51 protein-coding genes and 1 tRNA gene (1 of these 52 cut by a window edge) are annotated in these 56,224 nt (G+C 68.5%); 10 read left to right on the top strand and 42 right to left on the bottom strand.

The genetic code is table 11. The annotated features are described in order from the left end of the window. Positions 1-2,457, top strand: the 3' portion of a protein-coding gene (locus G7A98_RS13100; protein ID WP_163650127.1) for an ATP-binding protein. The gene continues 207 nt to the left of window position 1, outside the view; only the last 2,457 of its 2,664 coding nucleotides appear in the window; the start codon falls outside the window, past its left edge; it ends in the stop codon at positions 2,455-2,457. 229 nt (positions 2,458-2,686) lie between these two features. Here G7A98_RS13100 and pdxJ read toward each other — a convergent pair whose 3' ends face one another. The 10 genes from pdxJ to rpoE all read right to left on the bottom strand — a co-directional run bounded on the left by pdxJ (position 2,687) and on the right by rpoE (position 13,033). Next, positions 2,687-3,475: a pyridoxine 5'-phosphate synthase gene (gene pdxJ / locus G7A98_RS13095; RefSeq protein ID WP_163650126.1), complete on the bottom strand. Its 789-nt coding sequence runs from the start codon at positions 3,473-3,475 to the stop codon at positions 2,687-2,689. Between the two features lie 60 nt (positions 3,476-3,535). Continuing rightward, positions 3,536-4,249 (bottom strand): DNA repair protein RecO, encoded by a 714-nt coding sequence (gene recO, locus G7A98_RS13090; protein WP_163650125.1) that lies wholly within the window; start codon positions 4,247-4,249, stop codon positions 3,536-3,538. A gap of 16 nt (positions 4,250-4,265) precedes the next feature. Then, positions 4,266-5,165, bottom strand: a complete 900-nt coding sequence (gene era, locus G7A98_RS13085; protein WP_163650124.1) for a GTPase Era — start codon at positions 5,163-5,165, stop codon at positions 4,266-4,268. Beyond that, positions 5,162-5,851, bottom strand: a complete 690-nt coding sequence (rnc, locus tag G7A98_RS13080; RefSeq protein WP_163650123.1) for a ribonuclease III — start codon at positions 5,849-5,851, stop codon at positions 5,162-5,164. The genes era and rnc overlap by 4 nt, the downstream gene beginning before the upstream one ends. A gap of 43 nt (positions 5,852-5,894) precedes the next feature. After that, entirely contained in the window at positions 5,895-6,707 is an 813-nt protein-coding gene (lepB, locus tag G7A98_RS13075) for a signal peptidase I (RefSeq protein ID WP_163650122.1), read from the bottom strand. A 14-nt stretch (positions 6,708-6,721) separates the two neighbouring features. After that, positions 6,722-8,539 (bottom strand): translation elongation factor 4, encoded by a 1,818-nt coding sequence (gene lepA / locus G7A98_RS13070; protein WP_163650121.1) that lies wholly within the window; start codon positions 8,537-8,539, stop codon positions 6,722-6,724. A gap of 198 nt (positions 8,540-8,737) precedes the next feature. Then, positions 8,738-10,171, bottom strand: a complete 1,434-nt coding sequence (locus G7A98_RS13065; RefSeq protein ID WP_163650120.1) for a DegQ family serine endoprotease — start codon at positions 10,169-10,171, stop codon at positions 8,738-8,740. Between the two features lie 395 nt (positions 10,172-10,566). Beyond that, positions 10,567-11,535 (bottom strand): MucB/RseB C-terminal domain-containing protein, encoded by a 969-nt coding sequence (locus G7A98_RS13060; protein WP_163650119.1) that lies wholly within the window; start codon positions 11,533-11,535, stop codon positions 10,567-10,569. Continuing rightward, the gene (locus G7A98_RS13055) at positions 11,535-12,245 is read right to left on the bottom strand and encodes a sigma-E factor negative regulatory protein (RefSeq protein ID WP_163650118.1); all 711 of its coding nucleotides are present in this window, start codon (positions 12,243-12,245) and stop codon (positions 11,535-11,537) included. Before G7A98_RS13055 ends, G7A98_RS13060 begins: the two co-directional genes overlap by 1 nt. 182 nt (positions 12,246-12,427) lie before the next feature. Continuing rightward, on the bottom strand, positions 12,428-13,033 hold the full coding sequence (rpoE, locus tag G7A98_RS13050) for an RNA polymerase sigma factor RpoE (protein WP_163650117.1): 606 nt from the start codon (positions 13,031-13,033) through the stop codon (positions 12,428-12,430). Positions 13,034-13,314: 281 nt separating this feature from the next. On the opposite strand from rpoE, the gene G7A98_RS13045 reads away from it, so the two are divergent. Further along, positions 13,315-14,394, top strand: a complete 1,080-nt coding sequence (locus tag G7A98_RS13045) for a 3-deoxy-7-phosphoheptulonate synthase (RefSeq protein ID WP_163650116.1) — start codon at positions 13,315-13,317, stop codon at positions 14,392-14,394. Positions 14,395-14,475: 81 nt separating this feature from the next. Here the strand turns inward: G7A98_RS13045 and dinG are convergent, their stop codons facing one another. After that, positions 14,476-16,623: an ATP-dependent DNA helicase DinG gene (gene dinG, locus G7A98_RS13040; RefSeq protein ID WP_163650115.1), complete on the bottom strand. Its 2,148-nt coding sequence runs from the start codon at positions 16,621-16,623 to the stop codon at positions 14,476-14,478. A 132-nt stretch (positions 16,624-16,755) separates the two neighbouring features. Next, positions 16,756-18,030, bottom strand: a complete 1,275-nt coding sequence (gene rhlB / locus G7A98_RS13035) for an ATP-dependent RNA helicase RhlB (RefSeq protein WP_163650114.1) — start codon at positions 18,028-18,030, stop codon at positions 16,756-16,758. Positions 18,031-18,174: 144 nt separating this feature from the next. Here rhlB and G7A98_RS13030 point away from each other — a divergent pair, with 144 nt between their 5' ends. Both G7A98_RS13030 and xthA read left to right on the top strand, forming a co-directional pair. Next, positions 18,175-18,414 carry a hypothetical protein gene (locus tag G7A98_RS13030; protein WP_163650113.1) on the top strand — a complete coding sequence of 80 codons (240 nt, stop codon included), beginning with the start codon at positions 18,175-18,177 and terminating at the stop codon, positions 18,412-18,414. Then, positions 18,414-19,229, top strand: a complete 816-nt coding sequence (gene xthA, locus G7A98_RS13025) for an exodeoxyribonuclease III (RefSeq protein WP_163650112.1) — start codon at positions 18,414-18,416, stop codon at positions 19,227-19,229. Before G7A98_RS13030 ends, xthA begins: the two co-directional genes overlap by 1 nt. A gap of 7 nt (positions 19,230-19,236) precedes the next feature. Here xthA and G7A98_RS13020 read toward each other — a convergent pair whose 3' ends face one another. The 8 genes from G7A98_RS13020 to G7A98_RS12985 all read right to left on the bottom strand — a co-directional run bounded on the left by G7A98_RS13020 (position 19,237) and on the right by G7A98_RS12985 (position 26,210). Further along, positions 19,237-20,466: a hypothetical protein gene (locus tag G7A98_RS13020; RefSeq protein WP_240464750.1), complete on the bottom strand. Its 1,230-nt coding sequence runs from the start codon at positions 20,464-20,466 to the stop codon at positions 19,237-19,239. 8 nt (positions 20,467-20,474) lie between these two features. Then, complete coding sequence (locus G7A98_RS13015) at positions 20,475-21,221, bottom strand: energy transducer TonB (RefSeq protein ID WP_163650110.1); 747 nt, start codon at positions 21,219-21,221, stop codon at positions 20,475-20,477. Next, positions 21,221-21,625: a biopolymer transporter ExbD gene (locus tag G7A98_RS13010; protein ID WP_163650109.1), complete on the bottom strand. Its 405-nt coding sequence runs from the start codon at positions 21,623-21,625 to the stop codon at positions 21,221-21,223. Before G7A98_RS13010 ends, G7A98_RS13015 begins: the two co-directional genes overlap by 1 nt. After that, on the bottom strand, positions 21,618-22,151 hold the full coding sequence (locus tag G7A98_RS13005; protein ID WP_163650108.1) for a MotA/TolQ/ExbB proton channel family protein: 534 nt from the start codon (positions 22,149-22,151) through the stop codon (positions 21,618-21,620). Before G7A98_RS13005 ends, G7A98_RS13010 begins: the two co-directional genes overlap by 8 nt. Next, positions 22,135-23,535: a MotA/TolQ/ExbB proton channel family protein gene (locus G7A98_RS13000; protein ID WP_163650107.1), complete on the bottom strand. Its 1,401-nt coding sequence runs from the start codon at positions 23,533-23,535 to the stop codon at positions 22,135-22,137. Before G7A98_RS13000 ends, G7A98_RS13005 begins: the two co-directional genes overlap by 17 nt. Continuing rightward, positions 23,532-24,365, bottom strand: coding sequence for a DUF3450 domain-containing protein (locus tag G7A98_RS12995; protein WP_240464749.1), 834 nt, complete (start codon positions 24,363-24,365; stop codon positions 23,532-23,534). The genes G7A98_RS13000 and G7A98_RS12995 overlap by 4 nt, the downstream gene beginning before the upstream one ends. A gap of 154 nt (positions 24,366-24,519) precedes the next feature. Continuing rightward, positions 24,520-25,446 (bottom strand): FAD-binding protein, encoded by a 927-nt coding sequence (locus G7A98_RS12990; protein ID WP_163650106.1) that lies wholly within the window; start codon positions 25,444-25,446, stop codon positions 24,520-24,522. 14 nt (positions 25,447-25,460) lie between these two features. Then, on the bottom strand, positions 25,461-26,210 hold the full coding sequence (locus G7A98_RS12985) for an electron transfer flavoprotein subunit beta/FixA family protein (protein ID WP_163650105.1): 750 nt from the start codon (positions 26,208-26,210) through the stop codon (positions 25,461-25,463). A 323-nt stretch (positions 26,211-26,533) separates the two neighbouring features. Between G7A98_RS12985 and G7A98_RS12980 the strand changes: the two genes are divergently transcribed. Continuing rightward, complete coding sequence (locus G7A98_RS12980) at positions 26,534-28,177, top strand: electron transfer flavoprotein-ubiquinone oxidoreductase (RefSeq protein WP_163650169.1); 1,644 nt, start codon at positions 26,534-26,536, stop codon at positions 28,175-28,177. 153 nt (positions 28,178-28,330) lie between these two features. Here G7A98_RS12980 and G7A98_RS12975 read toward each other — a convergent pair whose 3' ends face one another. From G7A98_RS12975 to G7A98_RS12900, 16 genes are all read right to left on the bottom strand, one after another. Beyond that, entirely contained in the window at positions 28,331-29,164 is an 834-nt protein-coding gene (locus G7A98_RS12975) for a sulfurtransferase (RefSeq protein ID WP_163650104.1), read from the bottom strand. A 55-nt stretch (positions 29,165-29,219) separates the two neighbouring features. Continuing rightward, positions 29,220-31,424 carry an ATP-dependent helicase gene (locus tag G7A98_RS12970; protein ID WP_163650168.1) on the bottom strand — a complete coding sequence of 735 codons (2,205 nt, stop codon included), beginning with the start codon at positions 31,422-31,424 and terminating at the stop codon, positions 29,220-29,222. Continuing rightward, the gene (locus tag G7A98_RS12965) at positions 31,424-31,993 is read right to left on the bottom strand and encodes a DUF1285 domain-containing protein (RefSeq protein WP_163650103.1); all 570 of its coding nucleotides are present in this window, start codon (positions 31,991-31,993) and stop codon (positions 31,424-31,426) included. Before G7A98_RS12965 ends, G7A98_RS12970 begins: the two co-directional genes overlap by 1 nt. A 24-nt stretch (positions 31,994-32,017) precedes the next feature. Beyond that, positions 32,018-32,845, bottom strand: a complete 828-nt coding sequence (locus tag G7A98_RS12960) for a TatD family hydrolase (RefSeq protein WP_163650102.1) — start codon at positions 32,843-32,845, stop codon at positions 32,018-32,020. A gap of 42 nt (positions 32,846-32,887) precedes the next feature. Then, the gene (locus G7A98_RS12955; protein WP_163650101.1) at positions 32,888-33,223 is read right to left on the bottom strand and encodes a PilZ domain-containing protein; all 336 of its coding nucleotides are present in this window, start codon (positions 33,221-33,223) and stop codon (positions 32,888-32,890) included. A 22-nt stretch (positions 33,224-33,245) separates the two neighbouring features. Continuing rightward, a complete protein-coding gene (locus G7A98_RS12950) occupies positions 33,246-34,232 on the bottom strand; it encodes a DNA polymerase III subunit delta' (RefSeq protein ID WP_163650100.1) in 987 nt (328 codons plus the stop codon). Continuing rightward, a complete protein-coding gene (gene tmk / locus G7A98_RS12945; RefSeq protein ID WP_163650099.1) occupies positions 34,220-34,864 on the bottom strand; it encodes a dTMP kinase in 645 nt (214 codons plus the stop codon). The genes G7A98_RS12950 and tmk overlap by 13 nt, the downstream gene beginning before the upstream one ends. Positions 34,865-34,879: 15 nt before the next feature. Beyond that, positions 34,880-35,881 carry an endolytic transglycosylase MltG gene (gene mltG / locus G7A98_RS12940; protein ID WP_163650098.1) on the bottom strand — a complete coding sequence of 334 codons (1,002 nt, stop codon included), beginning with the start codon at positions 35,879-35,881 and terminating at the stop codon, positions 34,880-34,882. Positions 35,882-35,924: 43 nt separating this feature from the next. Continuing rightward, positions 35,925-36,734 carry an aminodeoxychorismate lyase gene (pabC, locus tag G7A98_RS12935; protein ID WP_163650097.1) on the bottom strand — a complete coding sequence of 270 codons (810 nt, stop codon included), beginning with the start codon at positions 36,732-36,734 and terminating at the stop codon, positions 35,925-35,927. Between the two features lie 5 nt (positions 36,735-36,739). Beyond that, complete coding sequence (gene fabF, locus G7A98_RS12930) at positions 36,740-37,978, bottom strand: beta-ketoacyl-ACP synthase II (protein ID WP_163650096.1); 1,239 nt, start codon at positions 37,976-37,978, stop codon at positions 36,740-36,742. A gap of 171 nt (positions 37,979-38,149) precedes the next feature. Then, complete coding sequence (gene acpP, locus G7A98_RS12925) at positions 38,150-38,383, bottom strand: acyl carrier protein (RefSeq protein ID WP_031383713.1); 234 nt, start codon at positions 38,381-38,383, stop codon at positions 38,150-38,152. Between the two features lie 99 nt (positions 38,384-38,482). Then, positions 38,483-39,226, bottom strand: coding sequence for a 3-oxoacyl-ACP reductase FabG (gene fabG / locus G7A98_RS12920; protein WP_163650095.1), 744 nt, complete (start codon positions 39,224-39,226; stop codon positions 38,483-38,485). Between the two features lie 14 nt (positions 39,227-39,240). Next, complete coding sequence (fabD, locus tag G7A98_RS12915; protein ID WP_163650094.1) at positions 39,241-40,206, bottom strand: ACP S-malonyltransferase; 966 nt, start codon at positions 40,204-40,206, stop codon at positions 39,241-39,243. Positions 40,207-40,211: 5 nt separating this feature from the next. After that, the gene (gene plsX / locus G7A98_RS12910) at positions 40,212-41,303 is read right to left on the bottom strand and encodes a phosphate acyltransferase PlsX (protein ID WP_163650093.1); all 1,092 of its coding nucleotides are present in this window, start codon (positions 41,301-41,303) and stop codon (positions 40,212-40,214) included. Positions 41,304-41,339: 36 nt separating this feature from the next. Beyond that, a complete protein-coding gene (gene rpmF / locus G7A98_RS12905; RefSeq protein ID WP_163650092.1) occupies positions 41,340-41,510 on the bottom strand; it encodes a 50S ribosomal protein L32 in 171 nt (56 codons plus the stop codon). Between the two features lie 31 nt (positions 41,511-41,541). Continuing rightward, positions 41,542-42,069 carry a YceD family protein gene (locus tag G7A98_RS12900; RefSeq protein ID WP_163650091.1) on the bottom strand — a complete coding sequence of 176 codons (528 nt, stop codon included), beginning with the start codon at positions 42,067-42,069 and terminating at the stop codon, positions 41,542-41,544. A gap of 116 nt (positions 42,070-42,185) precedes the next feature. Between G7A98_RS12900 and G7A98_RS12895 the strand changes: the two genes are divergently transcribed. After that, complete coding sequence (locus tag G7A98_RS12895) at positions 42,186-42,770, top strand: Maf family protein (protein ID WP_163650090.1); 585 nt, start codon at positions 42,186-42,188, stop codon at positions 42,768-42,770. Between the two features lie 19 nt (positions 42,771-42,789). Here G7A98_RS12895 and G7A98_RS12890 read toward each other — a convergent pair whose 3' ends face one another. From G7A98_RS12890 to G7A98_RS12880, 3 genes are read right to left on the bottom strand one after another with little or no spacing between them, the layout of a single operon-like run. Continuing rightward, entirely contained in the window at positions 42,790-43,755 is a 966-nt protein-coding gene (locus tag G7A98_RS12890; protein WP_163650089.1) for a S49 family peptidase, read from the bottom strand. Positions 43,756-43,778: 23 nt separating this feature from the next. Next, positions 43,779-44,450, bottom strand: a complete 672-nt coding sequence (locus G7A98_RS12885) for an HAD-IA family hydrolase (protein WP_163650088.1) — start codon at positions 44,448-44,450, stop codon at positions 43,779-43,781. Beyond that, a complete protein-coding gene (locus G7A98_RS12880; RefSeq protein WP_163650087.1) occupies positions 44,447-45,403 on the bottom strand; it encodes an RluA family pseudouridine synthase in 957 nt (318 codons plus the stop codon). Before G7A98_RS12880 ends, G7A98_RS12885 begins: the two co-directional genes overlap by 4 nt. Before the next feature lie 693 nt (positions 45,404-46,096). On the opposite strand from G7A98_RS12880, the gene rne reads away from it, so the two are divergent. Continuing rightward, positions 46,097-49,414, top strand: coding sequence for a ribonuclease E (gene rne / locus G7A98_RS12875; RefSeq protein WP_163650086.1), 3,318 nt, complete (start codon positions 46,097-46,099; stop codon positions 49,412-49,414). 97 nt (positions 49,415-49,511) lie between these two features. Here rne and G7A98_RS12870 read toward each other — a convergent pair whose 3' ends face one another. Then, positions 49,512-50,816 carry a M18 family aminopeptidase gene (locus tag G7A98_RS12870; RefSeq protein WP_163650085.1) on the bottom strand — a complete coding sequence of 435 codons (1,305 nt, stop codon included), beginning with the start codon at positions 50,814-50,816 and terminating at the stop codon, positions 49,512-49,514. A gap of 118 nt (positions 50,817-50,934) precedes the next feature. Here G7A98_RS12870 and G7A98_RS12865 point away from each other — a divergent pair, with 118 nt between their 5' ends. Continuing rightward, positions 50,935-52,989, top strand: coding sequence for a carboxy terminal-processing peptidase (locus G7A98_RS12865; RefSeq protein ID WP_163650084.1), 2,055 nt, complete (start codon positions 50,935-50,937; stop codon positions 52,987-52,989). Between the two features lie 111 nt (positions 52,990-53,100). Further along, the gene (gene ligB, locus G7A98_RS12860; protein WP_163650083.1) at positions 53,101-54,825 is read left to right on the top strand and encodes an NAD-dependent DNA ligase LigB; all 1,725 of its coding nucleotides are present in this window, start codon (positions 53,101-53,103) and stop codon (positions 54,823-54,825) included. A gap of 63 nt (positions 54,826-54,888) precedes the next feature. Here the strand turns inward: ligB and folE are convergent, their stop codons facing one another. After that, positions 54,889-55,485 carry a GTP cyclohydrolase I FolE gene (gene folE, locus G7A98_RS12855; RefSeq protein ID WP_163650082.1) on the bottom strand — a complete coding sequence of 199 codons (597 nt, stop codon included), beginning with the start codon at positions 55,483-55,485 and terminating at the stop codon, positions 54,889-54,891. 198 nt (positions 55,486-55,683) lie between these two features. Between folE and folK the strand changes: the two genes are divergently transcribed. Further along, complete coding sequence (folK, locus tag G7A98_RS12850) at positions 55,684-56,136, top strand: 2-amino-4-hydroxy-6-hydroxymethyldihydropteridine diphosphokinase (RefSeq protein ID WP_163650081.1); 453 nt, start codon at positions 55,684-55,686, stop codon at positions 56,134-56,136. 11 nt (positions 56,137-56,147) lie between these two features. Here the strand turns inward: folK and G7A98_RS12845 are convergent. Continuing rightward, positions 56,148-56,223, bottom strand: a tRNA-Asn gene (locus G7A98_RS12845). Position 56,224 lies beyond the last annotated feature (1 nt).

Genomic DNA, 56,224 nt, shown 5'->3' with positions numbered 1-56,224 from the left:
GAGCGGCTGACCCGGCTGACGGACGTGGCCGAGGTCCGCTGGCGCGATGACGTCTCGACACCCGCCCCGCCTCCCGCCCGGGCAAGCCTGGTCCGACGGGACGGGCAGGCGCATGTGATCGTGCCGCTGCCCGAGGCGGCCGCACCCGCCGCCCGGCTGGACGTGACGCTTCGCGATGGCGCCCTGAGCCTGCCGCGCTACCGGCAGCTGGCCGGCTGGTCGATCGCCCTGACCCTGGCCATGCTGATGCTGGGCCTCACCGCCCTGCTCGTCCCCCGCCGGGCCCTGGCGACCCTCGCCGAACAGCGCCACGTCCTCGAGCGGTTGCGGGCCGGCGACCGCCGCGCACGCCTGCCGACCGAGGGCCCCCGCGAGCTGGCCCTGCTCTCCCGGGCCATCAACGGGCTCGCCGATACCCTGGTCTCCGGCCGCCACGGCGACACGCCGGTGACCACGGAGCTGCGCGCCTCGCTGCAGACCATCGAGCGCCAGAATGCCGAACTCGAGAACGCGCGCCAGCAGGCCCAGGAGGCCAACCGCGTGAAGTCGGAGTTCCTCGCCAACGTCAGTCACGAGATTCGCACGCCGCTCAACGGCATCATCGGCTTCTGTCGCCTGCTCGAGCGCAGCCCGCTGGAGGCACGCCAGCAGGAGTGGCTGGAGAATGTCACCCTGGCGGCCGACAACCTGCTGTCACTGGTCAACGGTATCCTCGACTTCTCCAAGCTCGAGGCCGGCAAGCTGTCGCTCGATACGACCAGCCTCGATATCGCCGAGATCATCGACGAGGTCCTGCTCCTCCAGGCCCCCGCGGCCCAGGACAAGGATCTCGAGATGCTGGGTCTGGTCTATGATGACGTCCCGGCGACACTGTCGGGCGATCCGCTGCGTATCCGCCAGATCCTCACCAACCTGGTCCACAATGCCATCAAGTTCACCGACCACGGCGAAATCCTGGTTCGCGTCCAGGTCGAGGCGGAGCACGGCAGCGACATCGTGCTGGGCATTCGCGTCAGCGATACCGGCATCGGCCTGGCCGAGGAGGTTCGCGACCAGCTGTTCCAGCCGTTCGTGCAGGGCGAGAGCAGCCGCCTCAGCCACCCCGGCGGCACCGGCCTGGGGCTGATGATCTGTCGCAAGCTCCTCGACCAGATGCACGGCGACATCCGCGCCGACAGCACGCCCGAGGGCGGGACCACCTTCCACGTGACCCTGCCGCTGGGCGTGGTGACAGCGGCCGACGAACGTCGCCCGGTGCTCGACCTCGGCGGGCGGCGGCTGGTGCTCCGCGAGCCGCACACGCCCAGTCGTCGCGCCCTCGCCCATCTATTGCAGCGGGCCGGTGCCGAAGTGAGGGTGCTTGAACGGCCGGCGACGGCCGAGTCCCTGCCGGCGGACACGGACCTGGTGATCGAGGCCGTATCGGCGGGGATCGACCCGGCGACCCGGACGCGCCTGGAACAGCTGCCCTGCCCCGTGCTGTTGCTGGGCAGGAGCGAACCCCGCGAGCTGGAAACCAGTGGCCTGCCCGACACCATTCGCTGGTTCACCAAGCCGCTGACGCGGGCACGCCTGGCCGCCGCCCTCAACGGGCTGCTGCCGCCCCCGGCCCATCCGCCGGCGCCGATCGCCGCCGGGGCATCCCGGGCAACGGCGCCGGGCACCCGCGTGATGATCGTCGACGACATCGCCTCCAACCGCCTGCTGGTCAGCGAGCTGTTGCGTCAACGCGGCATCGAGGGCGCGCTCGAGGCCGACAGCGGCGAGGCGGCCCTGGCCCAGGCCCGTCGGCAGAGCGTCGACCTGGTACTGATGGACATCCGCATGCCGGGCATGGACGGCATCGCCACCACGGCGGCACTGCGACGACTGGGCGGCGCATGGCGTCATTGTCCGATCGTCGCGCTGACCGCTCACGCCCGGGCCGAGGACACCCGCTCGCTGCTGGATTCCGGCATGCAGGCCGTGCTGACCAAGCCACTCGACGAGCACGCCCTGGGCCGCGTGCTGAGCGACCATCTGGCGCTCCCCCCGTCGACCGCCCCCTCCCGGGCCATCCCCCGCCGCGGCCTGACGACCGATGACGACGAACTGCCGGTCGTCGATACCGAGCTCGGCATCACCCTGGCAGGGGGGCAACCGGCGCTGGCCGAGCGAATGCTGGCGGCACTGCTGGAAAGCCTCGACGCGATCGAGGCCGAACTGCGTCGCACCCATGAGCGCGGCGACGAGGATGCCTTCCTCGATGCCGTGCATCATCTCAATGGCGCCTGCCGCTATTGCGGCGTGCCGCAGCTGGCCCTGGTGGCCGAAACCCTCGAGTCGCGCCTGCGTGCCCAGGGCATCGCCAGCGTGGCGGACATCTACGAGACCCTGCTGGAGGCCCTCCAGCGACTGCGTGCCTGGCGGACCACGCAGGCACGTCCGGTCACCGCGCCCGACGGTGGCGAGCGCTAGTTGTGGTCTCTCGGTAGGTTGTTCATCCGCAGTCTGGCCGTGGGAGCGACTTCAGTCGCGATGAGCGCGCCACCGAGACACCGCTGTCGGGGATGAATCCCCTCCCACAAGCTCCCTTCAGGGCGGCCCCCCTTCCGGCAGGCGTCTCCGGCAGGCCGGTCAGCTTGGATTACTACCCTCCAGTCAGCCGGCTGGGCCTTTTCGTGAACAACCTGATGGGGTTACACAGCTAGTGGTAGTCGTGGTCATCGTGGTCGTGCCCATCCAGGGCGGCCACGAAGCCCGCTTCATAGCCGGCCACGACCAGGCGCTTCATCTCGGCCACCGCTTCCTTGAGCCCCACGAACAGGGCGCGAGCGATGATCGCGTGGCCGATGTTGAGCTCGTGGATACCGGGAATCGCGGCAATGGGCTCGACATTGTGATAGTGCAGGCCATGTCCCGCATTGACCGTCAGCCCCAGCTCCAGCGCCAGCTCCGCCGCGGCAGCGACACGCGCATGCTCGAGACGGGCGGTCTCGCCCCGGGCCTCGGCATAGGCACCGGTATGCAGCTCGATGACCGGGGCGCCGATCTCGTGGGCGGCACGAATCTGCTCGGGGTCGGGGTCGATGAACAGCGACACCTCGCAGCCGGCGGCGGCCAGGCGTTCGCAGGCCGGGGCGATCGTGGACCGACCGCCGACCACGTCCAGCCCGCCCTCGGTGGTCAGTTCCTCGCGCTTTTCCGGGACCAGGCAGACGTTCGCCGGCTTCACGCGCTCGGCGAAGGCGACCATCTCCTCGGTGACCGCCATCTCCAGGTTGATGCGCGTGTTGACCACCTCGGCCAGGCGCAGCACATCGTGCTCCTGAATATGCCGGCGATCCTCGCGCAGGTGCAGCGTGATGCCGTCGGCACCGGCCTCCTCGGCCAGCAGCGCGGCCTGGACCGGGTCGGGGTAACGGGTGCCGCGCGCCTGGCGCAGGGTCGCCACATGGTCGATGTTGACGCCGAGCAGGATACGGGGAGGCTGCATGGGGGCTCCTTGGGAAAGCGCATGGATGAAGGGGGCATCTTAGCGTCTACCGCCGGCGGCTTACACCTCGCGGCGCTCGCCGCGGCGCCGGGCCACCAGCGCCTGCATCAGCTCCCGCGAGCGCAGCGAGCGCTCGCCCAGCAGCGGATCCAGCGCGGAACGCGTCAGCGCCTTGGCGAGCCCGGCCAGCCCCGGGCGCTCCCAGTCGCCCCCGGCCAGCAGCCGCAGGCCGCGCCCGTCCATGCCCCGGTCCGACTCGGTGGGCGCGAAGCGGCGCTGCTCGGGGAGATAGACATAGCGGGACTGCGGATCGAGGGCCCGATCCCCAGAATCGAGGAACACCGGTTCACTGTCGAGGACCTCGAGGAGGCTGATCTCCAGGCGACGCAGGGCCCCGGCACGCTGCGCCGGCACGGTCAGCGCGTCGAGTACCGCCGTGTAGTAGGCGAAGACGTCCGGCGCCGGCAGCAGGGGCGGCAGCAGCCGGGTCAGCAGCTCATTGGCGTACAGGCCGCACAGCAGACCCTCGCCGGCCAGCAGCGACACCGAGCCACGCGACTCCAGCAGGCGCAGGCGCTTGAGCTCATGGTCGCCCTGCCAGGTGACGTGCAGCGCCGCGAAGGGCTGCAGGCGGCCCCGCGACTTGCTGCCGGCCCGCTGCACACCCTGGGCCACGGCACGCACCCGGCCGTGCTCGAGCGTCAGCAGCTCGACCAGGGCGCTGGTCTCGCGGTAGGGCCGCTTGTGCAGCAGGTAGGCCGGCTGGGGGGTCATGGGCGAGCGTCAATCGTCAGTCCAGATCGTACCCCAGACTCTTCAAGGCCCGGTCATCGTCCGACCAGCCGCGCTTGACCTTGACCCAGAGGTTGAGCATCACCTTGGCGCCCAGGGCCCGCTCCATCTCGAGACGCGCCTCGCGGCCGATCTTCTTGATGCGCTCGCCGTTCTCGCCGATCAGGATCTTCTTCTGCCCCGGGCGCTCCACCAGCATCAGCGCGCTGATGTGAATGATCCGCCCCTCGTCGCGGAACTCCTCGATCTCGACGGTCATCTGGTAGGGCAGCTCGTCGCCGAGCTGGCGCATGACCTTCTCGCGCACCAGCTCGGCGGCCAGGAAGCGCTGGCTGCGGTCGGTGATCTGATCCTCGGGGAAGTAGTGGATCCCCTCGGGCAGGTACTGGGCCACCTCGGCCTCGAGCTCGGGGACATTGGTGCCGTGCTTGGCGGAGATCGGCAGGATGGCGGCGAACTCGCGCTTGGCCTGCAGCGATTCCAGCCACGGCAGCAGCGCGCTCTTGTCCTTGAGCCAGTCGACCTTGTTGACCGCGAGAATCACCGGTGCGCGCACATGGGTCAGCTTGTCGAGCACCACGTCGTCTTCCTCGGTCCAGCGGGTCCGGTCGACCAGGAAGACCACGCAGTCGATATCGCGCAGGGCCTGGGTCGCCGCCTGGTTCATGAAGCGGTTGATGGCCTTGTTGCGATCCCGGGACTGGATATGCATGCCCGGGGTGTCGACATAGATGAACTGCGTCTCGTCCTCGGTCTTGATGCCCATCACCTGGTGACGCGTGGTCTGCGGGCGACGCGAGGTGATCGACACCTTCTGCCCGAGGATGCGGTTCATCAGGGTCGACTTGCCGACGTTGGGCCGGCCGACGATGGCCACGAAACCACAGCGTTGGGTCATGAGCGCCCTCCTCGCGGCTCGAGCCGGTGCAAGGCCTGCTCGGCCGCCTGCTGTTCGGCATGCCGGCGACTGGAGCCGACACCCAGGGTGTGTTCATCGAGCATCGCCACGTGGCACTCGACGGTGAAGGTCTGCGCATGCGCCTCGCCTTCCACCGACACCACCTCGTAGCGCGGCAGCGGCGACTGGCGGGACTGCAGGAATTCCTGCAGCCGCGTCTTGGGATCCTTCTGGGTATCGTGCAGGTTGATCGCCTCGAGCCGCGTGCCGTACCAGGCGAGGATCCGCGCCTTGACCGCGTCCATCCCGGCATCCAGATAGATGGCGCCGATCACGGCCTCCATGGCATCGGCCAGGATCGACTCACGCCGGAAGCCGCCGCTCTTCAGCTCGCCCGAGCCGAGCTTGAGCTGCTCGCCGAGCTCGAACTCGCGGGCCAGCTCCGCCAGGGTCAGCCCCTTGACCAGGCGTGCCCGCAGCCGCGACAGCTGGCCCTCGCGGGCCTGGGGAAAGCGCTGGAAGAGCGCCTCGCCGATCACGAAGTTGACGATGGAATCGCCCAGAAACTCCAGGCGCTCGTTGTTGTCGCCACCGTAGCTGCGATGCGTCAGGGCCAGTTCCAGCAGGGCCGGGTCACGAAAGGCGTGACCGATGCGGCGGCTGAAGGCTTGTTGCGAGGTACTCACGAAACGTCCGCTCTCGAATTCTCTTGAAGGGTGGGTATCCGGCTCATGGAATCAGGCGCACCGAACTGAAGCTGGGCAGCCCGCCGTCCCAGTGCATCCACACGGCAAAGGCCTTGCCGACGATGTTTTCTTCCGGCACGAAGCCCCAGTAGCGGCTGTCGTTGGAGTGATCGCGGTTGTCACCCATCATGAAATAGTGACCCGGCGGCACCACCACCTCGCGCATCTGCGGCCCCGGGTCCCGGGGATTGTTGTAGATGGCATGCTCGTGCTCGCCCAGCCATTCCTTGAAGCGCACCTCGCCCGGGGCGGTCTCGGGATTGCGATCCGCCACCTCCTTGGGCACCGGCTTGCCGTTGACGTAGAGCTGCTTGCCCTCGTAGCGGATCCGGTCGCCGGGCAGGCCCACGACACGCTTGATGAAGTCCACCGAGGGGTCTTCCGGAAAACGGAACACCATCACGTCGCCGCGCTCGGGCTCGCCGAGGTCGAGTACCTTGGTGTTCGCCACCGGCAGTCGCAGCCCGTAGGTGAACTTGTTGACCAGGATGAAGTCGCCCACCTCGAGCGTGGGACGCATCGAGCCGGAGGGAATCTGGAACGGCTCGACGATGAAGCTGCGCAGCAGCAGCACCACCAGCAGCACCGGAAAGAACGACCGGGCATAGTCGACCGGCCAGGGCTCGCGCGTCAGCTTGCGGCGCGCCGTGTCGTCGAGCGTCACCGCCTCGCCGGCCTCGCCGGCCTCGGCGGCGACCAGCCGCGCCCGACGGCGACGCCGCCACCAGACCACATCCAGCAACCAGACCAGTCCGGTGACGGCCACGGCCACCACCAGCAGCAGCGAAAAATCCATGTCTCTTTCAGTTCCTAGTCATTGACCTTGAGTACGGCGAGGAAGGCATCCTGGGGGATCTCGACGCGCCCCACCTGCTTCATGCGCTTCTTGCCGGCCTTCTGCTTCTCGAGCAGCTTCTTCTTGCGCGTCACATCCCCGCCGTAGCACTTGGCGGTCACGTTCTTGCGCAGCGCCTTGACCGTGGAACGCGCCACGACCTGGCTGCCGATGGTGGCCTGGATCGCCACGTCGAACATCTGCCGCGGGATCAGCTCCTTCATCTTCTCGACCAGCGAGCGGCCGCGTCCCTGGGCATGATCGCGATGCACGATCGCCGCCAGGGCATCGACCTTGTCGCCGTTGATCAGCACGTCGAGCCGCACCAGCTTGGCGGCCTGGAAGCGCACGAAGCCGTAGTCGAGCGACGCATAGCCCCGGGAAATGGACTTCAGGCGATCGAAGAAGTCCATCACCACCTCGCTCATCGGCAGTTCGTAGGTGAGCTGGATCTGGCTGCCGAGGAACTGCATGTCCTGCTGGACGCCGCGGCGCTGCTCGCACTCGGCGATCACGTTGCCCACGAATTCCTGCGGCACCAGGATGCTGGCCTTGACGATCGGCTCGCGCATCTCCTCGACGTTGGCCAGGTCCGGCAGCTTCGAGGGGTTGGAGACGTAGAGCGTCTCGCCGGTCTTCATCGCCAGCTCGTAGACCACCGTCGGGGCGGTGGTCAGCAGGTCGAGGTTGTACTCGCGCTCGAGCCGCTCCTGGATGATCTCCATGTGCAGCGTGCCCAGGAAGCCGACGCGGAAGCCGAAGCCCAGGGCATCGGAATTCTCGGGCTCGTAGTCCAGCGAGGCGTCGTTGAGCGCCAGCTTCTCGAGCGCATCGCGGAACTCCTCGTAGTCATCGGAGCTGACCGGGAACATGCCCGCATAGACCTGCGGCTTGACCTTCTGGAACCCGGGCAGACGCGGCGTGTCCGGTGTCTTGGCGTGGGTGATGGTATCCCCCACCGGCGCGCCGTGGATGTCCTTGATACCGGCCACCACGAAGCCCACCTCACCGGCACGCAGGATGCCGGTCTGCTTGCGCTTGGGCGTGAAGATGCCGACTTCGGTGACCTCCCAGTCACGCCCGGTGGATTTCATGCGAATCTTGTCGCCCTTGCGCAGCGTGCCGTCGAACAGACGAATCAGCGACACCACGCCCAGGTAGTTGTCGAACCAGGAGTCGATGATCAGCGCCTGCAACGGCTTCTCGGCATCCCCCCTGGGCGGCGGAATGTCACGAACCAGACGCTCCATCAGGCCCTCCATGCCGATGCCGGTCTTGGCCGAGACCTGGCAGGCATCGACGGCATCCAGGCCGATGATCTCCTCGATCTCCTGGGCCACGCGATCCGGATCGGCCTGGGGCAGGTCGATCTTGTTGAGCACCGGCAGCACTTCCAGGTCCTGGGCGATCGCCGTGTAGCAGTTGGCCACCGACTGGGCCTCGACGCCCTGGGCGGCATCCACCACCAGCAGCGCGCCCTCGCAGGCGTAGAGCGACCGCGAGACCTCGTAGGAGAAGTCGACGTGCCCCGGGGTGTCGATGAAGTTGAGCTGATAGACCTCGCCATCCTCGGCGTGGTAGTCCAGCGTCACGGACTGGGCCTTGATGGTGATGCCGCGCTCGCGCTCGAGATCCATCGAGTCGAGCACCTGCTCCTTGAGTTCGCGCTCGGTCAGCCCGCCGCAGAGCTGGATGATGCGATCGGCCAGGGTCGACTTGCCGTGGTCGATGTGCGCGATGATCGAAAAATTTCGTATGTTGTTGATGACCTTGCGATTGTCGTTGCTGCTCATTGACGCCTGTCCGGTGTTGTGTACACGATCCTGCCGCGCCGGCCGGGGCGCGGACGACGACCGTGTAACGGAATCGATTGGCGGGCATTGTACCGACAAGCCCCCGGCATGGACAGCGACGCGCCGGCGCCGGACACGAACACGACGACGGGGCCCGAGGGCCCCGCCGCCGACTGTCTGACGCCACTGGCGGTGTTGTTACTCGTTGCCGCCCAGGCGCAGCGCCACGAACAGCGAGTGGCCATCACGGACCAGGCGAACCGGCACCACGCTGCTGCTCTTGACCGATTCGATCACCGAAGCCAGCTGCTCGGCGGAGTCGATCGACTGCTGGGCCACCGAGACGATGATGTCACCGCTCTGGATGCCCGCGGCGGCGGCGGCACCGCTCGGATCGACCTGCATGATGCGCACGCCATGATCGAGGCCCAGGCGCTCGAGCTGACGGCTGTCCAGGTCGCTGACCGCCACGCCCAGGCGAGTCTGCGGGCCCTGCCCCTGCTGATCCTGCATCGCCTGCTGGTCGCTTTCCGGCCAGTCGCCGACGGTCACCTTCTGGGTACGCTCCTTGCCGTTGCGCAGCACCTTGAGCGACACCGTCTCGCCCGGCGCCACCTTGCCGATCAGGCGCGGCAGCTTGCTGGACTGATCGACCGCGTCCCCGTTCACGCCGAGGATGATGTCACCGGCCTGCAGACCGGCCTTGGCCGCCGGCGAGTCCTGAGCGACCTCGGCGATCAGCGCCCCGTGGGAGTCCTTCATGCCGAAGGATTCGGCCAGATCCCGGGATACCGGCTGAATCACCACGCCCAGCCAGCCACGGCTGACATGACCGGTGGCCTTGAGCTGGTCGGCGATATCCATCGCCACATTGATCGGGATCGCGAAGGACAGCCCCATGAAGCCGCCGCTGCGGGTGAAGATCTGCGAGTTGATGCCCACGACCTTGCCGTCGAGGTTGAACAGCGGCCCGCCGGAGTTGCCGGGGTTGATCGCCACGTCGGTCTGGATGAACGGCACATAGGTGTCGGTCGGCAGGGTGCGATCGATGGCGCTGACGATGCCAGAGGTCACCGAGTGATCGAAGCCGAACGGCGAGCCGATGGCGGCCACCCATTCGCCGACCTCGAGGTCGTCGGAGTTGCCGATATTGAGCGTCGGCAGATCCTTGGCATCGACCTTGAGCACAGCCACGTCGGTCTTCTTGTCTTCACCGACCAGCTTGGCCTTGAGTTCGCGCCGATCGTTCAGGCGCACCACGATCTTGTCGGCCCCATCGACGACATGGGCATTGGTCAGGATATAGCCATCCTGGCTGATGATGAAGCCGGAACCCAGCGAATGCCGTTCTGCAGTACCGCCATCATTGCCCCCCTGCTGCCCCGGCCCGAACGGGATCTGATCGCCGAAGAAGTGCCGGAAGATTTCCGGGACATCCTGACTGGATCCGCCCCAGGGCCCCATGCTGCGGCGCTGGACCTCCTGCGTCGTCGAGATGTTCACCACCCCCGGCGCCGCCTGCTTCACCAGCTCGGTAAAGTCCGGCAACTCGCGCGCCTGTGCCGCCTGCACGGCGAACGTGGCGAGCACGAGCATCAGCCACATGGAGACCTGTCGTGTGATGCGTTGCATTGAGAACTCCTGCTTGCTGTCTGGGAGCCGTTCCGCCCGGCAGCGGCCGGAAACATCGAAAAATCAACGATCGACGGGAACACCATCCATCCAAAAACCGTCACCGCCACGTCCTTCGATATCCGGCAACACCGCCCGAGGAAGGAAGCTCCATCACGGAACGCGGTTGATTGTCGGCAAGTGCCTCTTGTCGCCGACCGGCGGCCGGGCACTCGACGGGTTTGAGTCACGCCACTGCAAAGAGTTCAGCCGAAGCCAGGAAATTGTCGCGATCGGACAACAGCCCATGACCCTGACCTGCCGTCGGGGTCGAAACGCAAGCAGCCCGCCGGATGACGGGCCTGACATGAAGCATCACGGCTCGGCCGTGGCGAAGGACAGGGCTGACGGCAGACTCAGCGCGTGTCGTCGGGCGGCTGATACTCCAGCCCCTCGACGACGCGGGCCAGTGCCACGGGGGGCACCTCGCCGATCGCCACGATCTGAAAGACCCGGTCGCCGAGGCGGATATGGCGCACCGCCGCATGAGTGATGCCCAGCCGGTGCATGCCGGCGCGCAGCACCCGCTTCCGTTGGCGCAGCGGCTCGATGAAGACGCTGAAACTGGACAGCCCGTCACTGTAGAGACGATGAGCCACCGGCACCGAACGGACACCGAAGTCGTTGGGCAGCGGCAGGGCATGATACCCGGAAGGCAGCCAGCGCGCCGCCCAGGGGGAGGACGACGGCGTCGCCAGCGGCTCGAAATCGATGGTGCCGTCATACAGCGACGGCTCGCCCAGCTCCGTCATCTGGAAGGTCTCGAGAATGCGGCCGTCCAGCCCCACCATCACCTGCTTGAGAGGCAGGCCGGTGCGCTTGTCGAGCCACAGCCGATGCCCGTAGCGGAGGTTGTCCTGCGCGTCGATGTCCAGACGCATCACGTCGCGCCCCGCCACGCGGGACTCGCCGTCCAGAGTCAGGCGGTAGTGCCCGTCGAGCCGCGAGAGGATGGCCGTCGGCGAGGCCCGACCGGTGCCGATGGCTTGCGCCGGGCTGCCCCGCCCGACCCGCCCGCGACGCTCATAGACGACCGGCGGACCATCGAGATAGCTGGCGATTTCACGCTCCACGCCGTTCTCGACGTCGTGGGACAGTGCCAGGGTCCGCACGCCCTCGCCGCTGATGCGCACCGCCCGGGCCCGGAATTGGTAGCAGTGGCTGGCCCACAGGCTGCGTTCCAGCCAGGCGCGAGGCGTCTCTGGGGCGGCGGCCTCACTCAGTCGCCGACAGTCGAGCCCGGCCGCATCCGGCGTGTCCGCCCGGGCCGGGCCGGCCCCCCACAGCAGCAAGGGCGCAACCAGCGCGATCCAGCGGTTCGGCATCAACGCACACCCAGGGAATCCTGCGCGGATGCCCGCAGCAACGGCATCCAGGTTTCACCGGAGCGATAGGCCGCGCCCTGAGCGTGGCGATCCAGATACCCCTGCAGCAGCTGGGCCTGCTCGAAGTCGAGGCTCGGCGACTGCGAGGCGTTGGGCGCCAGGAACATCGGTGTCTCGACGTTGGCGCCGACCGTCATCAGGCCATTGCCGCCCCCATCGGTGACCAGGGAGGAATAGTGCGGCAGACTGACCGTCTCGACGCCGCCGCTCGGGCTCCCCGATACGCCACTGCCGCTCGACACCGTCGTCGAGGCGCCGGAGTCGGCGGTCATGGCCGGCGCGGTGGCCGGATCCATGCCGTTGTAGACCTGCACGCCGGTGATGACCATCAGCGACACCGTGGCCGCGATGGCAGCGCTGCCGGCGAAGGACAGCCCGCCGTGACGCCGGGAGAGGCCGGCATCGTGCATCTCGGGACGCGGCTCCCGTTCGATGCGTGCCAGGATGCCCGCCGAGAGATCGGTGGTGACATCGACGTCCCGGTCCCGGTTCATGAGACTGCGCGCCAGATGATAGCGCCGCCAGACCTCGGCGCTGTCCCCGGCACTCTCGTCGGCATCGCCGAGCGACTTGAGCACACGCCGCAGCTCGAGTTCATCCCCTTCGTTGTCCATCAGCGCGGACAGCGATTCGCGTAGATTGTCGTTCATTTTGCACCCTCACAGTCGGTGGAACGGCGACCGCGACCGTTCCAGGCTCGACACGACACTCCCTCATTCCTGCGCCCGTTTGCGGCGCCCCGTCAGTTCCTTCGCACCCGATGATGCGACACCCCGTGTGACGCCAGAACGGCCGGACAGTTCAGTCACGAGGTCAATTTTCTTGATGCGCATCATTCGTGAATCGGGTCCTGTTCCCGCGACTGGCTCAGCAGCGGCTGGATATGCTTGTCCACCGCCTCGCGTGCCCGGAAGATCCGCGAGCGCACGGTGCCCACCGGGCACTGCATGATGTTGGCGATATCCTCGTAGGACAGCCCGTCCAGCTCGCGCAGCGTGATCGCCGTGCGCAGGTCCTCCGGCAGCTGCTCGATCGCCTCGAAGACCGCCGCCTCGAGCTGATCGCGCGCCATGGCGGCTTCCGGCGTCTCGATGTCGGACAGACGCCCGCTGTGATCCACCACCTCGGCATCGTTGATATCCAGGTCGCTGCCCGGCGGCCGGCGCCCCTTGGAAACCAGGTAGTTCTTGGCCGTGTTGATGGCGATGCGATACATCCAGGTATAGAAGGCGCTCTCGGAGCGGAAGTTGCCCAGGGCACGATAGGCCTTGATGAACGCCTCCTGGGCGACATCCTGGACCTCGGCATGGTCATGCACATAACGCCCGATCAGGCCAAGAATCTTGTGCTGGTATTTCTTGACCAGAAGGTCGAAGGCTCGGGTGTCGCCCCGCTGGGCGCGTTCGACGAGCTGCTGATCGGTCTCCCGCGTGCCCATTCAGTGCGTCTCCCGGCAGACGGGACGAGCCTGATGGGCGGGAGAAAAGCAGCGCCTTCGCGGCATGACACGATGGTGATTCATGAATGCAAGCTGAGCCTTGGATGACGAACGTTTCGTGCTAAGTGTTCCTGTTTATGGCCACGGCATCAACCGGCAGTACGTCCCGCAGGGTGTCCCGATGGCCGCGACGGGCCGAAAAGCGGGCCCGCAATTGATTTTTCCGCCCCCGGCGGGCGATAGTAACGGGATTCTCCCCCACGCGATTCACAGGTAGCTGAATGTCGGAACAGCAGGTCAACAACCTCAACGTTCTTTCCCAGGACGTCCTGATCACGCCCGAAGCCCTCAAGCAGGAAATTCCGCTGTCGGAAAGCGCCGAACGGACCGTGATCGAGGGACGCCACACCATCCAGCGGATCCTCGACGGCGAGGACCCGCGCCTGCTGGTCGTGCTCGGCCCCTGCTCGATCCACGATGTCGACGCGGCCCGCGACTATGCCCGCCGGTTGCGCCAGCTGGCGGACAGCGTCAGCGACAGCCTCTACGTGGTGATGCGCGTCTACTTCGAGAAGCCGCGTACCACCGTCGGCTGGAAGGGCCTGATCAACGACCCGCATATCAACGACTCCTTCGAGATCGAGGAAGGCCTGCATATCGCCCGTCGCCTGCTGGTGGAGCTGGCCGAGATGGGACTGCCGCTGGCCACCGAGGCGCTCGACCCGATATCGCCCCAGTACCTGCAGGACTGCATCAGCTGGTCGGCGATCGGGGCACGCACCACCGAGTCGCAGACGCATCGCGAGATGGCCTCGGGGCTTTCCTGCCCGGTGGGCTTCAAGAACGGCACCGACGGCAGCCTCGATGTCGCCGTCAACGCCCTCAAGTCGGTGGCCCATCCGCACAACTTCCTAGGCATCGACCAGGCCGGCCAGGTGGCGGTGATCCGTACCCGCGGCAACACCTACGGCCATGTCGTGCTGCGCGGCGGCAACGGCAAGCCCAACTACGACAGCGTCAGCGTGGCGCTGGCCGAGCAGGAGCTGACCCGCGCCGGGGTCAAGCCGAACATCATGATCGACTGTTCCCATGCCAACTCCAACAAGGATCCGGCCCTGCAGCCGCTGGTCATGGACAACGTCACCAACCAGATCCTCGAAGGCAATCGCTCGATCATGGGCCTGATGGTCGAGTCCAACCTCGGCTGGGGCAACCAGAAGATCCCCGAGGACCGCAGCCAGCTCGAGTACGGCGTATCGATCACCGACGCCTGCATCGACTGGCCGACCACCGAGGAAGCCCTGCATCGCATGGCCGAGAAGCTCAAGCCGGTACTCGACGAACGCCGGCGCGCCGCCTGAGTTCGGCGCATCGCCACGGGCCCGTCGCCGACGGGCCCGTGGCCCTTCCTTGTAGCCCCTTGAAGGCCTTTCAGGCGTCGCTCAGGTTGACGCGCCGACGGCCACGCCGTCGATCTCGCGGCGAAACGGCGGCAGCGAGTCGAGCAGCGCCCGGCCGTAGCGCCGGGTCAGCACCCGTCGATCGAGCAGCGTGATGCGCCCCTCGTCGGCCTCCTTGCGAATCAGCCGGCCGCAGGCCTGGACCAGCTTGATCGAGGCATCCGGCACGGCGATGCGCATGAAGGGGTTGCCGCCGCGGCTCTCGATCCACTCCGCCAGGGTCGCGCCCACCGGGTCGTCGGGCACGGCGAACGGCAGTCGGGTGATCACCACATGGGTCAGGTAGTGGCCCGGCAGATCGATTCCCTCGGCGAAGCTGGCCAGACCGAAGATGATGCTGCCCTCCCCGGCGTCGACCCGCTTGCGATGCCGATCCAGCAGCTCGCGCTTGGGCAGGCGGTCCTGGGCCAGCACCCGCTCGCGCAACGCACTCGGCAGGGCCTTCTCGACGGCACGCAGCTGCGCCCGCGAGGAGAACAGCATCAGCACCGCCTCGTCCGGCGCCAGCGCGGCGACGAAATCGATGATCGCCCTCTCGTGCGCCTCGCGATCGGCCGGGTCGGCCGCCGCCCGGGGCACGCTGAGTACCGCCCGCGAATAGTCGAAGGGGCTGGGCAGGCGCTGGTAGCGGTAGCGATTGGCCAGCCCCGCCCGCTCCTGAAGCCGCTCGAAGCGGCCCAGCGCGGTCAGCGTCGCCGAAGTCACCACCGCGCCATGACAGCTGCCCCAGAGGTGGCGCGCGAGGGTCTCGGCGGCCGACACCGGGCTGGCGGCATAGGTCAGCTCGCTGTCGCCGCCCGGCGTCTCGAACGTGAGCCAGCGCGCCCGGGGCGGCTCGCCCTCGGGGTCGTTCTCCGCCATGGCCTGCCACAGGGCATGGGCCTCCAGGGCACGGCCGTGCAGCAGGGCCACCAGCGGCAGCCAGCTTTCGGCCTGCTCGCGGGGCAGCCCCGTGGATTTTTCCGGATCCAGGCTTTCACGCAGGATCTCGCTCATGGTCTCGAGCTGACGCGACAGCTCGGCGAACGGCGTCACCAGCGCGTCGGACAGTTCGCGCAGCGCCTCCGGCGCCTGCCCCCGGGGGAAGCGGTGATGGCGGGTCTCGCCGCCGGCACCTTCCGGCAGATCGGCCAGCTGATGGCCCAGCGAGAAGGCCTCGCCGAGGCGCGGCTCCAGGGCGGCGATGAGCTCGGGGAAACCGGCCAGGATGCGTGCCAGGGTCGGCTGTCCGCCCAGGGCGGCGTTGAGCTCGGTCAATGATTTCTTGAGGGTGCGCAGCCAGCGCAGCGTGGCATTGACCCCGAAGCGGTGGTGAAAGTGCTCCAGCGCCTTGTCGGGCAGGTGATGCCCCTCGTCGAAGATGTAGATGCAGTCCTTCGGCGCCGGCAGCACCACCCCGCCGCCCAGCGACAGGTCGGCCAGCACGAGGTCGTGATTGGCGACGATCACGTCGGCCTGATCCAGCCGTCGACGGGCACGGAAGAAGGCACAGGCCCCGAAATGGCCGCAGCGCCGGTTGGTGCACTGGCGATGATCGGTGGTCAGGCGTCGCCAGTCGGTCGGCTCGATCGCCTCGGACCAGCTGTCGCGATCGCCTTCCCAGCGGCCGTTGCCGTAGGCCTCGGCGAGATCGTTGACCAGCGCCTGAAAGCCGTCGCCGTGGGCGGCGCTCTCCGCCGGATCGAACAGCGACAGGGTGGGATTCTCCTCGCCGCCGTCGAGCAGCTGGTCGAGCTTGGCCACGCACAGGTAGCGACCGCGCCCCTTGGCCAGCGCATAGTCGAACGTCAGGCCGCTGTGGGCCTGGAGCGCCGGCAGGTCCTGGTGCAGCACCTGTTCCTGCAGCGCGACCGTCGCGGTGGCGACGACCAGTCGCTTGCCGCGGACCCGGGCGACCGGCAGCGCGGCCAGCAGATAGGCCAGCGTCTTGCCCGTGCCCGTGCCCGCCTCGAGCACGCAGACGTGCTCGCTGGAGGTGCGCTGGCCGGCGTCATCGACCTCGATGCCGCCCAGCGTACGGGCGATCTCGGCGATCATCAGGCGCTGGCCGTAGCGCGGGGTCAGGTCGAGCCCCTCGAGCACGCGGCGATAGGCTTCCTGGATCTCGCCCTTCAGGGCCTCGTCTAGCATAAGCGTCCTAGCGGTAAGCCTTGAGCCGTAAGCGGCAAGAGAAAAACATTCCAGCCGAGCCCAACCTGGCTCTATGGGCGGCTCCGCCAAAGCTGCAAGCCTTTGCTTGAGGCTTGCAGCTTATAGCTGCCGTTAAAGCAGTCCTTCGGGCGGATGCTCGCAGGGCAGCTTGTCGTTGATGAAGCGTTCGATCTCGGGCAGCGAGAAGGCGTCCTCCTCGCCCACGAAGCTGATCGACACGCCCTTGGCGCCGGCGCGACCGGTCCGGCCGATGCGGTGCACGTAGTCCTCGGGATCTTCCGGCAGGGTGTAGTTGATGACGTGGCTGACGTCATCGATATGGATACCGCGGCCGGCCACGTCGGTCGCCACCAGCACCGTCAGCTCGCCCTCGCGGAAGCGCTCGAGGGTCTGGATGCGCTGGTTCTGCGGCACGTCGCCGGAGAGCATGGCCACATTGATGTCGGCCTTGCGCAGCAGGTCGTCGAGCTTGCGCACCAGATCCCGGCGGTTGCCGAAGACCATCACCCGTTCGAAGCTTTCCTGCTTGAGCAGGTTGACCAGCAGCCGCTGCTTGTCGGCGTCGCTGACCAGGTAGACCCGCTGGTCGATGTTGGCGGCGTTGTCGACGGTGACCTCGATCTCGACATGTGCCGGATTCCAGGTCCACTGCTCGGCCAGATTGAGGATGTCCTGGGTGAAGGTGGCCGAGAACAGGAAGGTCTGACGCTCCTCCTTCTTCGGCGTGTGGCGGATGATGCGCTTGACGTCCGGGATGAAGCCCATGGACAGCATGCGGTCCGCCTCGTCAAGTACCAGCACCTCGGTCTGGCTGAGGTCCACGTCGCGCTTCTGCTGGAAGTCCAGCAGGCGCCCGGGGGTGGCGACCAGGATGTCGAGCTTCTTGCCGAGCTGGTCACGCTGCTTCTGGTAGTCCATGCCGCCGACCACGCTGGCGACGTTGAGCGACGTGAAGCGGGCCAGCGCCTTGGCGTCCTTCTCGATCTGCAGCGCCAGCTCGCGGGTCGGCGCCACGATCAGCGCCCGCGGCGCCCCGGGCTTCTGGCCGTCCGGCGCGTCCTCCTCGAGGAAGTAGGCAAGGATCGAGATCAGGAAGGCGGCCGTCTTGCCGGTGCCGGTCTGGGCCTTGCCCACCACGTCACCGCCCAGCAGGGTGTGGATCAGCGCCTCGGCCTGGATCGGCGTGCAGTACTCGAAGCCCAGGGCATGGATGGCCCGCATCAGCGGCAGCGGCAGATCGAAGTCGTGGAAGCGCCACTTGCCGGCCATCGGCGGCACCTGGAACTGGCGCAGATCCCAGCTCGACGGCTTCTTGCGCGGCTTGCGACGCCGACGCTTGGGCTTGCGATTCTCGGCCGGGGCGGCTGTCTTTTCCGACTCACTCATAGGCTTGCGGTTGTTCCGGTTGCGTTGAAGGTGTCTATCATCGCGCCATTGTACCAGTCCTTGTCGAGCAGGGCTTGCACGGGTGACGCCGTCCGCCGGCAAGCTGGTAGACTAGGCGCAGAACCGATTCAGGACGTTTTTCCCATGACGCGCAAGAAGAAGACCCGCTCGCTGGCCGACAAGGTGACGATCCGTACCGGCCGGCGCAAGGATTATCGCCAGTGGCGCCACGACAATCCCGACGAGATCACGTCGTCGCGTCGCTACCTGCAGAAGAAGCGCCAGCAGCGCAAGCAGCAGGCCGCCCGCAAGCTGGCACGCCAGCAGCAGGCCACCACCCTCTCGCTGCACGGCGACAAGGACTCGCCGGGAGACGATGCCTGATGCGGCTGGTTTCCTTCAACATCAACGGCATCCGCGCCCGCCTGCACCAGCTGCAGGCGCTGATCGACAGCCACGCACCCGATGTCATCGGCCTGCAGGAAACCAAGGTCCACGACGACGAGTTTCCGCTCGAGGCCGTGCAGGCCATGGGCTATCACGTCCACTATCACGGCCAGAAGGGCCACTATGGGGTCGCCCTGCTCACCCGCCAGGCTCCCGAGGCGGTCTTATACGGCCTGCCCGATGACGGCGACGATGCCCAGCGGCGCCTGATCGGCGCCCGCCTGAGCGATGGCGACGGCGAGCCCCTGACCGTGTGGAACGGCTATTTCCCGCAGGGCGAGAACGTCGACCACCCGACCAAGTTCCCCCACAAGCGCGCCTTCTACGCCAGCCTGAGCGAGATGCTCGAGCACGACTACCGTCCCGACCAGCGGCTCGCGGTGATGGGCGACTTCAACATCTCGCCGGAGGATATCGACATCGGCATCGGCGAGACCAACCGCAAGCGCTGGCTGCGCGAGGGCAAGACCAGCTTCCAGCCCGTCGAGCGCGAGTGGCTCGAGCGTCTCAAGGACTGGGGGCTCGTCGACGGCTACCGGCTCTGCCATCCCCGCGATGCCGACACCTTCAGCTGGTTCGACTATCGCTCCAAGGGGTTCGACCGCGATCCCAAGCGCGGTCTGCGCATCGACTACATCCTGGTCACCGCACCGCTGGCCGAGCGGGTCACGGCCGCCGGCATCGACTACCCGCTGCGCGCCATGGAAAAGCCCTCCGATCACGCGCCGGTATGGCTCGAACTCGACCTCTGAGCCTGCCTCAGCGCTCGCCCGCCCCGGCGGGCGTCGTGACCACCTGCCCGTCATCGAGTGCCGCCAGCCAGGCCGCGGCCTGAGCGGCACCGGCCTCCCGGGCGGCCCGGAACGCCCGCCGTGCCGCGGCAACATCGCCCTGCTCGAAGGCCGCCACGCCCGTGAGCAACCAGTCGCGCGGGGTGGCATCGCCAGCCTCGCGCGCCTTCTGCAAGGCCTCCACCACCGTCTGCCGGCGCCCCCATCCATAGGCCAGCTCGCCCAGGCGACGCCAGTCATCCGCCCTCCCGCTGCGCTCGGCCACCTCCCGCCAGGCGACCAGCGCCTTGTCATGGGCACGAGCGGCACTCCAGGCCCGGGCGAGCAGCCGGCGATTGTCGAGGTCATCGGGCAAGCGCCCCCGGGCGAGTGCCGCGTCCAGCTGCTCGGCGGCGCGCGCCGGCGTGCCGCCCGCCAGATGCAGCTCGATGAGCCGGCGCAGGTCGGTCTCGCCCGTCAGCACGCCACGCCGCCGGCCGGCTTCCAGAATCGCCGCGGCGCGTCCGCGTTCGCCGAGCCGCTGGGCGAGCCCGGCGGCACGCCGCCAGACATCGGCCGGGGCGTCGTCATCGGCCAGAAGGACATCGAGCACGGCGAGCGCCGCCGCGTCGCGACCCGCGCGCTGATAGACGGCGGCGGCGAAGGACTGCCAGCGCTCGGGGAGGGCTCCGGAAGCCTGCCGCGCCCGATCGACCCACTGCGCGGCGGCCGCCCACTGGTCGAGATCGGCCCGGGCCTGCGCCATCAGCCAGGCGTCGTCGGCCGCACCCTCGCCACTCTCGAGCCAGCGCTTCAGCAGCGCGGCGCCCTGCTCGGTCTGCCCGGCACGCAGGCGCAGCCGGGCTTCCTGGTGCAGCCAGCGGCGCCGGTAGCGCGACTCGACGCCGTCGATGCCGCGCGCTTCGGCGAACAGGGCCGCGGCACGCACGTCGTTGCCGCGTTCCACCTCGGCCGTCGCCGCGATCTGCAGAAACAGGGCCCGCGCCCAGCGATCGGCGGCGTTGCCCCCCGCGAGGCGTTCGGCGGCGGCCTCGGCCTCCCGGGCGAGGACCGCCGGGTCGCCATCCCCGAGGCGCGCCTGCAGGCGCTCGAGGCTCGCCACCATGTCGGAACGCAAGGCCGGGGCAGCCTCACCGGCGCAAGGCACCAGCAGGCAAATCCCCAGCAGCCAGGCGACTCGGCTCGTTCGTGCTCCCATGATCGCCTTCATCCCCTGAGCTTGAATACCAGACGCTGGCGTGCCTCGCGGGGCCGCGAGGCGCGCGGGAACTGCCAGTCCGCGATCGCCTTCAGCGCCGCCCGGTCGAAGACATTCCGCGGCTCGGCATCGACCACGCGCAGCGAATCGCGATCGACGCTGCCATCCGGACGGATCGTGAAGCGCACCTCGACGTAGCCCTCGATACCGCGGCGCTGGGCGCGAGCGGGATAGGTCGGCGGCACCCGCCGGGTCGGCCGGGGCGAGTTCACCACCCCGTGATTGGCCGCCGGCGTCTGACTGGCGTCTTTCGGGGCCGAGTCGCCGGCCGGAGCCTCGGCGACCCGGGACGTCGGCTCCGGCTCGGGTTTCGACGCCGGTTTCGGCTGCGGCTCGGGCTGCGGCTCGGGCTGCTGCGTGGTCAACTCGGGCAGCCGCCGATCGAGCGGCAGCGCCGGTGCCCGCGGTGACGGCAGGTCGGGCGTCGGCACCGCTATCGGCTGCGTCGGGCTCGGCGAAGGAATCGCCGCCGGCGGTGGCGGCGACGGCATGGCCGCAGGCGGGCGCGGTGCCGCCTGTTCGGGCGCCGGCTCGCTCGAAGGCACCTGCTGCTGCGGTGCCTCGACCAACGCCACCGTCATCGGCGGCTGGATCTCGGGCCGCGGGTCGACCGGCGGCGCGACCAGCAGGGCCAGCAGCGTCAGCAGCACCAGCGCCAGCACCGCGCCCCCCAGTGCCCCCAGCAGATGACGCATCAGGGCCCGCCCCGCGTCGCCGCGACCGCCAGGTTGTCGACCCCGGCCTGACGAAGGCGATCCATCACCTCGATCAGCAGCCCGGTAGTGGCGTTGCGATCGGCCTGGATCACCACGGCACCATCATCGCCGATCAGCCCCGCCACCTTGCCGCCCACCCGGTGAACATCCACCGGCTCGCCGTCGACCCATACCGCCCCCTGCGGCGTGATCGCCACCATCACCCGGGCATCGGGCCGCGCCGTCGCCGACGAGGACTCGGGGCGCGCGATCTCCACCCCGCTTTCCTTGATGAAGCTGGTGGTAACGATGAAGAAGATCAGCATGATGAAGACGACGTCGAGCATCGGCGTCAGGTTGATCTCGGCGGTCTCGTCGTCGCGTGTCGTCCGGCGTCTACGCATGCCGTGCCTCCACGGCCCGCGCCATGCGATCGTGCAATCGCTGATCCTCGCGCCGAATGACCTGCTCCAGGCGGGTGACGAACAGCAGGCCGACCACCGCCACGGCCATGCCGGTCAGCGTCGGCAGCGTCGCCCGGGCCACGCCGTCGGCCATCGCCCGCGCCTGACCGGCCTGGGTCAGCGCCAGGCTGTCGAACACCTGGATCATGCCGGTGACGGTACCCAGCAGGCCCAGCAGGGGGCACAGCGCCACCAGCAGCCTGAGCCACGGCAGCGGTCGGCGCAGCCGGGCGATCAGCTCCCGGGCCCAGGTCTCGCGCAGTGTCAAGGCGCTCCAGCTCACATGATCGCGACGCATCGCCCAGCGCTCGATCAGTTCGCGCCGCGCGCGGCGATGGTGGAAGCGCCAGTAGAGGCCGCGCTCCAGCGCCAGCGAGAACAGCGCCATGGCGACCACCGCGATCAGCCCCAGCACCGTGCCACCGGCCTCGATCAATCGGCTCAGGGGCTCAATCGGTAGCCACATGCCCGCTCTCCCCGATTGCCTGACGGGATTCCAGATGCTCGGCGAGTACCGCGCTGGCCCGCCCCTCGAGCACGCCGATCAGCGTGCGGCTGCGGCTCGACAGCGCAGTCTGCGCGAACAGCAGCGGCACGGCGGTGATCAGGCCCAGCACGGTGGTCACCAGCGCCTGGCTGATGCCACCGGCCATCAATTGCGGATCGCCGGTGCCGAATACCGTGATCGACTGGAAGGTGACGATCATCCCGGTCACCGTGCCCAGCAGTCCCAGCAGCGGCGCCACCGCCGCCAGCAGCTTGACCAGCGGCTGGCCGCGCTCGAGGCGCGGCTGCTCGGCGAGCAGCGCCTCGTCGAGACGCGCCTCGAGTGCTTCCGGGACATACCCTTCGCCCAGCGCCCGGAAACGCTGGAGCACCCGACCCAGCGGATTGTCGTCGCGCAAGGCGGCGATATCCCGAAGCTGGCGCCGCAGTCGCAGCGATACCTGCAGCAGATAGATGTACTGGACCAGGGCCACCAGCAGGCCGAGGGAACCGAGCCCCACGATCACGTAGCCCACATAGCCGCCCTGCTGGAAGCGCTGCCACAGGCTCGGGCGCCGGGACAGGGCCTTGAGTACCTCGCCCTGCGTGGGGTCGATGGCCACACGGTCGCTTTCGCCCTGCTGAAAGGCACGCAGGGTATCGCTTACCGAACCGGGGGTGTGTTCGAGCATCGTCAGGGTGCCGTCGTCGCCCGGCGAACGCAGCAGCTGACCGTCGCTGAACGCCGCGAAGGCACCCAGGCGCATGACCTCGCGGGGCGCGACCGCCCCATCGCGGCCGGCTACCGGCGCCTCGAAGCGCACCGCGCGGCCGCTCTCGGCGGTGAGGTGCGCCAGGCTGTCCCCCAGTGCCGCAAGCCGGTCGAGATCGAGCAGCGCCTCGTCATCGGGACGCTCGGGCAGGCGGGCATCACCGCCCACCGTCAACCAGCCATCGCCCAGGTCGTCGCGCAACTCACCGATGCGCTGGCGGATCACGCCCTGCACGCCGTCCAGCCCGCCCGTCTGCGACTGGGCCTGTCGGCGCAGCTCATCGAGGCGCTGCTGCTGGTCGTCGCGTCGTGCCTCGAGGGTGTCGCGGCGCGACTGCGCCGCGTTCAGCCGCGCCCGAGCGTCGGTCAGCGCCTCGTCGAGCGCCTGGCGATCGTCGAGCAGCTCGCCGAGACGCCGGCGGTCCCGCGCCTCGGCGGCCCGGCTGTCAGCACGAAAGTCCTCGAGCACTCGGACCATCGAGGGGCGAGTGTCGCCGTCGGATGCTCCGGCATCGGCACCGTCCTGCTGCGCCTGAGCCAGCGAAGATACACCGAGCCCCGCCAGAACGATCGCCATCAGCGTACGTTTCATGAGTCGCCCTCCGTTTGCTCTCGAGACGCCCCTGAGGCCGCCTGCGAGGGGGCTTCCGGCGAGACGGACAACGGCAGGTCGAGCATCGCCGGGGCGCGCTCCTCGCGAGCGATGCGCAGGCCCTTGCGGACCTCGCGCCGCGCGTCACCATCCAGCGGCTGCCAGCGGTGCGCATCGGCCTGCCATACGCCGCCCTGCTCACCATTCGGCGTCAGGTAGTACCAGCCCACGCGGCCCACGCGCAGGTAGTCGACGGCCCGCGGCGCGCCCTCGGATGCCGTGTCGGGCTGCGCGTCAGACGGATAGAGAGGCCCGTGCCAGGCATCCACCTCGCGCCCGTAACCCAGCTCGGTGCGCCAGGCGGCGAGCACCCGATCCAGCTTGTCGGCAACCGACAGCTCAGCGCCGTCGAGCATTTGCTGCAGGCTGGCCAGACGCGCCTCACGCTCATCGCGCAGGAACGGCATGTCAGCCTCGACCAGCGCCTGCAGCCGCTCGACCAGCCGTCGAGTCAGCACCGGCAGGCGCTCACCGGCATCGGCCAGCTGTGCCACCGACCGCTCGCGCTTGCCGATGGCCCGAGCCTGACGCTCGACCTGACGCGCGAGCTCTTCATCATAGGCCTCGAGCCGACTCGCCTCGCGACGGACGCGGCGCAGTTCACGCAGGGCCTGGCGCGTCTGGTCGTCCGCCGCATCGATGCGTGCCTGCAACTTTGCCTGGCGCTGCTGGGCCTCGACCGCCGTCTCGTTCAACGACGCCGCCTGGGCCGTCCCGAGAACCCCCGCCGCGACGAGCAGGCAGGCCATCGTCATACCGACCTTGTTCACACTGCAGCTCCCTTCGTTGGTCCGGCACCGGCCGGAAATGCCCGACACGCTAATGCAAAATACAACCATTATCAACGGATAATCTAGTGCCAGAACGCGCCAGGGCCGGCTCATGGAGCCGGCCCTGGTCGGACACCGTCACGGCGAACCGTGCCTAGAGCTTCTGCTCGAGTTCCGGCAGCACCTCGAAAAGGTCGCCCACCAGGCCGTAATCCGCCACCTGGAAGATCGGCGCCTCCTCGTCCTTGTTGATGGCGACGATCACCTTGGAGTCCTTCATCCCCGCCAGGTGCTGGATGGCGCCCGAGATGCCCACGGCGATGTAGAGGTCCGGGGCGACGATCTTGCCGGTCTGGCCGACCTGCATGTCGTTGGGTACGAAGCCGGCGTCCACCGCGGCGCGCGAGGCGCCGATGGCCGCGCCCAGCTTGTCGGCGATGCCCTCGAGCAGCTGGAAGTTCTCGCCGTTGCCCATGCCGCGGCCACCGGAGATCACCACCCGGGCGGCGCCCAGCTCGGGGCGCTCGCTCTGCTCGAGCTGTTCGTCGACGAAGGACGAGAGGGCGTTGTCGACCGCTCCATCGACGGCCTGGATCGTCGCACTGCCCGTCTCGCCCACCGCGTCGAAGGCGGTGGTGCGCACGGTGATCACCTTGAGCGCATCGCCCGACTGCACGGTGGCGATGGCGTTGCCGGCGTAGATCGGCCGCTTGAAGGTGTCGGTGCTCTCGACGCTGAGAATGTCGGAGAGCGCGGCGACGTCCTTGAGCGCGGCGAGTCGCGGCAGGACATTCTTGCCGGTGGTGGAGGCGGCGGCCAGCACGTGCGAGTAGTCGTCGGCGAGGCTGACCAGCAGGTCGGCCAGCGGCTCGGCGAGCTGGTGGGCGTAGACCGCGGCGTCGGCGACACGCACGCGGCGCACGCCGTCGAGTGTCGCGGCCGCCTCGGCCACGGCGGCGACGTTCTCGCCGGCGACCAGCACGTCGATATCGCCTCCGATCGCCTGCGCCGCGGCGACCACATGGGCGGTGGCGCCGGCGAGCTGACCGTCGTGATGTTCGGCGAGGACCAGAATGCTCATGAGATCAGCTCCTTTCAAAGGACTTTGGCTTCGTTCTTCAGCTTGTCGACCAGCTCGTCCACCGAGCCCACCTTGATGCCGCCCTTGCGCTCGGCCGGGGTCTCGACCTTGAGCTGGGTGGTGCGCGGGGCGATGTCGACGCCGAGTTCCTCGGGCGTCCGGGTCTCGAGCGGCTTCTTCTTGGCCTTCATGATGTCCGGCAGCTTGGCGTAGCGCGGCTCGTTGAGGCGCAGGTCGGTGGTGACCACCGCCGGCAGCGTGAGCGCCACGGTCTGCAGGCCACCGTCGATCTCGCGGGTGACGTCCACCGTGCCTTCCTTGACGTCGACCTTCGAGGCGAAGGTGCCCTGCCCCATGCCGGTCAGCGCGGCAAGCATCTGGCCGGTCTGGTTGTTGTCGGTATCGATCGCCTGCTTGCCGAGGATCACCAGCTCGGGCTGTTCGGCGTCGACCACCTGCTTGAGCAGCTTGGCCACCGCCAGCGACTCGACCCGCTCGTCGGTGGTGACATGGATGGCCCGGTCGGCGCCCAGCGCCAGGGCGGTGCGCAGCTGTTCCTGGGCGGCCTTGGGGCCGACGGTGACGGCGACGATCTCGGTGGCGATCCCGCGTTCCTTGAGGCGCACCGCCTCTTCCACGGCGATCTCGCAGAACGGGTTCATGGCCATCTTGACGTTGGTCAGGTCGACGTCGGAGTGATCCGCCTTGACGCGGATCTTGACGTTGTAATCGATGACGCGTTTGACCGCGACGAGTACTTTCATGGCGTCCTCGCTGGGTTAGAACCGGAAGGCATTAATTCATGCAAGCGTTTGATAGGGGAACCGGCCAAAACTGTAGTGTGCCACAGGTTTGAGTACCGCCCAAGATGGCGGCGCATCGCCCATGATACGGGCCTGCACCCCCTGCGATAGTGGAATATGACTAGCACCAATTCCGGGTAGAAGCAAACGATCGTTTTAATTATAGTAAGGGCTCCGAAAATTCAGCGACACGATGATTTTCGGTGACGCCTTTCGCGTGCCGAAGATCGGCATGGCCGCCCGCCACTGCCCTGACCGAGGAGATAGCCGTGGAACGCGAATACATGGACTTCGACGTGGTGATCGTCGGCGCCGGCCCCGCCGGCCTGTCCGCCGCCTGCCGCCTGATGCAGCAGGCCAATGAGGCCGGGCGCGAGCTGACGGTCTGCGTGGTCGAGAAGGGCTCCGAGGTCGGGGCACATATCCTCTCCGGCGCCATCCTCGAGACCCGTGCGCTCGACGAGCTGTTTCCCGACTGGGCCGAGCGCGGCGCCCCGCTGACCACCCCGGCCACCCGCGACGAGGTCCATCTGCTCAAGGATGCCGAGAAGACCTGGAAGCTGCCCGACGCCCTGGTGCCCGGCAGCATGCACAACGTCGGCCAGGGCCGCACCAACTACGTGATCAGCGCCGGCAACCTGTGCCGCTGGCTCGGCGAGCAGGCCGAGGCGCTGGGGGTGGAAGTGTTCCCGGGCTTCGCCGCCCAGGAGGTGCTCCACGCCGAGGACGGCACGGTGCGCGGCATCATCACCGGCGACATGGGCGTGGGCGCCGACGGCGAGCCCAAGGACGGCCACATGCCGGGCATGGAGCTACGCGCCAAGTACACCCTGTTTGCCGAGGGCGCACGGGGTCATCTCGGCAAGCGGCTGATCGAACGCTTCGACCTGGCCGCGGGCAAGGACCCGCAGCACTACGGCATCGGCCTCAAGGAACTCTGGGACGTGCCCGCCGAGGTGCACGAGCCCGGGCTGGTGCTTCACGGCTCCGGCTGGCCGCTGCCCGACGACACCCAGGGCGGCTTCTTCCTCTACCACGCCGAGAACCAGCAGGTGGTGGTGGGCCTGATCGTCGATCTCGCCTATACCAATCCCTGGCTCTCTCCGTTCGATGAATTCCAGCGCCTGAAGCATCACCCGCTGCTCAAGCGCTACCTGGAAGGCGGCTCGCGGGTGGCCTACGGTGCCCGGGCCATCGCCAAGGGCGGCATCAACTGTCTGCCGAGGATGACCTTCCCGGGCGGGCTGCTGATCGGCTGCGACGCCGGTACGCTCAACTTCGCCAAGATCAAGGGCCTGCACACCGCCATGAAGTCGGGGCTGGTGGCCGCCGAGACGGTCTTCGCCGCGCTGGCCGACGGCGACGAGGGCGGGCGCGAACTCACCGCCTTCACCGAGGCCTGGCAGGCGAGCTGGGCTCACGCCGAACTCGAGGAAAGCGCCAGCTTCGGCCCGGCGATCCACAAGTACGGCAACCTGCTGGGCGGCGCCTACAATGTCCTCGACCAGTGGCTGGGCGGCCGCCTGCCACGGGTCCATGACGCCACCCCGGACCACGCCCGGCTCAAGCCCGCCGACCAGGCGCAACCGATCGACTATCCGAAGCCGGACGGCAAGCTGTCCTTCGACAAGCCCTCCTCGGTGTTCCTTTCCAACACCAACCACGAGGAGGATCAGCCCTGCCACCTCAAGCTCACCGATCCCGAGGTGCCGATCCGCGACAACCTGCCCAGGTATGCCGAGCCGGCGCAGCGGTACTGCCCGGTGGGGGTCTACGAGGTGGTCGAGGACGATGCCGGCCGGCCGCGCTTCCAGATCAACTTCCAGAACTGCATCCACTGCAAGACCTGCGACATCAAGGACCCGGCGCAGAACATCACCTGGGTGGCGCCGGAAGGCGGGGGTGGGCCGAACTACCCGAACATGTAGGGGAACCCTGATTCATTGCTGCGCTCGATATCCTGGTCGCCGGCGGTGCTCGCAATCCTCATGTAGCAGGCTACACTCCGGTTTCTGCGCTCCGTCGGCGACCAGCCTCTCATCGCTCGCGACATGAATCAGCGCCCCCTCGACGGAGGCAGTTCAGCTTTCCCCGGTGGCAACGGGCCGGGCGGGATCGCGGATCCAGTGGCTCCAGGAGCCGGCATAGAGCTTCGGCAGCGCCCGGCCGGCAATGGCATAAGCGAGAATATCGTGGCAGGCGGTGACCCCGGAACCGCAGTAGCAGACCACCGACGCACCGCGGGGCAGCTCCGCCTCGAGCTCGGCCGGCGACTTGAAGCGGCCCTCGGCATCGAGATTGGCGGCGCTCGGTCGACACACGGCCCCGGGGATGTGTCCGGCGACGGGATCGATGGGTTCAACCTCGCCGCGGTAGCGTTCCCGGGCCCGGGCGTCGACCAGGGCCAGCTCGCCCTTCGCCACGGCGTCGGCATCAATCCATGCCGTGTCGTCGAAGGCCGGGGACCAGCCCGAGGGCGACCCCGGGAGGTCCGGCTCGCGGCTCTCGAGCACCCCGCCCGCCTCCTGCCAGGCGGCGATCCCGCCGTCGAGCACACGCACGTCGGGGTGCCCCGCCCAGACATGCAGCAGCCACCAGGCCCGCGCCGCCGCCAGCTGGCCACCGGCATCGTCGTAGACGATCACCGGCACCGCCGGCGTGATGCCCAACCGGTGCAACGTGGCGGTGAAGCGCCCCGGGTCGGGCAACGGATGACGCCCGCCCTCACCGGCCGGGTCGGACAGGTCCGCCTCCAGATCGAGATGCCGGCTGCCGGGCAGGCGACTCTCCCGCCACAGCCGACGCCCCGCATCGGCGTCGCCCAGACGGGCCCGGCAATCGAGAATCAGCACCGACCGGTCCTGCGCCAGCCAATCGCGTACCGTGGCGGCATCTATCAGCGTTTGCAGCGACATCTCTCGCCCTCCTCTTGTCCGCATGTTAATGCCTTGTGTGACGGCCACACACCGTCTATGGCTCCGCGCTTTCCAGCGGGGCACGCCGTGCGATGAGACGCCGCCGCCCGGCCTGGTCGAAACGGATCTCGAGAATCGGGTCGGCGGGCTGGCCTTCGATGACCAGAATCTCGCCCCCGCCGAACACGGCATGATGCACCCGCTGCCCGACCCGGTAAGCGCCCGTCCCGCCGCCAGACTCGACGGACGCGTCACGCGACGCCTGCAGCGCGATATCCTCGCGACCCACCGCCTTGAGATAGCGCGCCACCAGCTCGGGCTCGGCCACCGCAAGCGGCGCGTCGTCCGGGGCCTTTAGCATCCGGGCGACGCGCAGGCAGTCGGTCCAGGCGGTCTCCTGCAGGAAGCGGCTGGGACGATGCGTGCCGCCGTCATGCAGCAGCAGCAACTGCTCGCGGGCCCGCGTCGCCGCCACGTAGAAGAGACGCCGCTCCTCCTCGAGACGCTCGTCGTCGAGCGGGTTGTCCCGCGAATAAAGCGGAAAGTCTTCCTCGTTGAGTCCCCACAGCGCGACCAGCGGCCACTCCAGTCCCTTGGCGCCGTGCACGGTGGTGATCAGGACGCCCCCGTCACCGCCGGCCCCGTCGTGCCGGGTATCCGGGCGGCTGCCCAGCAGTTCGAGGAAGTCGTCGGGGGCCTGGGCCATCTCCTCGGCCTGCTCGATCAGCACGTCGAGCAGGCGCACGTCCTCCTCGCCCTTTTCGCGCCGGGCGGCAGCGCGCTTGAGCACCTTGTCGGCGTCCAGGCGCTCCACCACGTGCTCGAGCAGCCGGGCGGCCGGCAGCCCCCCCAGGCGCGGCAGCTCGCAGAGCAGCTCCCAACGGCGCTTGAGGTTGCGCCGCTGGACCGGCTTGAGCCCTTCCAGCAAGGGGTCCTGCCGCATCGGCCAGCGCTGGGTCTCGGCCAGCTGCCGCGTCACCGCTTCCAGGCGTTCGCGGGCGACGAAGGGCGTCGGCTGCGAAAACAGCAACAGCAGGTGCCCGGGATCCTGCAGGCGCCGCGGCTCGCGCGCCAGCTGCAGATAGCCGGCCAGCGCCTGAACCAGCGGCAGCCGGAAGACGAAACGATCCTCCCGGGCCAGCCGAAAGGGAATCCCCGCCCGCAGCAGCTGCAGCTGCACGGACACGGAGAGTGTCCAGCTGCGCACCAGCACGGCACACTCGGCGAGCCGCCCCTGCTGCTGCCGGGCCGTCAGCGCCTGCAGCAGCGGCGCGACTCCCTGGCCCTGCTCGATGCGCGTGTCAGGGTTGGTCGGCGCCGCCAGGCACAGCTGGTCGGGGCGCCGCCGGTTGCCGCGGATGGCATGGTTGGCGGCCAGCGCCAGGGCATGGCCGTGGCGGAAGGTCACCGACAGCGGGTAGTCGCGGGCAGCGCCGAAGGTGGCGGCGAATCGCTCGAGCATGTAGTCGGGGCGCGCACCGCGCCATTCGTAGATGCACTGGTTGGCGTCGCCGACCGCCATCACCGCGGCCCGATCTCCCGCCAGCAGGGCCAGCAGGCGCTGCTGGGCCTCGTTGATGTCCTGATACTCGTCGATGATCACATGGTCGAGGAACCCCTGGACCCGCGCCCGGGCGTCGCCATCACGGGCCAGGCAGCGCAGCGGTCGATACAGCAGGTCGGCGTAGGTCATGCGGCCGTGGGCTTCGAGCAGCGATTCCATGGCGTCGAAGGCGGCGACGAAATGTGCCGTACCCGCCCCCAGGTCCAGGCGCTCGTAGAGCACCTGCGGCGCGACCAGCTCGGCCTTGACCATCTCGCAGAAGTGGCCGAGGGCCTCGAGCCGGTCGGGCTCGAGTGCCGCCTCGCGGGTCGGGGCGTCGGCCTCGCCCAGCACCTGCTGGGTGGCCTGGCGCAACAGCCGCTCGCGCTGCCAGTCGGCGGTGAGCAGCTCGCGCGGCGCCAGCCGCCCCCAGCTCACCAGGCTGCGGGTCAGTCGATGGCCGATGGAGTGGAAGGTACGCACGTCGGGCAGCGCCAGGCCCGCCGGCGCCAGGGCCTCGAGCTTGGCGGCGAAGTCCTCGCGGGCCGCACGGTTGAACATCAGCACCAGCAGCCGGCGCGGCGGCACCCCCTGTTCGAGCAGGGCCAGTACCCGGGCGACCAGGGTGGTGGTCTTGCCGGCGCCGGCCACCGCGGCGACGCGCGCATGCCCGTCGCCATGCGCGACGACGGCGCGCTGCTCGTCGGTCAGGGGCATCAAGCGTCGGGCTCCAGCCGGCCCAGCGGTTGCCACACACCGCCGCTGACCAGCCCCCATTCCTCGCTACCCGCTACCTGGCGGCTCTCGGCCACGTCGAGCAGCCGGTAGTAGACGTTGCGATTGAGCCGGGCAGCCAGGCCGTGCCGCACCGGGACCTCGGGGATGACGTCGCCGCCGGGCATCGGGCTCAGGGCGAGCCGATGCTCGCGGCCCAGCACGAGCGTATCGCCCAGGTTGGTCGTCAGGCGCCAGCCGCCACCCGGCGCATCGGCTTCGCGGTCGGCATCGACGATCAGCAGGGGGCGATCCTCGACTTGAATGCGCCACTTCTCCACCGGCGAGACAAGGTAGTAATCGCCGTCGGCCTCGCGGCGCAGGATGGTCGACAGCAGGCGCACCAGGCGCGGGCGCGACATCACCCGTCCTTCGTGATACCAGCGGCCATCGGCGGCGATGGACAGCGCCATGTCACCGCTCAGCGGCGGCGTCCAGGTTTCCAGCGGCGGCAGACTGGCAGGATCCGTCACCGCCGGCTCGACCTGGCCGATCAGCCCTTCCAGCATCATGACTTCCTCTCCCGGGCCGCCGGCTCAGCGCCATCCGGCCTCTTCCAGTGACTGTCGCAGATCCGCCGGCGCCTGCGGGAGCGCCTCGCGGAACAGCCGGTAGAAATTGGCGGTGGTCTGCATCGCCACTTCATCGACGCTGATCCCGCGCTCGGCAGCGATGCACTCGGCCACCTCGACGACCCATTGCGGCTCGTTGGGCTTGCCACGATGCGGCACCGGCGCCAGGTAGGGACTGTCGGTCTCGATCAGCAGCCGATCCAGCGGAATGGCCCGGGCCAGCTCGCGGATCGCCGCGGCATTGCGGAAGGTGACGATGCCCGACAGCGAGATCAGAAAGCCGTGGCGCACCGCCTCCCGCGCCATGTCCAGATCCTCGGTGAAACAGTGCAGCACGCCGCCGACGGCCGGATCCCCATGCTCGGCGATCAGCGCCAGGGTGTCCTCCCGGGCCTCGCGGGTGTGCACGATCACCGGCAGTTCCAGCTCCCGGGCGGCGATCAGGTGATTGGCGAAGCGGCTGCGCTGCTGCGGCGGCGCCACCCCCTGATAATGATAGTCGAGGCCGGTCTCGCCGATCGCCACCGCCGCGTGGCGCTCGGCGCATGCCTTGATGGCCTCCACGTCCGGTTCGCGGGGCACCTCGTGCAGCGGATGCACGCCGGCGGAAATCACCACATCCTCGTGCTCGCGGGCGATCGCCGCGAGTCCGGGCACGTCCTCCAGGGTGACGGCGATCGCCAGAAACTGGCGGACCTCGCGCCGACGGGCGGCGTCGAGGGCGGCATTCAGGTCGCCGCCGTGGGCGGAAAGATCCAGGCGGTCCAGATGACAGTGGGAATCGACAAACATGCGGAAAGGCTCGTGACTGACGAAGGAGTGGCGGATGGTGGCTCAGAAGGTGAAGGTGGGCTCGCCCTTGTCGAGCAGCCCGGCCAGGTGGTTCTCGATACGGTCGCGGACCCGGCGGTCATTGACGCCGAAATGCACACCGATGCCGGGGATGCGGCGCCCCGAGACGCCGGGCGGCGAAATCCAGGCGACGTCACCGCTGACCGGCAGGCGTTCGCTCTCGTCGGGCAGCGTCAGCAGCAGGTAGACGGGCTGGCCCAGCGCATAGGTGTCCTGCGTCGGCACGAAGATGCCGCCCCGCTCCAGCGCCGGCATGTAGGCCGACAGCAGGGTCCGATGATCCTTGAAGGTCAGCGAGAGCGCCTTGTGTTCCGCCATGACAGCCTCCTCGGGTCTTCGATCAGGAACGCAGCAATGCCGACCAGCGCACCAGCCAGGCCTCGAGCACCAGCTGGGGGTTGGGGTTGCCGCCGGCCACCAGCAGCCGCTGCTGCTCGCGGGCATAATCGAGCAGCCGGAACCAGTCGCGCAGGCGGCCGTTCTTTATCGCCTGGCGGTAGAGCGGCAGCAGGTCGGGATTGCGGACCTGCTCGGTATCGCCGGACAGCCCCAGCCGAATCAGGTCTTCCAGCCAGGCGATACCGTACCACAGGATGCGCTCGACCGCCTGACGGTCGAGCCGGGCGGCCTCGGCGACCGGCTCGGCACCGCGCACCAGGGCGTCGAAGAGCTCCTGGAGCGTCTGGCGCAGCTGACGGGCCTCGCCCCCGGCCAGCTCGCGTGCCAGCAGCGGCAGCCCGCCGGCCACACGCAGCCAGAACGCTGCCTCGCGTTCATCCCCCAGCGCCTCGGCAAGCCAGGGAAGGCAGGCTGCCGGGGCCGGCACCGTCAGCGTCCAGTGCTGGCAGCGCGAACGGATCGTCGCCAGCATGCGCGACGGGACGTCCGAGAGCAGCACGAACAGGGTACGCGACCCCGGCTCCTCGAGACTCTTGAGCAGCGCGTTGGCCGCCGCCACGTTCATCGCCTCGGCGGGCTGCAGCAGGATGACCCGATAGCCGCCCTGCTGCGCGGTCTGGGCGACGAACTGATTGACCTCGCGGATCGGGTCGATGCGAATCTGGCGGCGATTGTCGGCCGGGCAGATCCGCAGCAGGTCCGGATGATAGCCGGCGGCCAGCATCCGGCAGCCGTGGCAGTGGCCACAGGCCGCATCGCCGGGCGACAGACAGAGGGTTCGCGCCACCAGCGCCTCGGCCAGCTGCTGCTTGCCCAGCCCGTGCGGACCGGAAATCAGCAACGCGTGGGGCAGGCGGTCGGAAGTCTGCAGGGCCACCAGGCGCTGCCAGAGCTCGGACTGCCACGGCAGCGGCGTCAGCTGCGCCATGCGGCCACCCGTTGATCGAGGCAATGACAGATGTCGGCCTGCACCTGCGTCAGCGACCGTGCGGCATCGATCACCGCGATGCGCGCGGGGGCCGCCGCGGCCCGCTCGAGATAGCCCTGCCGCACCGCCTCGAAGAACGCGGCGCGCTCGCGCTCGAAGCGGTCGAGTCCCTGCCCCCGGGCCGTCACGCGCTCGCGCGCGGCGTCCACGGGCATGTCCAGCAACAGCGTCAGGTCGGGCTGAAGCCCCTGCTGCACGAACGTCTCGAGCATGGCGATGGCGGAGCGATCGCCCCGCCGGGCGCTGCCCTGGTAGGCATAGGTGGCATCGGTGAAGCGGTCGCAGACCACCCAGGCGCCACGCTCCAGGGCCGGCCGGATCCGGCGCGCCAGGTGCTGGGCCCGCGCCGCGAAGACCAGCAGCAGCTCGGCATCATCGGCCAGGGTTTCCGCCTCGTCGGGGGCCAGCAGCAGCTCGCGAATCGCCTCGGCCCGCGGCGTGCCGCCGGGCTCGCGGGTGGTGATCGTCTCGATGCCCAGCGACTCGAGATGATCACGCACCAGGGCCAGGTTGGTGCTCTTGCCGACCCCTTCTCCCCCCTCGAGGGTAATGAAGCGTCCGCGTGATGGCATGGGCAGCAGCCTCGTCTAGCGATTGAGAATGTAGCGACGCACGGCGGCATTGTGCTCGCGCAGCGTCGCCGAGAAATGGTGGCTGCCATCGCCCTTGGCGACGAAGTACAGGGCGTCGCCGTCGGCCGGGTGCACGGCCGCACGCAGCGCGGCCATGCCGGGCATGGCGATGGGCGTGGGCGGCAGCCCGTCGATGACGTAGGTATTGTAGGGCGTCTTGCGCTGCAGGTCGGCGCGGGTGATGTTGCCGTCATAGTCGTCGCCCAGGCCGTAGATGACGGAAGGGTCGGTCTGCAGCCGCATGCCCTTCTCCAGACGGCGCACGAAGACGCCGGCGATCCGGGCCCGCTCGCCGTCGGCCCCGGTCTCCCGCTCGATCAGCGACGCCAGGATCAATGCCTGATAGGGCGACTCCAGTGGCAGGTCCGCGTCGCGCTCGCTCCAGACATCGTCCAGCGAGGACTGCATGCGCGCATAGGCTCGCGCGAGGATCGCCTTGTCACTGACCCCCTTGTGATAGCGGTAGGTATCGGGGAAGAAGCGCCCTTCCGGATGCTGGTCGGGATGCCCCAGCCGGGCCATCACCTCGCTGTCATCGAGGCCCTCGAGGGTGTGCTTGAGCTTGACGGCGTCATCCAGCGCCTCGCGGACCTGGTGGAAGGTCCAGCCTTCGGGAAAGGTCACCGTGTAGGTGACCACCTGATCGCTGCCCAGGCGCTCGAGTGCAGCCCGACCGCTCATGCCGGGCTCGAGGCGAAACTCGCCCGCCCGCAGCGCCGGCCATGCGGCAGGCCGAAAACGCTTGGCGAGCTTGAAGGGCCAGGCCTCGGCCAGCACGCCCCGGCTCACCAGGTCATCGACGACACGGTCGAACCCCGCGCCCTGGGGGACTTCGTAGAGCATCGACTGTTCGATAGCCAGCGGCTGCACCAGCCGCGACTGCCAGTACCGGAAGGCGCCGTAAGCCACGAGTCCCAGTACGGCCAGCGCGGCCAGACACAGTTTCAACCAACGCATGCGGAGTCCTTACGCGAAAGCGGGCGCCGCCGGACGCCCGCGGTCAGTCGGTGAGGCGAGGATACCCCAGCAGCTCATGGGCAGCATCCTGCAGGATACGTGCAGACGTGGACGGGACGGGCCAGGCCTGCCGCTCGACGCCCCGGGCATCGAGCAGGCGTCGCACCGGCCACAGCCCCTGCACGGAGTTGCCGACCCACAACGAATCGGCCTGCATCAGCGCATCGACACCGGCCGTGACGACCGCGATCGGCAGCCGCTCCCGGAGACCCTCACGCAGGGTGCCGGCCACGCCACAGGCGTCCAGGGCCGGGGTTTCCCAGCGACCTGCACGATGCCAGAAAAGGTTCATGCTGGTGGTCTCGACGACATGCCCCTCGGTATCGAGAAGCACCCCTTCGGCAATCGCGGGATCGTCCCACTCGCGCCGGGCCATCACATTCTCGAGGCGATTGAGGTGCTTGATGCCGGCCAGCGCAGGCTGCCTGGCCAGACGCAGATCGCACAGGCGAATCGTGACGCCCTCGCGCCAGGCGGTTTCCCGCGGAGCGAAAGGCGTCACTCGCCAGCGGTATCGCGGCTGCGGCTCGACCGGCGGCAGATACCCCCGTCCGCCACTGCCCCGGGTCACGATCAGCTTGAGCACGGCCAGCCCCGAGCCGGCCCGGCCCGGCAGCGCCGCCGGCAGGTCATGGTCGGGACAGGGGATCCCCAGGCGCTCGCAACCGCGCCGGAGCCTTGCCACATGGGCGTCCCAGAGCAGGGGCCGACCGTCGCGGACGAGGACGGTCTCGAACACCCCATCCCCGTAGGCCAGCCCACGGTCGTCGAAGGGAACGCCGTCGTCCTGCATGCGGATCAGACGCGCGAGAAGATCAGCGAGCCGTTGGTCCCGCCGAAGCCGAACGAGTTCGACAGCGTGTGCGTGATGGCCGTTTCACGGGCCGTGTACGGCACGTAGTCCAGCCGGCACCCCTCCTGCGGATTGTCCAGGTTGATGGTCGGCGGCGCCACCTGGTCACGCAGTGCCAGCACGCAGAAGACCGCCTCGACGGCACCGGCCGCGCCCAGCAGGTGGCCGATCATCGACTTGGTGGAGCTGACCGCCACGTTTCGCGCCGCGTCGCCCATGACCCGCTCGATGGCCTGGCTCTCGGCCAGATCCCCGGTGGGGGTGGAGGTGCCGTGGGCGTTGATGTACTGGATCTGCTCGGGTGCCAGCCGGGCGTCGTGCAGCGCGTTGCGCATGGCCGCCGCCGCGCCGCGACCGTCCTCGGGCGGCGCGGTCATGTGGTGGGCGTCGTCGCTCATGCCGAAGCCCGTCAGCTCGGCATGGATCGTCGCCCCCCGTGCTCGGGCGTGCTCGTAGTCCTCGAGCACCACGACCCCGGCGCCATCGGACAGCACGAAGCCGTCGCGATCGCGATCCCAGGGGCGGCTGGCGGCGGCCGGGTCGTCGTTGCGCGTCGACAGCGCCCGCGCCGCGGAGAAGCCGCCCAGGCCGAGCGGTGTGGTGGCCATCTCCGCCCCGCCGCAGACCATCACGTCGGCGTCGCCGTAGGCGATGGTGCGCGCCGCGTAGCCGATGTTGTGCGTACCCGTGGTGCAGGCCGTGGTGATGGCGATGTTGGGCCCCTGGAAGCCGTAGCGGATCGCCAGGTTGCCGGCGATCATGTTGATGATCGAGCCCGGCACGAAGAACGGCGAGATGCGCCGCGCCCCGCCCTTGAGCAGGGCGTTGTGGTTGTGCTCGATCATCGGCAGACCGCCGATGCCGGACCCGATCGCCACCCCGATACGGTGCGCATTGTCCTCGCGGCATTCCAGCCCGGCATGCTGGACCGCCTGCGAGGCCGCCGCGATGCCGTACTGGATGAACAGGTCCATCTTGCGCGCATCCTTGGGGTTCAGATAGGGGCTGATATCGAACCCCTTGATCGAGCCGCCGAAGCGCGTATTGAAACCACTGGTATCGAAATGCTCGATCGGGGCTATGCCGCTCTTGCCCGCCAGGATATTGCTCCAGCTTTCCTCGACGGAATTACCGACCGGTGTCACCAACCCCAGTCCGGTCACCACGACCCTTCTACGAGGCATCAGCTCTCCTCCAGATGTCCATGTCAGGCGCTTGCCTAGCGGCGCACCCATGCAGCTCGCCATTATACCCGAAGCGTACCGGCTATGGGGTCTGGCACCCTAAAAAGGAAAGCCGCTCTGTCACCAGAACGGCTTTCCGAGTACAGGCATTCAGCGCCGTCGCACGTCGGCTTACTGGTGAGCCACGACGTAGTCGATCGCTTCCTGTACCGTGGTGATCTTTTCCGCTTCCTCGTCGGGGATTTCGGTGTCGAATTCCTCTTCGAGCGCCATCACCAGCTCGACGGTGTCCAGGGAATCGGCGCCGAGATCTTCGGTGAAGGATGACGAGTTCTGGATGTCCTCTTCCTTGACGTTCAGGCGCTCGGCTACGACCTTCTTCACGCGCTCTTCGATGGTGCTCATTCTGTGATTACTCCTAGTGGTACATATCCGCCAGCCGGAAACTGCCGGGTAGTTTATAGACGGCCCCAGATCGACGCAACCAAGGCGTCGAGCACGGCCTCAACGCATGTTCATGCCACCGTTGACCTGCAGGGTCTCGCCGGTGACATAGCCTGCCGCATCGCTGGTCAGAAAGCCCACCGCCGCGGCAATTTCCTCGGGAGCGCCCAGGCGCGCCAGCGGAATCTGGGTCAGCAGCGCCTTGTGCTGCTCCTCGGGCAGCGCCTCGGTCATGTCGGTGGCGATGAAGCCGGGTGCCACGGCATTGACGGTAATGCCGCGCGAGGCGACTTCCCGCGCCAGAGCCCGAGTGAAGCCCTCCATGCCCGCCTTGGCGGCAGCATAGTTGGTCTGCCCCAGGTTGCCCATGGTCGCCACGACCGAGCTGATGTTGACGATGCGCCCGAAACGCGCCTTGGTCATGCCTCGCACACAGGCCTTGGTGACGCGGTAGACGGACTTGAGATTGGTGTCGAGCACCGCATCCCATTCCTCTTCCTTCATGCGCATCAGCAGGTTGTCACGGGTAATTCCGGCATTGTTGACGAGAATGGTCGGCGCGCCGAACTCCTCGACGATCGCCTTGAGCAGGGTATCGATACTGGCCGGGTCGGTGGCATCGAGCCGCCGACCACCGCCTTCGATCCCCTGCTCGCGAAAGTCGGCATCGATGCGCTCGGCGCCGGCATCACTGGTCGCCGTGCCGATGACGATGCGCCCCTGACGCCCCAGCTCGTGGGCGATGGCACGCCCGATACCACGACTGGCACCGGTGACGAGGGCGATTCTGCGTTCGCTGGTCATAAAGCCTTCTCGAATCAATCGTTGGCGTTCTGGCCGACCGCTTCCCGCGCCAGCGTCAGCGCCGACGCCAGACTGTCGGGATCATTGGCCGCCAGCCCCTTGGCTCCGCGGGCCACGCGCTTGTTGAGCCCGGTGAGCACCTTGCCCGGCCCGCACTCGATGAACACCTCGGCGCCCTGGGCGAGCATGGTCTCGACGCAGTCCGTCCAGCGTACCGGCTGATAGAGCTGTTCGATCAGGCGCGTGCGCAAGGTGTCGATGTCGGCATGCGCCTGGGCGTCGACGTTCTGGACCACCGTGTAGCGCGGCGTCTTGATCTCGATCTCGCCCATGGCCGCGGCCAGCCGCTCGGCGGCGGGCTTCATCAGCGCGCAATGCGACGGCACCGACACCGGCAGGGGCAGCGCCCGCTTGGCGCCGGCCTCCTGGCACAGGGCGATGGCGCGTTCGACGGCGGGCTTGTCGCCCGCGATCACCACCTGCCCCGGCGCATTGTAGTTGACGGCCGCGACGACCTCGCCCTGAGCGGCATCGCGGCAGGCACGCTCGACGGCCTCATTGTCGAGACCGAGGATCGCCGCCATGGCACCCCGGCCGGCCGGCACGGCCTCCTGCATCGCCTCGCCGCGCAGACGCACCAGCTTTACCCCCTCGGCAAAGCCCAGCGCCCCGGCGCAGACCATCGCGCTGTATTCGCCCAGGCTGTGCCCGGCCATGACCAGAGGGCGCGGGCCTTCCAGTTCCTGCCAGACACGCCAGATGGCGACGCTCGATGTCAGCAGCGCCGGCTGGGTGCAGGCCGTGGCGTTGAGCGCCTCTTCCGGCCCCTCCTGAGCCACGTGCCACAGATCGTATCCGAGGGCGTCGGACGCCTCCTCGAAAGTGGTTCGCACCACGCTGTATCGTTCGGCCAGCTCTCTCAGCATGCCCAGGTGCTGGGAGCCCTGCCCCGGAAAAACGAGGGCCAGGGATTGAGTCATGGCATTCACCTTTCAGGATTGAAATCGTCGGGTCTCGAGCGGGCGGAAAACCCGCTATCCCCCGGGCCGCACGCGACCGACGGGATAGCGGACTGTCCCAGCGCCTGCGCCAGCCGCGACGGCAGATCACGGCGCACCTCCTGCACCGCACGGGAGACGGCAAACGCGAACCCCTGGGCATCGGCACGGCCGTGGCTCTTCACCACGATGCCTGCCAGACCCAGAAGACTGGCGCCATTGTAGCGGACCGGATCCAGCTGACGCTTGATACGCAGCAAGGCCGGACGCGCCAGCAGCGTGACGAGACGACTGCCCCAGTGGGCGGCGAAGGTGGTCTGGAAGCGCTCCACCAGCATGCGCGCCAGCCCTTCGCTGGACTTGAGCACGATGTTGCCGACGAAGCCGTCGCAGACCACCACGTCGGCGTCTCCGTTGAACAGGCCGTCACCCTCGACGAACCCGATGTAGTTGAGCGACGACAGGCGTCGCAGCCGCTCGTCGGCCTCGCGAACCATCGCCGGGCCCTTGGTCGCCTCGACGCCCACGTTGAGCAGGGCCACCCTTGGGTGCTCGAGGCCGTCGACATGTCGCGCCATGACATCCGCCATGCGCGCGAAATCGACCAGCCGCTCGGCGGTGGTCTCGATATTGGCACCCAGGTCGATCATGTAGCAGCGACCGCCGCCGCGGGTCGGGATGGCGGTGGTGATCGCCGGTCGCGGAATGCCCGCCACCATGCCCAGGGCACGGCGCGACAGCGCCATCAGGGCACCGGTGTTGCCGGCACTGACGCCTGCATCGGCCTGCCCGGCCGCCACGTCATCGAGCATGCGGGCCAGACTGCTGCTTCCCCCGGTACGCAGGGCCTGGGAAGGACGCGCCGACTGCGCGATCACCTCGCCCGCATGATGGACACTCATGCGCTCACGCACTGCTCCGTAGCGACGAGGCAGTGACGACAGTTCTTCTTCGAGCCGCATTTGCGGCCCGAACAGGCGGATGGACAGCGAGGGATGCGCGCACAGCGCTTCGGCGGCTCCCCGAACCACGGCGCGGGGACCCTGGTCCCCGCCCATGGCGTCGATGGCGATACGCACGACGTGACGCCGAAGTCGCCCGAATTCAGCGCTGCGTCAAGCGTCGACGACCTTGCGGCCGCGATAGAAACCGTCCGGTGCCACGTGGTGACGACGATGCGTGGTGCCGGTTTCCTTGTCCTGGGACAGGGTCGGGCCGGTCAGCGCGTCGTGGCTGCGGCGCATGCCGCGCTTGGAACGGGTCTTGCGGTTCTGTTGAACTGCCATGGGTAGTACTCCAAAGAGCGTGTCGAAATAATCAGTGTTTATCCTTCAATGTGCGCAGCACATCGAAGGGGCTTGTCGCGGTCTCGTCCGAATCCTCGGTGTCGGGACGGCTGGCCAGCTGGTCGCGCGACACGGCGCACGCCGCCTCGTCGTGATAGACCACCTGCGGCAGGCTGAGGATCAGTTCGTCCTCGATGACCGGCAGCAGGTTGAGCTGTTCGTTTTCCACCAGGACCGGCTCGTAGTCGCCGGGCAGGTCGGCGGCCAGGGCATCGCTGCTCACCATGCCCAGCAGCCAGCGGCTTTCGACCGACACCGGCAGCGGCTCCAGGCAACGCCGGCAGGCGAGCTGCACCGAGGCACTCAGCCACCCCTCGATGTAACGGCGCCCCTGAGGGCCGACACCGAAGGCAAGGCGCACCTCGCAGTCACCCTGCTGAGGCCCGGCCTCTTCGGCCAGACGCGTCATGGCATCCAGAGGGACACTGCCCTCGAGCGTCTGTTCGCCGGCAGCCAGCCGGTAGGGCTCGACGTGCAGGGGAAGTCTAGTGGTCATCATAGGCGCGCAATAATAGGGATTCCCCCCGGGCCTGTCAAAGCGCACCGTCACGCCCTGTACAGCCCGCGAGCACGGGGGCAGACTGAGCCCTCCACTTCCTCCGCGAGGACACTGCCATGAGCCGTCTCGTTCTGGCTTCCGGATCGCCCTGGCGCCGCCAGCTGCTCGAACGCCTCGGCCTGCCCTTCACCTGGGCGAGCCCCGACATCGACGAGCGCCCCCGTGACGGCGAGCCGCCCGAGGCACTCGTGCATCGCCTGGCCCTGAGCAAGGCCGAGCGAGTGGCCCGCGACTTCGATGACCACCTGGTCATCGGCAGCGACCAGATCGCCCTGTTCGAGGGCGACATCCTCGGCAAGCCCGGCGACGAGGCCACCGCCCGGGCCAACCTGGCCCGCTTCTCGGGCAACCGCGTGCGCTTTCTCACCGGCCTGGCGCTGATCGACACCCGCGCCAGTCGTCACTGGGTCTGCCACGAACGCTACGACGTCGTCTTCCGACGACTCGGCGAACGCGAGATCGCCCATTACGTCGCCCGTGAAAAGCCCCTGGACAGCGCCGGCAGCTTCCGCATGGAAGGTCTCGGCGTCACGCTCTTCGAGCGCCTGGAGGGCGACGACCCCAACACGCTGATCGGCCTGCCCCTGATCCGCCTGTGCGCGCTGCTGCGCGAGGCCGGCCTGGACCCCCTCGCCGCCTGACCCCCGAGCCTCGCCGCACTCAGTAGGCCTGATAGCGCACCGGCGAGCGGGTCGAGGGCAGCCCCAGCCACTCGGCGGCGACCCGGCCGAACTGACGCGACAGGCGCGTGAACGGGTCCAGCGACACGGCCTGCTCGCCGGTCCAGACCAGCCCCGAGAACAGCCGCGGGTCATCGGCCAGCCGGTCGCCGCGACCGGCCTTGACGGCGTCGATGAACTGCCGATGGGTGGTGTCGAGCACCTGCTGCCAGAACTCGCGCTGCTCCGGCGTCACCGGCGCGAAGGGATCCAGGAAGTCCTTGTTCTCGCCGGCGGTGAAGACCCGCCGCTCCACCCCCAGCTTATCGATGGCGCCCTGGAGACCGAAGCCGGCATGAATCACCCCGATCGAGCCGACCAGGCTCGCCGGGGACGCATAGACGCGACCGGCCGCCGAGGCGATGTAATAGGCGCCGCTGGCCCCGATGTCCTCGATGACCGCCACCACCGGCTTGCCGCCCTGGGCCACGAGCCGCCGCAGCTCGGCGTAGACGCGCTGCGACTGCACCGGGCTGCCGCCGGGACTGTTGATGTCGAGCACCACGGCACGAGCATCCGGATTGCCCCAGGCCTGCCTGACGCCCTCGATGATCCGTTCGGCACTGGCCCGCCCCTCGGCATCGATGGCGCCCTCGACGCGCACCACGGCGACATGCGGCCCCGTGGGCGTCGGCCCGCCGGCCTGCCGGACGCCACTGAAGACCGCCCACACCAGCGCCAGCAGCAGCCCGGCGAACACGAAGCGGAAGAACAGCTTCCAGCGCCGTGCGCGACGCTGCTCGACCAGCACGCCCTCCATCCAGCGCTCCATGAGCTGCCACTGCTGCCATTGCCGACGCTCGCGCCAGTCCGCGCCCGCCTCCTCCTTTCCTTCTCTTCGCGGCTCGTCGCCGGGTGGTACCTCTTCCCCGCCGGTCCAGGGATCGTCATTGCGCTCGTCGGCCATCACGCACCTCCTCGATATTCACTTCAGCCATGGAGCCAGTCGATGACGGCCGCAAAGTCGTCCGCCGTGAAGGTCGGCTCGCACTGCGCGAGGCGCTCCGGCGCATGCACCCCGTAGGTCACCGCCACGCGATCCATGCCCAGCGAGCGGGCCATGGCCATGTCATATTCGGTATCCCCGATCATCAACGCCTCCGATGCCGCGACGCCGGTCTCGATCAGCAGCTCCTCGAGCATCCGCGGGTCGGGCTTGGAACGGGTCTCGTCGGCGGTTCGCGTGGCGTGGAACCAGCCGCCGGCGCCGGTCGTCGCCAGCGCCCGATCGAGCCCCCGGCGGCTCTTGCCGGTGGCCACGGCCAGCCGCGTCGCCGGGGAACGCCGCAGCCGCCCCAGACCCGCCTCGACCCCCGGGAAGAAGGGGGTCGGCGACTGGTCGGCGGCAACGAAGCGGCGCGCATAGCCGGCCCGCAGGGCCTCCGCCCGCCGGGCATCGATTCCCGGACACAGCCGGGCGATCGCCTCGGGCAGCCCCAGCCCGATGATGTCACGCACGGCCTCGCGACTCAGCGGCGTCCAGCCGATTTCCTCGGCCGCCGCCTGCATGCAGCTGACGATCCGCGCCTCGGAATCCACCAGGGTGCCGTCCCAGTCGAAGATCACCAGCCGATAGCGAAGCTCTCCGGTCGAGGAGGTCATGAGGACATCCCCCGCCCGCGGGCACGCTCGAGCACCCCCTCGAGCTCGTCACCCAGCGGCGCCCGCACCCTGACGGGCCGGCCACTGCTGGGCTCGGGAAAGGTCAGCGACGCCGCATGCAGGAACAGGCGTGGCAGCTTCAGCTCCGCCGCCAGGCGACGCGCCGCCGCGGTACCGTACTTGTCGTCCCCCAATAGAGGGTGTCCCGCATGAGCGGCATGCACCCGAATCTGGTGGGTGCGCCCGGTCACCGGCTCGGCCTCGACCAGGGTCACCCCGGCCAGCGTCTCCTGGACGGCGAAACGGGTCCGCGCCACCTTGCCGGCCGGGTCGACGCGCACGCGGCGTTCGCCGTTGCCGGCGTCATAGCGATCCAGGCGCGCACTGACGAAATCCCGGCGAGCCGGCCAGCGCCCGGCCACCAGCGCCAGGTAACGCTTCTCCATCTTGTGCTGCTTGAGTGCGGTGTTGAGCGCCAGCAGCGCGGGACGTGTCTTGGCCAGCAGCAGGCATCCCGAGGTGTCGCGGTCGAGCCGATGCACCAGCTCGAGAAAGTCGAGATCCTCGCGTACCTGACGCAGCGCCTCGATCAGGCCGATCTTCACCCCGCTGCCGCCGTGCACCGGCAGCCCCGAGGGCTTGTTGATCACCAGCCACTGCGGCCCCTCGATCAGCACGCTGCCGGCCAGCAGGTTGCGCAGGTTGTCGCTGACCTCGCGCACCGCCTCTTCCGGCGCCAGGCGCAACGGCGGGATGCGCACCTGATCGCCGGGCACCAGCCGATAGTCGGCCTTGACGCGCTTCTTGTTGACGCGCACCTCCCCCTTGCGGACGATCCGGTAGATCAGCGCCCGCGGCGCCCCCTTCAGGCGCGTGTGCAGAAAGTTGTCGATGCGTTGCCCGGCGTGGGCCTCGCCGATGTCGACCCATTGGATGTCGCGCCCTTCGGCCATGCTCTCTCCTTGCTCGTTCCGGCCTTGCTGGCCGAAAGCCCCATTCTAACCCACCTCGACGGTGTCAACGTCAATTGCCGCTATACGGCTTTACTGTTATATTCCGAAGTCGCTCGGACGGGTGAAAAGCGCCCGCCTCATGCGCCTGCCCGATCCAGTACGCAGGCCCGAGCCATGATTCCGGTGATGGGGATAGCCCCACCACCATGCAGTGAAAAGTGAAAGACGACGTTACGCCACGCCCGGGCCCGATCACGCCTGATGCCTGATCGAGACCACGGGGACTTAAACACCGTGCCGGAGGCCGGCGTCGGCGAATCGAACAATGCCAGGTGTCTGGCGGTCGTCTGCAGGACCGGCCGGGGATACTCCCCGCCGCGACATGTCCTGCCGCCGCCGCGTACTCAACATGATCTTGCCAGCCCCGGCGCCGCCGGGGCCGGCGCCACAGTCACGACATGCGCTGAGCACAGCACGACAGCACGAAGCGGTTCGCCGTCGCCGACGCAAAAGGAATCGCTGGTCAGATAATCGACGTGCGGAAACAAGCACCACGCGCCTGGCGGACCGGGATACGGCCTGACTCGTGTCAGCCTTCACTCGCCCGCGCAATACCGTGAGCCGTCCGCGCCGACATTTCCGCAGCGTTGTCCCCAGGCCCGCCTCCCGGCGCGAGCCAACTAGCGAGACAACATGAAACGGATGCTCATCAACGCGACCCAGCCCGAAGAGCTGCGCGTCGCCCTCGTCGATGGACAGCGCCTCTACGATCTGGATATCGAATCCGGTGCCCGCGAACAGAAGAAGGCCAACATCTATCGCGGCAAGATCACCCGCGTCGAACCCTCCCTGGAAGCCGCCTTCGTCGACTTCGGTGCCGAACGCCACGGCTTCTTGCCGCTCAAGGAAATCTCCCGCGAATACTTCACCAAGGACCCCTCCGGCCGCCCCAACATCAAGGAGGTGATCAAGGAGGGCCAGGAAGTCATCGTCCAGGTCGACAAGGAGGAGCGCGGCAACAAGGGGGCGGCACTCACCACCTTCATCAGCCTGGCCGGCCGCTTCCTGGTACTGATGCCCAACAACCCGCGGGCGGGCGGCATCTCGCGGCGCATCGAGGGCGAGGAGCGCGCCCAGCTCAAGGAGGCAATGTCCGCCCTCACCCTGCCCGACAAGATGGGCGTGATCGTGCGCACCGCCGGGATCGGCCGCAGCACCGAGGAACTCCAGTGGGACCTCGACTACCTCGCCCAGGTCTGGGAGGCGATCACCGAGGAAGCCGGCAAGCGCTCCGCGCCCTTCCTGATCTACCGCGAGTCCAACGTGATCATTCGCGCCATGCGCGACTACCTGCGCCAGGACATCGGCGAGGTGCTGATCGACAGCCCCGAGGTCCATCAGGAGGCACTGGGCTTCATCCGCCAGGTGATGCCCTCCTATCAGCAGAAGATCAAGCTCTACGCCGATGACGTACCGCTGTTCTCGCGCTTCCAGATCGAGTCGCAGATCGAGACCGCCTACCAGCGCGAGGTCAAGCTGCCCTCCGGCGGCTCGGTAGTGATCGACCACACCGAGGCGCTGGTCTCCATCGACATCAACTCGGCGCGCGCCACTCGCGGCAGCGACATCGAGGAGACCGCCCTGCAGACCAACCTCGAGGCGGCCGACGAGATCGCCCGCCAGTTGCGCCTGCGTGACATCGGCGGCCTGGTGGTCATCGACTTCATCGACATGTCACCGGCCCGCAACCAGCGCGAGGTCGAGAACCGCATGCGCGACGCGCTCAAGATCGACCGCGCCCGCGTGCAGATCGGCCGCATCTCGCGCTTCGGGCTGATGGAAATGTCCCGCCAGCGCCTGCGCCCCTCGCTGGGCGAGACCAGCGGCGTGGTCTGCCCGCGCTGCGACGGCCAGGGCACCATTCGCGACGTCCGCTCGCTGTCACTGTCGGTCATGCGCCTGATCGAGGAAGAGGCGATGAAGGAGCGCAGCGCGCAGATCCGCGCCATCCTGCCCGTCCCCGTCGCCACTTACCTGCTCAACGAGAAGCGTGCCACCCTGGCCGACATCGAACAGCGTCAGGGCGTCAGGGTCGTCCTGCTGCCCAACCCGGACATGGACACCCCGCACTACGACGTGCAGCGTCTGCGCGACGATCACGTCAACGAGGAAGGCGAGCACAAGTCCAGCTTCGAGCTCTCCACCGACACCGAGGTCGGCAAGGAACCCGACCTGACACTGGCCAAGCCGATCCAGCGCACCGAGGCGGCGGTCAAGAGCGTGGCTCACAACGCACCGGCGCCGGCCTCACTGCAGCAGCCGATCGAGGACGAGACGCGCCATCAGGACAGCGCCACCCTCCCCGCGCCCACCGGCCTGCTGTCACGCTTCTTCAAGGGGCTCGGCAAGCTGATCGGCAACCCGGAAGAGGAAGGCAGCGACACCACCCAGCGCGGCAACGGCGAGGCTTCAAGCCGCCATGACGGCGCCGCCGCCCGGGACGAGCAGAGTCGCGGCAACGGCGGCCAGCGCCGTCGCCGCCAGGAAAGCCAGCGCAGCGATCACCGTCGTGACGACGAGCGCCGCGAGAATGGTCGCCGCCGCAATGCCCAGCGCGACGACGCCCGGCGCGACGACGCCCGGCGTAGCGACGAACCCCGTGGCGAAGAGCAACGCGAGAACGCTCGCCGCCGCGATCGCGATGAAGCCCCGTCGCGTGACGAGAGCCGCGACGACAGCAAGCGTCAGGGCGATCAGGCCGGCAAGTCATCGCGCCAGGGCAACGGCAAGGATGGCGGCGGCCGGAAAGGCGCCCGCCAGAGCCAGAAGGGTGACAAGCCGGAAAAGGCCGACACCCAGCGGACCGAGACCCAGAAGACCGACAAGCCGGAGGGCGGCAAGGCACGTCGTGACGATGACGGCAGCGACAAGCCGAACAAGCCTGCCCGGGCCGAAGGCGAGGCAGCGGAAGGTACGGATGGCCGTCCCAAGCGCACCCGCAACAACCCCCGCCAACGCCGTCGGCAGCATGCGCTCAACCCCGAGTCGGTCGCCGAGCAGGAACGGCTGAAGGCCGAGGCGCCGACAGCGGACGAAGCCGCGAAGCCGGAAGTCGCCGATAAGACAGAAGCCACGAAGCCGGCAGCCGCCGAGACGGCAGAAGCCACGAAGCCGGCAGCCGCCGAGACGGCAGAAGCCACGAAGCCGGCAGCCGCCGAGACGGCAGAAGCCACGAAGCCGGCAGCCGAGCCGAGCAAGGCCGAGGGGAGCGACAGCACCGGCGAAATGGCCCCGACGGCAAAGGCTGCAAAGGCACCCGCGACCCAGGCCGATGGCGGCGCGACCGACGATACGGCCGGGGCGGCGACCACCGCCGACAAGCCCGCCACCCGGGGTCGCCAGCGCAAGCGCCGCGGCGAAGGCGACACGGCGAAGGCGGCAACCGAGGATGACAGAAAGGCGAGCACCGGCGCCGAGGCGCAAGCCTCCTCCGGCAATCACGCCAAACCGTCCGCCCCGACCACCGAGGCCACGGCCGGCGACGAAACGCCCGCAGCGGCGACGCCCACACCGAAGCAGTCCGAAGCCACCGCCGCCAAGTCGGAATCCTCTGCCGCCACCTCGGCACCGGAGACGACGGCAGGCGAAGGCTCGACGGAAACCCCGACGGGCGAGACGCCACCGGCTTCCGACGCCGCCCCGACAGCCGGTACTGACTCTCGGAGCAAGAGCCACGCCGAGCCCGAGATGACCGAGACCCCGAAGGCCGGGGCCGCTGCAGGCACCGACAAGACCGGCGAGCCGGAGACGCCGGAAGCGGCGCCGACGACCGAGCCGCCGGCTGCTCCGGCCAGGGCCGAGCGTCGCCCGCGTCGCCGGCGGGCGCACAACGACCCGCGCGAGAAGCGTCGTCGCGAGCAGCAGCCCGCCGCCGGGACGGCCCCGGCAAGCTCCGAGCGAGCCTCGAGCACGACCGAGACCTCCTCGAGCCAGACCGAGAGTGATCGCTGATCGCGCACGAGATTCCTCGGCAACGCAAGAACGCCCGCCCTCCGTCAGGAGGGCGGGCGTTCTCTTGTCTACCCCGGATTCAGCGCCGCGGCACGGCTCAGCCCAGTCGCGAGCGATTGACGAAGGCCGTCAGCGCGCGAATCAGATAGGCGATGTCATGCACGCCGGCGGTTTCGCGGATCGAGTGCATCGCCCACTGCGGCACCCCCACATCCAGCGTGGGCACACCGATCTCGCTGGCGGTGATCGGCCCGATGGTGCTGCCGCACCCCATGTCCGCCCGGGTGACGAAGCTCTGCACCGGCACCCCCGCCTCGTGGCAGAGGTCACGAAACAGCGCTGCCGTCTCGCTGGTGGTGGCGTAGCGCTGATTGGCATTGACTTTGATCACCGGGCCGCCGTTGATCGCCGGGCCATGGGCGGCATCATGCTTGTCCGGAAAGTTGGGGTGCAGCGCATGGGCGTTGTCGCAGGAAATCAGGCGCGAGCCCTGGATCAGCCGCACCAGACCCTCCTCGCCGACCTCGCCGCACTGGGCGTTGACGCGGCGCAGCACATCGGCCAGGAACGGCCCCTGGGCACCACAGGCGCTGGCACTGCCGACCTCCTCGTGGTCGTTGGCCACCAGCAGCACCCCCTGCCTGCCGTCGGCGGCCAGCAGCGCTTCCAGGCCGCAGAAGCACGACAGCAGGTTGTCGAGACGGGCGCTGGCGATCAGCTCCGCCTCGATCCCCACGCGGCTGGGCGGCTGAACATCATGGAGGCACAGCTCGAAGGCCAGCGGTTCGACGTCTTCCAGCCCCTGCTGCTCGTGGAGCCAGCGCTTGAGCAGTGCCGTGAAGTCCGAGTCGCCGCCGCCCTGCAAGAGCACCGGCGCCATCTGGGTCTGCGCGTTCAGGGCACGCCCGTTGTTGGCCTCGCGATCGAGATGAATGGCCAGGCTCGGAATCGTCGCCACGGGACGGTCCACATTGATCAGCACGCCGCGGGTCCGCCCGTCCTCGCCACGCACGTGCACGCGACCGGCGATCCCCAGGTCACGATCGAACCAGGGCGCCAGCAGCGCCCCGCCGTAGACCTCGACCCCGAGTTGCAGCCAGTCGCGGTTGCGCAGCGCCGCATTGGGCTTGAGCCGCAGCCCGGGGCTGTCGGTGTGCGCGCCGATCATGCGCAGCGTCTCGAGGCGTCCTTCGGGCAGCTGCAGGGCGATCAGTGACGAGTCGTTACGTGTCACGAACACGCGGTCGCCCGGCGACAGCGACCACGCCCGGGTCTCGTCGAGGCGACGATAACCGGCATCTTCCAGCCGCCGGGCCATGTTGGCGGTCGCGTGCCAGGGGGTCGGCGAGCGGGCCAGGAATGTCAGGAGGCGTTCCAGGGTCGGATCTAGGGACATGCTCATCCTCGTCGGGGTCTATGTCTGGCGATACAGGCTGCTACAATGCCGGACCGGCTTGTGCGGCATTCGCGGGCCGGTCACCAGGGAACAGAGTGTACATGAAACCGGGAGTGCTTCATCGATGAGCCTGACTGCAGTCATCCAGCGCGTGACGATCTTTCTGCTGCTGATCGCGCTGGGTGTACCGGCCCTTGCCGGCCCCACCCCCACGGATGCCCAGCGCCAGGCGTCGACCGAAGTCGCGGATTCTCTGGAATACGGCCACTATGCCGACGTCACGCTCGATGACGCCTGGTCGCGGCGTGCCTTCGACCGCTTTCTCGACGTGCTCGATTCACAGCGCGCCTACCTGCTGCAGGGCGACGTCGATGACTTCGGCGATCTGCGCACGTCGCTCGATGACGCCGTCACCCAGGGGAGGCTGGATCGTGTCTACGCCCTTTACGGTCGTTACCAGCAGCGCCTGGAGACACGCCTGAAGTGGCTGCTGAAACAGGTCGATGATGGCCTGGACTTCGACTACACCGGCCAGGGCCGCCTGGCGCTGGATCGGGAATCGGCCGCCTGGGCCCGCGACGAGGGGGCGCTCGACACCCTCTGGCAAAAGCGCCTGAAGAATGCCGCCCTGTCCCTGAGCCTCAGCGACCAGTCGCCCGAGGCCGTGCAGAAGACGCTCCACGACCGCTACGAGGGCCAGCTCTCCCGCGTGAGCCAGACCAAGCCGGAAGATGTGCTGGAGCTGTTCATGGCCGCCGTCACCGGCACGGTGGACCCGCACACCGAGTACTTCTCGCCGCGCCAGAGCGAGTCCTTCGACATCCAGATGCGGCTGTCGCTCGAGGGCATCGGCGCCCTGCTGCAGACCGAGGGCGAGTACGTCAAGGTGGCCAGCCTGGTCCCCGGCGGCCCCGCCGCCAAGAGCGGCGTGCTGCAGCCTGCCGACCGCATCGTCGGCGTGGGCCAGGGCAAGAGCGGCGAGATGGTCAATGTGGTGGGCATGCGCCTGGATGACGTGGTCGAGCTGATCCGCGGCCCGAAGGGGTCCACGGTTCGCCTCGACGTGATTCCCGCCAAGGCGGTGGACGTGACCCGCTCGCACGTGGTGAAGATCGTCCGCGATACCGTCGAGCTCGAGGATCAGGCCGCCAGCAGCGAGGTGGTGACCGTGCATCGCGACGACGGCGACCACCGCATCGGGGTGATCAAGATCCCCACCTTCTACGTCGACTTCGATGCCTGGCAGGCCGGGGAAGAGGATTACCGCAGCTCGACCCGCGACGTCGCCAAGGAAATCAAGAAGCTCAAGGCCCAGAACGTCGAGGGCATTCTGCTGGACCTGCGCAACAACGGTGGCGGTGCTCTCCAGGAAGCCAACTCGCTGGTGGGGCTGTTCATCGACCGCGGCCCCACCGTCCAGGTGCGTGACGCCCGGGGACGCATCAGCCTGTACGGCGACACCGACAGCGGCGTCGCCTACGACGGCCCGCTGGGCGTACTGGTGAACCGCCTGTCCGCCTCCGCCTCGGAGATCTTCGCCGGCGCCATACAGGACTACGGGCGTGGGCTGATCATCGGCAGCCAGACCTTCGGCAAGGGCACCGTGCAGACGCTCAGCGACCTCAGTCACGGCCAGATCAAGCTGACCCGCGCCAAGTTCTACCGCGTGTCGGGAGAGAGCACCCAGCTGCGTGGCGTCACCCCGGACATCACCTTCCCCAGCCTGATCGACCCGCAGACCATCGGTGAAAGCAGTCTCGACAACGCCCTGCCCTGGGACACCGTGCGCGCCGTGCAGTACCGTCGCTACGGCCACCCGAGCACCTACCTCGACACCCTCAAGGCGCGCCACCGCCAGCGCGTCGAGCAGGAGCCGAACTTCCTCTACCTGGAACAGCAGGCCAGCCTGATCAAGAAACTGCGCGAGCAGCAGACCAGCGTCAGCCTCAATCGCGAGCAGCGCCAGCGCGAGATGGATGCCCAGGAGAAGGAGGAACTGGCCCTGGAAAACCGCCGGCGGCGGGCGCTGGGCCTCGAGCCGCTCGCGCACTGGGTCGATGCACGCGGCAGCGACACGAACGGCGACGGCGAACAGACACCGGACCCGATCGATCGCGCCCAGGTGATCGAGGGGTCGCAGATCGTGCTGGATTACGCCCGACTCCAGCAGTCGCGCTGACCCCACGCCCCGCCCGATCCGTGACACGAGAGGTAACGACGACCGCCACCCCGAGGGGTGGCGGTCGTCGTTTCAGCCCACCGATTCCAGCCTCTGGAGAGGACCCCGCCCATGACCGCCTGCCACCGCCCGCGTCTACCGATTGCCCTCCTGGCACTCATGCTGCTGGCCGTCTCGCCGGCCCGAGGTGACACCGACGCCTGCGACGGGCGGTCGAGCGAGCAGCTGCAACACGACCTCGATCGGCTTTCGTCGCGCCTGCAACGCTGGGCCGATGCCTATTACCGGCACGGCACCCGCCTGGTCGAGGACGGCGTCTACGAAGCCGCCAGGCGTCGCCAGGCACGCTGGCGCCAGTGCCTCGGCCTTGCCGCCCCCGCGACGCAGCCCCATGCCCCGACCGACGGCCACATCCGCCACCCCGTCGTGCAGACCGGCCTGACCAAGGCCGACTCCCGCCGGGCGGTCGCCGAGTGGCTGCGCGCCCGCCAGGATCAAGAACTCTGGATCCAGCCCAAGGTCGACGGCGTCGCCGTCACCCTGCTCTACGAGCAGGGCCGGCTCAGCGCCGCCATCAGTCGTGGCGACGGGGTACGCGGGCAGGACTGGCTGCCACAGGCGCAGGTAATTGCGGCGATCCCCGAGCGTCTGCCGGATGCGCCGCCCCGCGTGGTGCTGCAGGGCGAGCTCTACCATCAACGCCCGGGCCATGTGCAGTCGCGGGACGGCACCGACGGTGCCCGTGCGGCGATCAGCGGCCTGATGGCGCGCGACACTCTCGACGCCGAGGCGGCGAAGCACATCGGCCTGTTCGTCTGGGACTGGCCGGACGGCCCGGCCGACATGACCGCCCGGCTCGAGCAACTGGCGGCCTGGGGCTTTGACGATGCCAGGCGCGACACGCGGCGGGTCCGCAGCCTTCGCGACGTGGTGCAGCAGCGCCAGTCCTGGTATCGCCACCCCCTGCCCTTCGCCAGCGACGGCATCGTGCTGCGCCAGGGGCGACGCCCGGCGGCGGCGACCTGGCAACCCGAACCCCCCGACTGGGCACTGGCCTGGAAGTATCCGGCACGCCGTACCCTGGCCGATGTCCGGCGCGTCGACTTCTCGATCGGCCGAACCGGGCGCATCACGCCGATCGCCGAGCTCTCGCCGGTCACGCTCGACGATCGCACCATCACGCGGGTCAGCCTGGGCTCGCTCGATCATTGGCGCGAGCTGGACGTGCGTCCCGGCGATCAGGTGCAGGTTTCCCTGGCCGGCCTGACCATCCCGCATCTTGATGACGTGGTGGTCCGCCGCCGGCCTCGCCCGAGCGTGGACGCGCCGGATGCCGAGGCGCATGACGCCTTCAGCTGCCTGAGCCCGGCGCCCGGCTGCCGACAGCAGTTCCTGGCCCGGCTCGAGTGGCTCTCCAGCGATCGTGGCCTCGACATCGCCGGGATCGGCGAGAGCCGCTGGCAACAGCTGGTGGAGGCGGGGCTGGTCACCTCGCCGCTGGACTGGCTGGACCTGCGTGCGCCGGCCCTGAAGCGCCTGGATGGCGTGGGGCGCGCCAGGGCCGCCAACTGGATGGACGCCTTCGAGCGAGCCCGGCAGGCTCCCGACGCCACCTGGCTGCGTGCCCTGGGCCTGCCGAGCGTCGCTCCGGCGGCCCTGGAGCACGAAGGACACTTTGCCGGGCTCAGGCGACTCTCGTCCCGCCGCCGCCGCGACTGGCAACGCATCGACGGAGTCGGCGAGGTGGGCGCCGACGCACTGTGGCGCTTCTTTCATGAACCGGTCACGCGAGCGCTGCTGGACGAGCTGACCGAGCGCGGGCTTCTGGCCCGCTGAGATGCCGAACGCGACGACGCCATGCCGGTCGGCATGGCGTCGCGGGTCGGATACGGGCGAGGATCAGTCGGCGACCGAGGCGCCGGACAGCCGGAGGATTCTCAGGAATTCACGGCGGGTCGCCGGGTTCTTGCGGAAGGTTCCCAGCATGCGGCTGGTCACCAGGCTGGCCCCGGGCTTGTGAATCCCCCGCGTGGTCATGCACTGGTGGGACGCCTCGATGACCACGGCCACGCCCTGGGGCTGCAGCACGTCGTGCAGGGTATCGGCGATCTGCACGGTCATCTTTTCCTGAATCTGCAGGCGCTTGGCATAGATGTCCACCAGCCGGGCCAACTTGGAGATGCCCACCACGCGGCGATCGGGAATGTAGCCGATATGCGCCTTGCCGATGATCGGCGCCATGTGATGTTCGCAGTGGCTCTCGAAGCGAATGTCGTTCATGACGATCATCTCGTCATAGCCTTCCACCTCGGAGAAGGTCCGCTCGAGCACCCCCACCGGGTCGGAGGTGTAGCCGGCGAAGAACTCCTCGTAGGCACGCACCACCCGAGCGGGGGTATCCACGAGCCCCTCGCGCTCGGGATCGTCCCCCGCCCAGCGTATCAGTGTCCGGACGGCGTTTTCGGCCTCTTCACGGCTCGGCGCTGTCGATGCCATGCTTATCCTCGTGAAATCCCGCTCATGCTTGCGACTCCCGCCCCGCGGCGGAAACCATGGACAGAGGTTGTCGAGCAACCTGACGCCAAATCATATCACGATCGCCCAGTAGCGGTCCCCACCCCGTCCCCGCTCGGTTGAAAGCCGGGAAACCCCCATGCTATAGAACCGGCAGACCAGTCAGGAAAGGATACCCCGATGCCCGACGCCTCCCATGAGTGCCTGCTGTCACTGGGCTCCAACATCGAGCCGCGACGCCATATCACCATGGCCACCACGATTCTGGAAGCCGAATGCCGGGTACTCGCCGCGGCGACGGTCATCGAGACGACCCCGGTGGGCTATCAGGCCCAGCCCAACTTTCTCAACGGCGCCCTGCTGCTTTACACCTCGCTGGACTATCGCGCCTTTCGCCGCTACCTCAAGGACATCGAAGCCCGACTCGGCCGTCGACGCGGCCCCATCAAGTCGGGGCCACGAACCATCGATCTGGATATCGTGCTGTGGGACCGTCGCCTGGTCGACAGTGTTGCCTGGCAGCAGGACTATGTGCGCGAACCGGCACTGGAAGCGCTGGAGCGCGCAGGCATCACCCTGGCACCGCCCGCGCTGGCTTCATGCGCCAGACAGGATGGGGATACGGCGAGATGACAGAAGAAGAATGGCTCCCCGAGCAGGACTCGAACCTGCGACCCAATGATTAACAGTCATTTGCTCTACCAACTGAGCTATCGGGGAA

Origin of the sequence: Modicisalibacter sp. 'Wilcox', assembly GCF_010993675.1 — a bacterium.
In the GTDB taxonomy this organism is placed as follows: Bacteria; Pseudomonadota; Gammaproteobacteria; order Pseudomonadales; family Halomonadaceae; genus Modicisalibacter; species Modicisalibacter tunisiensis.
Note: the sequence above shows the minus strand (reverse complement) of the source record. Positions and strands in the feature narration are given on the sequence as shown.

Coding starts and splice junctions, on each gene's coding strand:
- G7A98_RS13030 (WP_163650113.1), top strand. CDS start 18,175: ATGACGCGCAAGAAGAAGACCCGCTCGCTGGCCGACAAGGTGACGATC.
- mltG (WP_163650098.1), bottom strand. CDS start 35,881: ATGCGTTGGTTGAAACTGTGTCTGGCCGCGCTGGCCGTACTGGGACTC.
- lepB (WP_163650122.1), bottom strand. CDS start 6,707: ATGGATTTTTCGCTGCTGCTGGTGGTGGCCGTGGCCGTCACCGGACTG.
- G7A98_RS12985 (WP_163650105.1), bottom strand. CDS start 26,210: ATGAAAGTACTCGTCGCGGTCAAACGCGTCATCGATTACAACGTCAAG.
- rne (WP_163650086.1), top strand. CDS start 46,097: ATGAAACGGATGCTCATCAACGCGACCCAGCCCGAAGAGCTGCGCGTC.
- G7A98_RS12990 (WP_163650106.1), bottom strand. CDS start 25,446: ATGAGCATTCTGGTCCTCGCCGAACATCACGACGGTCAGCTCGCCGGC.
- folE (WP_163650082.1), bottom strand. CDS start 55,485: ATGGCATCGACAGCGCCGAGCCGTGAAGAGGCCGAAAACGCCGTCCGG.
- G7A98_RS12965 (WP_163650103.1), bottom strand. CDS start 31,993: ATGATGCTGGAAGGGCTGATCGGCCAGGTCGAGCCGGCGGTGACGGAT.
- G7A98_RS12885 (WP_163650088.1), bottom strand. CDS start 44,450: ATGACCTCCTCGACCGGAGAGCTTCGCTATCGGCTGGTGATCTTCGAC.
- G7A98_RS12880 (WP_163650087.1), bottom strand. CDS start 45,403: ATGGCCGAAGGGCGCGACATCCAATGGGTCGACATCGGCGAGGCCCAC.
- folK (WP_163650081.1), top strand. CDS start 55,684: ATGCCCGACGCCTCCCATGAGTGCCTGCTGTCACTGGGCTCCAACATC.
- era (WP_163650124.1), bottom strand. CDS start 5,165: ATGACCCAACGCTGTGGTTTCGTGGCCATCGTCGGCCGGCCCAACGTC.
- G7A98_RS12865 (WP_163650084.1), top strand. CDS start 50,935: ATGAGCCTGACTGCAGTCATCCAGCGCGTGACGATCTTTCTGCTGCTG.
- G7A98_RS12960 (WP_163650102.1), bottom strand. CDS start 32,845: ATGTTTGTCGATTCCCACTGTCATCTGGACCGCCTGGATCTTTCCGCC.
- G7A98_RS12970 (WP_163650168.1), bottom strand. CDS start 31,424: ATGCCCCTGACCGACGAGCAGCGCGCCGTCGTCGCGCATGGCGACGGG.
- G7A98_RS13065 (WP_163650120.1), bottom strand. CDS start 10,171: ATGCAACGCATCACACGACAGGTCTCCATGTGGCTGATGCTCGTGCTC.
- G7A98_RS12870 (WP_163650085.1), bottom strand. CDS start 50,816: ATGAGCATGTCCCTAGATCCGACCCTGGAACGCCTCCTGACATTCCTG.
- G7A98_RS13020 (WP_240464750.1), bottom strand. CDS start 20,466: ATGGGAGCACGAACGAGCCGAGTCGCCTGGCTGCTGGGGATTTGCCTG.
- G7A98_RS12900 (WP_163650091.1), bottom strand. CDS start 42,069: ATGATGACCACTAGACTTCCCCTGCACGTCGAGCCCTACCGGCTGGCT.
- G7A98_RS12955 (WP_163650101.1), bottom strand. CDS start 33,223: ATGGCGGAACACAAGGCGCTCTCGCTGACCTTCAAGGATCATCGGACC.
- G7A98_RS13000 (WP_163650107.1), bottom strand. CDS start 23,535: ATGAAACGTACGCTGATGGCGATCGTTCTGGCGGGGCTCGGTGTATCT.
- acpP (WP_031383713.1), bottom strand. CDS start 38,383: ATGAGCACCATCGAAGAGCGCGTGAAGAAGGTCGTAGCCGAGCGCCTG.
- G7A98_RS12895 (WP_163650090.1), top strand. CDS start 42,186: ATGAGCCGTCTCGTTCTGGCTTCCGGATCGCCCTGGCGCCGCCAGCTG.
- G7A98_RS12890 (WP_163650089.1), bottom strand. CDS start 43,755: ATGGCCGACGAGCGCAATGACGATCCCTGGACCGGCGGGGAAGAGGTA.
- ligB (WP_163650083.1), top strand. CDS start 53,101: ATGACCGCCTGCCACCGCCCGCGTCTACCGATTGCCCTCCTGGCACTC.
- xthA (WP_163650112.1), top strand. CDS start 18,414: ATGCGGCTGGTTTCCTTCAACATCAACGGCATCCGCGCCCGCCTGCAC.
- G7A98_RS13005 (WP_163650108.1), bottom strand. CDS start 22,151: ATGTGGCTACCGATTGAGCCCCTGAGCCGATTGATCGAGGCCGGTGGC.
- dinG (WP_163650115.1), bottom strand. CDS start 16,623: ATGCTAGACGAGGCCCTGAAGGGCGAGATCCAGGAAGCCTATCGCCGC.
- fabF (WP_163650096.1), bottom strand. CDS start 37,978: ATGCCTCGTAGAAGGGTCGTGGTGACCGGACTGGGGTTGGTGACACCG.
- pabC (WP_163650097.1), bottom strand. CDS start 36,734: ATGCAGGACGACGGCGTTCCCTTCGACGACCGTGGGCTGGCCTACGGG.
- lepA (WP_163650121.1), bottom strand. CDS start 8,539: ATGAGCAGCAACGACAATCGCAAGGTCATCAACAACATACGAAATTTT.
- recO (WP_163650125.1), bottom strand. CDS start 4,249: ATGACCCCCCAGCCGGCCTACCTGCTGCACAAGCGGCCCTACCGCGAG.
- G7A98_RS12950 (WP_163650100.1), bottom strand. CDS start 34,232: ATGGCGCAGCTGACGCCGCTGCCGTGGCAGTCCGAGCTCTGGCAGCGC.
- G7A98_RS13045 (WP_163650116.1), top strand. CDS start 13,315: ATGTCGGAACAGCAGGTCAACAACCTCAACGTTCTTTCCCAGGACGTC.
- pdxJ (WP_163650126.1), bottom strand. CDS start 3,475: ATGCAGCCTCCCCGTATCCTGCTCGGCGTCAACATCGACCATGTGGCG.
- G7A98_RS13055 (WP_163650118.1), bottom strand. CDS start 12,245: ATGAACGACAATCTACGCGAATCGCTGTCCGCGCTGATGGACAACGAA.
- G7A98_RS13015 (WP_163650110.1), bottom strand. CDS start 21,221: ATGCGTCATCTGCTGGGGGCACTGGGGGGCGCGGTGCTGGCGCTGGTG.
- rhlB (WP_163650114.1), bottom strand. CDS start 18,030: ATGAGTGAGTCGGAAAAGACAGCCGCCCCGGCCGAGAATCGCAAGCCC.
- G7A98_RS12975 (WP_163650104.1), bottom strand. CDS start 29,164: ATGTCGCTGCAAACGCTGATAGATGCCGCCACGGTACGCGATTGGCTG.
- fabD (WP_163650094.1), bottom strand. CDS start 40,206: ATGACTCAATCCCTGGCCCTCGTTTTTCCGGGGCAGGGCTCCCAGCAC.
- tmk (WP_163650099.1), bottom strand. CDS start 34,864: ATGCCATCACGCGGACGCTTCATTACCCTCGAGGGGGGAGAAGGGGTC.
- G7A98_RS12980 (WP_163650169.1), top strand. CDS start 26,534: ATGGACTTCGACGTGGTGATCGTCGGCGCCGGCCCCGCCGGCCTGTCC.
- G7A98_RS13010 (WP_163650109.1), bottom strand. CDS start 21,625: ATGCGTAGACGCCGGACGACACGCGACGACGAGACCGCCGAGATCAAC.
- rpmF (WP_163650092.1), bottom strand. CDS start 41,510: ATGGCAGTTCAACAGAACCGCAAGACCCGTTCCAAGCGCGGCATGCGC.
- fabG (WP_163650095.1), bottom strand. CDS start 39,226: ATGACCAGCGAACGCAGAATCGCCCTCGTCACCGGTGCCAGTCGTGGT.
- rpoE (WP_163650117.1), bottom strand. CDS start 13,033: ATGGGCACGCGGGAGACCGATCAGCAGCTCGTCGAACGCGCCCAGCGG.
- G7A98_RS13060 (WP_163650119.1), bottom strand. CDS start 11,535: ATGCCGAACCGCTGGATCGCGCTGGTTGCGCCCTTGCTGCTGTGGGGG.